Raw genomic sequence first — 57671 nt, forward strand, 5'->3', positions numbered from 1 at the left:
TCATTTCCCGAACTCTATTGTACATATATTTACGCTGCTGAGGAGTAACTAATAATTCTAAAGCCGCATCCTTCCCAATAGGTATATAGGTAAAGTACCATCCAAACATGCATCCTTTTTCAATTAAGAAATCTACATACTTATCTGAGCCTACAATCTCAGTGTTCTTACTATGGTAACAGGTTGAAAATCCAAAAACAACCCCCTCTTTTCTTAAGAGGTCCATGGATTTCATTACTTTCTTATAGGTACCCTTTCCCCGCCTCATATCAGTGTCCTCTTCAAACCCTTCTATGCTTATAGCAAGGGCAAAATTACCTACCCGAGCCAACTCCTTAGCAAAGTCCTCATCAACTAATGTTGCATTGGTAAAGGCCAGAAACATACAATCATTATGTTCATCGGCTATCTTTATTAAGTCATCTTTGCGAACCAGGGGTTCACCACCTGAAAATATATACATATATATACCAAGCTCTTTTCCTTCTTTAATGATTTTTTTGATAGTTTCATTATCTAAAGAGTCGAACTTGTTATATTCTGCTGCCCAACATCCTGTACATTTTAAGTTACAAGCCGATGTCGGATCCAGCAATATTGCCCAAGGTACATTACAGTCATGCTTTTTCTTTTTCTTATCCCTAATAGGTAAGCCCATAATGGCTGAATTAACAAAAAAATTGATTAATGATTTTTTTCTAGCATTGGGGTTTAACTCTTCAAAGTATCTTTCTATAAGTGTATGCCAATTACTTTCTGGATCATCACAGATGTCTCTAAAGAGCTTAATATTATTTTTATGGTATTCCTTCTTAGCCAGTTTATCAGCCCAATTTAACAACTTAGGCAAGTTCTTCATTGGCTCTTTTTCTACGTATTTTAATCCTTCCTTTAAGACCACTGAGCTAATCAACCCTTTAGCAGTTTTCATAGTCTTGCCCCCTCAAATTAGTATACTATCTAAAATTTATTCGAATATGTTAATACTTATGTCAGAAAATATAATAAAAGAGGCTCACACCATTAAGTATGTTATTTAGAAACAAAAGAATAGCCATGATAGGCTTTATCCTATCATGGCTATTTTTTGTATCCTTTATTTTTCAATTTCTATTTATGGCTTTTAGCTAAATACACTCTAAGTACATTTGGTATCTCCAATTCCCTTGTTCCTAATCCATATCCTATCTTATCTATAGTAAATTCCATTTTATCCACAAAGGACTCCACGTTTGATGCTAATATCGCTGCACCAGTTGGGGTAGTCATTTCAAAATTTACTCTTCCTGCTTTGATTGGTATACCTTTTAATATCTCTACCGTCGCTGGAGCAGGAACCGGCATCAATCCATGGGCACATTTTACGAATCCTCCACCAACCTCAATATGTGATGCCATGATTTTATCAGGTTTTAAATAATCTATACAAATAGCAGCTCCGACAATATCTACAATAGAGTCAATTGCTCCAACCTCATGGAAATGCACTTCGTAGAGATCCTTTCCATGAACCTTTGCTTCTGCCTTTGCAACTTCTTTAAACATATCTATACTCATTCTTTTCACATTCTTATTTAACTCACTATTATTAATAATGCTTTCAATATCTCCAAGATTTCTATGTACATGGTCATGATTATGTGAGGGTTCATGATGATGGTGTTCATGGCTGTGGTGATTATCATGGTGATGATTGTGATCATGACTATGCTCTTTCTTAAACTTTAATATAACGTCTACCTTGGTACCGTGAATCCCGTTTTTAATTCTTTTTTCTATTTTTATCTCATACTCTGATTCTAATTTTAGCTTTGCAAGTTCATTCAATAAATACTCATTATCTACACCTAAGTCTATCATAGCACCTAAGTTCATATCTCCACTAATCCCTGCAAAACAATCATAATATAGTATCTTCATATCCTATCACTCCCCAAAATTAATCAATAACTCTCCACTGCATTTCAGAAAAATCCTTAACTGATCCAAGGACTTCATCAACTTCCTTCAAAGCTTCACTTCATCTTCCGTCTCATATACTACTATTAATACTATCCTCATTTATTTTATAAGAATGGTGTTTATAAAGTCAAGATACCATAATCATCCGAGCATTATATAGCATATACTTATTTCTATATTTTGTTCTCAATCCTTTTTGCTCCTATTTTCCTATCCTTTTGAATATTTACTTCAATATATCTGAATAAAAGATCTGGATAATTAAAATACTTAGAAAGAATAACAGAATTATTGGGGTGAATAACAAATGAATAAATTAGTTAAACCTGCAATACTATCTATTTCATTACTTATCATTATGACTAGTAATACAGTTTCCCCGGCTCTAGGTGAAATAAACAGTGCTTTTCCCAATGCTGAATCTTTTTTAACAAAACTGGTTCTTACCTTACCATCCTTTGTTATCATACCATTCAGTTTAATCTCAGGAAAAATATCTTCGACAGTAAAAAAGCGAAGAATAATTATTATCGGACTTATTGTTTATTTTGTTGGCGGTATAAGTGGAGGATTTGCTAGAACTATAAATGAACTTTTATTTACAAGGGCTCTATTAGGAGCAGGGATGGGTCTCTTGATGCCCTTTGCGACTTCACTAGTGGCAGATTTCTATAAGGGTACCGAGAGAACTGTTATGATGGGACTTTCCAATGCGGTTGCAAATTTGGGCGGAATTATAGCTACCCTTCTTGCAGGCGCACTAGCTATATATAATTGGCGATATATTTTTATTGTGTATTCAATAGCTATACCTGTACTAATATTGGTTGTTCTGGGATTGCCCGAGCCCCCCTGTAGAGATGGCACTACCAATAAAGGTCTTTCAATTAATAATCGAGTAATTTCTATAGCTATTCTTGCCTTCTTCTTAAATATTGCTTTTTATGCCGTCATTACAAATATTGCATTATTTATCAAAAGTGAAGGTATTGGTAATTCCGGCTACTCTGGTATAGCTACTTCCTTTGTTACCTTGGCTGGTTTTATAAGTGGAATATGCCTAAGACAAATCTCTAAAATATTCAAGCGCTTCAGAGTGCCTTTTGCAATAAGCATTATGAGTCTAGGTTTCTTACTTTTATATACTTCTCATAATTTGACTCTTATATTGATTTCAAATTTTATGGTTGGTTTCGGCCTAGGAATATTAAAGCCAGTTTTGTTCTTGAACGTAGCCGATGCTTCTCCTGGGCATTCTAATGCCTTCTCAATTTCAATAGTAAGTAATTCAATACTGTTTGGAAAGTTTATTTCTCCTTTATTTTTAGATATCTGGGGCAGGGTTTTTAGAAACAATTCTATTAGATTTATATTTTTGTCAATGGGTATTTCATTAGGTCTAGCGGCTATCATTTCATTAATAGCTATGATATATCCAATAAAAATCTTTAAGCCTAGGTATTAGTAAAATATCTATTAACTACTAAAGGGGTCGTCTCATAGATGTATTTTATGAGTCCAACCCCAGTTATATTAATCTAAGATGTAGGAATAGAGTAAATAATTTCTCCAAACTCCGAAAGCTTACCTTCAACTGCCTCCATCTTAATTTCAAATATCTGTTCACCATCGGCATATGAACCCAATCCATATGCAGCAAAGTAAATTTTAATCATTCCATCTTGAATAAAAAATATTAGCGGCTCCTTATCTTTGTAATAGTATTCCTGAAGGTTTTTTGTCCAATATTCATTATTTTTAATTTGCTCAAAGATATTTTTGTATATCAACTCTAAGTAATCTACATCTTCTTCAAAAAAGTCCTTTAACTCTATCTCTTTTCCCTCTAGCAAGTCAAAGTTGTAAAACTGTGTCCAATAGTTACCATGGGCTCCACCAGTATACTCATACATATCTAAACCAATACTAAGTATCCCATTCTGATTAGTTGCTACATCGGTCTCTATAAAAAAGCTGTAAGCAGAGACTCTCTCTTCCCCTTCTTCAACTTCCTTTATGTAACTCATTCTTTCTATATATTTGTCTATATCTTCATTAATCTCTTTATTTATTAATTCTAAGGCTCTCTTTTCTTCAATTCCCTCAAACCCTGGTCTGTTTATTTTCCATTCGTATACATTTTCTGATATTTCTTCTTCTACCTTTGTTTTCACAATTATAGGTTGTATTTTTTTATACTTATCTAATAATGTTTCCTCTTTAGCAATTTCTTCTTTAGTAGTTTCTTCTTTCTCAATAGTAACCTCAGGAGAACTATCCTTCTCTATCACAGGCTTAGCACTACATGCAGTTATCATTGACAGTATCGTACAGGCTATAATCACTTTCTTCATGTAAACTCATCTCCTTTCATTAGCTTGTCCTAATTCTCTATTTTGTCAGAAAACATAATCTTATAGGCTTCAAGGTCCTTAATAGGATCTAACTCTTCATCCTTCTGAACGTATTCAATAAGCTTTGGGCTCAGCTCAGTAGCTCTCACAACATCTCTTAATGCTTTTTCTAACTCACTTAGGTGAATATAAAAGCATGCCCTATTATAGTATAAAACTGATATCTCTGGATTTCTAAGTATCCCTTCACTAATTATATTAACTGCTTTTCTATATTCCTTCTTTTCTTTGTATATTATAGCTAGATTTAGAAAGCTATATGGATAATGTGGATTTTTTTCAATAGACAGTTTATAGCATTCTTTAGCCTTTTCAATTCTTCCTAATTTTTTTTCGATTACTCCCATGTTGAATATAGCTATATAGTGACTAGGCATAATCTCCAAAGCCTTTTTCATCATTTCCATAGCAGAATCATTCATATCATTGTCTTCATAAATAGAACCCAAATTCACATATGCCCAGAAATCCCCTGGATTCATCTCTATTACTTTTTTATAACAGTCTATCGCTTTATCAACTTCTCCCATTTCGTCATAAATATTAGCTAAAAAGAAGTATGCTCTATCATAATTTGGATCCATCTCAGTCGCTTTTTTATAATATTCTATGGCCTTTACATATTCTTCTCTATCATCATGTAAAATCGCCAATCCATAGTATGCTCTAGCTTCACTAGAATCGATTCCAAGTACTTCATTATATTTTTCTTCTGCTTTTTTTATATCACCTAATTCATCAAAAAATAGCGCCATGTCTAATAATAGGTCAATATCTTCGTTTCCGCCTTCAAGGCTATAGGCCTTTTTATAAAATTTTAGGGCCTTAAGTAATTGACCCTCATCTTGAAATCCTTTAGCAATATTTTTATAGTTATTAACCTTATATGTCTTTTTCTCCATTTCAGAACCTTTCTTGTTTAATAAATCTATATACAGATATAAGTATAAATGATTTTGTAAACAAATCAAGTATATAAGTTCCTAAAAATCTATCCCATTCCAAAGATTTATCATTTTCCTGTTAAATATTCAGAATGTGAGATCTTTATGGTACTATATATATCCATTATTTACATATAAAAAGAGGCTGTCTCATAAAAACATCTTATGAGTTCAGCCCCTCCAGTGTTTCAGAATGAACGAAGTTCAAGGCTTTGAGATTCGCTATTCTGATACACCCCCTAAGCACCTAACATAGTAATAGTCTTATCTTCACTGCAGATAATGCGCTTATCCAGTTTATTTACAACGGTTTTTAATATTACCTTTCCTCCCCAAAGCGTCGCAACATGCTTTAAGGTCTCATATGCATAATTTAGTTCAAGTTCTCTACCATCATACTCGTGAACCAAAAGGAGCGAGTTATCCTTTAAAACTTCGCTGACTTTAATATAAGGGATACCACCCATTCCAACCATATTTGCTAACGTATCTCTTATCTTTTTCCAGCCATCTTTGTCTGCAACTTCATCTATTACATAATTGCTACCTCTTTTATTATACTGGAATATATTAAATTCATTAGCTAACTCCTCAGTAAGGTATTTTCTTATAAATGATTGATCCCGCTCTAGCTGTCTGACTTCAAATATTTTTTCTGTTCCATACTTTTCTTCAATATCTTCTAATATTCTAAATCCGACATAGTAGGGATTTATACTCCCATAAAATGGTCTGATAACTTGGTTGTGCCTATTTAAGAATTCCATGTGCAAGCCTTGTGGAAGCTCTAATTGGTTCAATATTTTATAATGCCAGTGGCTTGCCCATCCTTCATTCATGATCTTCGTCTCTATTTGTGGAATGAAATATTTCGTTTCTTCCATCACAATAAGGAGAATGTCCTTTTCCCACTCCTCTAAATTACTATTTTCAATCAAGAAATTTAATATATCATCGGTAGGCTCTAATGGTATCTTGTTTAAATCAGGATAAGGTATATCTTTTTTTTCATCTAATGGGCTTGTAACTTTTATATCATTGTAATATTTTTCGAGCAGTCTTTCTTTTTTTTCTTCTTCAGATAACTTTTTTAGTCCAACAAATCTTGAAGTATGAAATTTTAATGCATGGGCTGCATCTAAAATGCGCTCAACTTTTTCATAACCAATAGTAGGATCCTCTGTATAGCTTCTTATTCTATCGGCATGAATTTTAAACATTTCCACAGTATAGTCAGCCTTTGTGCCTTCTACAAAAAGTCTATTGTTCTTGAAAAAATCATTATGACCATATACATGGGCCATAGTTAATATCTGCAGAAGTAATGTGTTGTCCCTCATAAGATACGCAATACATGGATTAGAGTTAATAACCATTTCATAGGGTAAACCCTCTAGGTTATATCTGTAAAGTACCCTTTTTCTTTCATAGGCTTTGCCATAACTCCAGTGCGGATAATGTGAAGGCATACCAACATATGCTTCATAGCATATCATATCTTCAAAATTACAAATCTCATATTCTTGAGGATAATAATCTAACCCCTCTGATTTCGCTATTTCTATGATCTTCTTATCCCATTCTTCCAACTGTTTAATAGTATATTCCATCATAATCAAGTTATTATTCCATAAGTCCAACTTCCTTTGTTAGTAGTTTTCTTAGACCTGGAATAATATCCTCCTTTCTTGAAATGGTAACAACTGAAAAGTTTGGATATTTGACCTTTGTGAGAAATTCAGATTTTATTGAACTGGTTGGTATATATCCGCCTACAACAATTTGACCATACCCAAAAAGATTACAGGTCTCACTCAATTTCTTAGCTGCTTCTACAGCTTTATTATTATCTTCTCTCCAGTTATCTCCATCACTGCAATGAAATGCATATACATTCCAAACTGAAGGATTGTATCTCTCTTCAATTATTTCAAGTGCCTTTTCATATCCACTACTAATATATGTTCCTCCCGATTGTCCCTTATGGAAAAATTCATCCTCATTTACCTCCTTCGCAACAGTCGAGTGGGAGATAAATACTACTTTTACATTTAAGTATTTTAATCTAACGAATTGATATAAAAGAAAAAAGAAGCTTCTAGCTATATATTTTTTTGTAATATTCATAGATCCTGAGGTATCCATAATACATATAACAACGGCATTACTCTCTCTTTTAACATCTTTTCTAAGGTGATAGTATCTTAGGTCATCTTCTTTGAATGGGAACCTTTCTTTTTCTTCACTCTCTATACTCGATTCAACTTCATTTTCTGTTCCCCGATTTGTTGCCTTCTCTCTCTTTATCTTTTCAATTACTGACCTCTTTTTAGCAAGCCTAGGTTTTATTCCCTTTCTCTGATACCCCAACCTTTTAAACTTCTTTTCTGATTCTATTTCATTAAATTTCTTTCTTTGCATATAAGGCAAATCTAGATCATCAAATAAATAATTTATTAACTCTTCTATAGTGATTTCTGTTTCATATATGTCCTCACCCTCGTTGTTTCCTGCCTGCTCTTCACCCTCACCCTGTTCTATCTGATCGCTCCCGATTATATCTCCTCTTTTTTCATCGCCTTTACCGGAACCTACGCCAGGCTTATTCTTCCCATATATAAATCTATACTCTTTTATTCCCTTTATAGGTATTTTTATTTTTTTATCCTTGCTTTTCCCAATAATACTCTCTTCAGCAATAATATTACCTATATTCTTTTTTATAGAATCCTCAACTAGCTTTCTATGTCTTAATCTATCTTCAGCAGATCGATCTCTACCTCTACTATCAAACTCCCTAAATATTGCCAAATTTTCACCTCCTATGGTCATGACACCTTAAAATTTATTAAACTTTAAAGTGTCATTACTTTATAGTTCTACGCCAACAAAACTCAAGGAACGAAAGTAGTCTCTGAGGTTTCCTTTTGAGCGATTTTTATAACACATAGGAAATTATAAACCTTTTGATCTGCATATAATTTTATAATTTCCGTTATGTGTTTCATCAAAGTCTTCCTTTTAAATCTTGATATGAGACTTTGATTTTAACCTTTTTTTCCTCTAAAATCATATAGAAAAAATAGGTTGATATGATGAGCCAAAAGGATTCTCAGTGACTACTTGAGTAGGTTTAACTTTACAAGCGTAGAACTATAAGGTGCAGCTGACAAAATCCTCTAATCCAACTTTGTCAGCTACAAATTTCCAGTTTAAACTTAAGTTTTTTTATCTCAATAAGATTAATCCTTCCATAGATTATTTGCAGCATATTTCAGGATCACGTTGCAGCAATGCTCACAGTATCCATTTTTCTTCATTTCTTCTACCATAGCATTATACTTTTTATTTTGCTCCTTATCCCTTACCTTTGTACGTGTAATAACTCTACTTAATTCTTTAACCGATGTAGTTAACTTCTTTTCTATAGCTTCCTTTAAAGGCTGATAACATGTATAATCAATTTTACTTCCATTTCTCATTACATAGAACATATATGATGTAACGTCCTGTCTGAAACCTTTAGCTGCACTACCTGTTATTTTTATTTGTTCCTCTATTGATTTTAAGAACTCTTCATCGGGTTCTAATTCTTCACCAGTACTTTTATCCTTTATTTTTGTTTTATTCACAAATGCTTCGGCATGGTCCAAATAGTTATTAAATAGGTCCTCTGCCTGCTCTCTATATCCATGTATAAAGGCCTTTGTAACTTCACTTTCCAATAGCTTGTTATATTCCTTTTTAATAACATTCTGTAGGAAGTTTAAATATTTTTTCTTAGCATCCTCACCAATAGATAACTCCTTAACAGATTTTATTAGGGTCTCAAGAACCGATATAGGGTTAATACAATTATGGGGAGATTCGGCTATTGAGTGATCCAAGACCTTCATGATAAATCTTGGAGATATACCAGTCATTCCCTCTCTAAGTGCCTCTTCCCTTAGCTCAAGTATATCTATTTTCTTAGTAGTTCCCTTTTCTACAATCTCTTCACCGTTATAGATCTTTAATTTTGTGATTGGGTTAATCTTTGAAGAAGCTGTTAACCTGGTTAAAATCGCAAACATAGATGCAACTGCTATTGTATGTGGTGCTATATGAGCATCAAATTTACTTCTTTTTAATATTTTATTGTATATTTTAATCTCCTCGTCTAGCTCTAGACAATAGGGTACTTCAATCTTTACAATTCTATCTAAAATAGCTTCATTAGTATGATCGGACTTGAATTTATTCCATTCACCCTCATTGGAGTGTGCCAATATTATTCCATCAAAATAGATCATCGAAGACTTACCCGGCGACGGAATACTCTTTTCTTGGGTGGCTGTAATCATAGTATGGAGATACTCTATCTCATTTTTAAATACCTCTATAAATTCTACAACCCCTCTATTTCCTACATTAAAGGCTCCATTTAACGATAGCACCCTTGGGTCATCTTCAGGATATAAATCTAGCTTTGAAATATCTACAGATCCTATTAATACAGATGTATCCTGGTTATTTGGGTCTACCGGCGGAACTACTCCTACACCTTTCCTAGATCTGATACTAAAATCTACAGTTTCTACAGGAAACTTCTCAAATTCACCATTATACTCTTCCTTTAGTCTGTATCTACAAACTGGGCATAAATCACCTTCAATCTTTACATCTAGTAATTCTTCAAACTGTTCTCTTAGATGGTTAGGTACTAGATGAAGAGGCTCTTCCCTCATAGGGCAACCCTTTATAGAATATACTGGCTTACTTCTTTCCAGACCCTTTTTTAAAGCTTCCATTATAGATGATTTTCCTGCTCCAACTGGTCCTACAAGGTAAAGTACTTGGCGGGATTCTTCACCCTTCATTGCGGCAGTATTAAAATAGTTGACTATTTTCATAATGGTCTTATCAATTCCATAAAAGTCTTTAAAAAAACCATATTCCTTAATAACATCATTTCCATATATTCTTCTCAGTCTTGGGTTTTCTACTGTATTAATGACCTCTATGCCTTCATCATTTATAATTTCATACATTCTTTGATGAGACAGCATAGATAATTCGGGATCTTCTTTCAGCACCCTTAGATAGTCTAAAAAAGTCCCCTCAAATTTTTCCTTTTTTCTTTCTTCTCTATCCTTTCTAATTAGCTCAGAAAATTTAACCATAAAGTTTATAAGCCCTCCTTTTTAGAAGATAATATTATCAGCTACATAATGCATTTAAGTAATCTTCTTGATTTCAAGTTTCTTTCTGATAACCCCTTTTATAGAGATTAACCTTTACATATTTCAGAAGCATTTACTTTGTTATTATAAATATTTATGTAGCTTTACTATAATTTAAAACAAGAATCTTACATGTTTAATACAAAAACTAGTGTTTTTGGGATAACAAAGGCTGTATCTTGTAGATATTATATGTATCTTGGTTTTAATTAGGGAGTCTAAATTTGAATATTTTGCATAAATATTATTTTTTTTAGACATTTGGACATTGAAAATTTAACTAGAACAGAGACATTTCTAATTTTCTTGCTATAGAAGTTGCAATAAATCTTTTACATTTCGATTCCTCGAATAGCCCCAGAAGCATTGGCTATTCAAAAAACCGAAATGTAGATTTATAAGTGCATTCTACATAGCTTATTTCTTGACAAAATAATGCCATCATATTACAATGCAATCATCTAATTAGATAATTATCTAATATCCATTAGAGGAGGGACACTGCATGATAAATGGAGTAAATCACATCACCTTTGCAGTTAGAAATCTAGATGAATCTATCAAGTTTTATGTAGAACTATTAGGTTTAAAGCTAGTAGCACATTGGGATAAAGGTGCATATTTATTAGCTGGTAACATATGGATCGCTTTGAATAAGGACGAAAAAGCTAGAACTGAACCGTTTGAAAACTATACTCATATTGCTTTTAATGTGCTTTCAACAGATTATCTCGACCTAAAAGAACGGCTTATAAAGGGAGGTGTTGAGACTTTTAAGGATAACACTTCAGAAGGAGATTCTTTTTATTTTCTTGATCCTGATGGCCATAAGTTAGAGTTACACTACAATACTCTTGAGCACCGTCTAGAGTGGGCGAGAAATAATGATTGGCCTTCCTTTTCCTTTGATTAATTGAATTGACAGTAGAAAAGGGACAGCGGCCTTTTTATCTACCTGCTGTCCCTATATTAACCCGGATTAATTATTTTTTTGGTGATTTAGCAATAAGTTTATTTATCGCTTGACCCCTTTTAACAAATTTCTCTTCATACTCTGTCATTACATTACCCGCTACATATTCACTATTATGTAAATCTCTAGTTACCATTAAAGTTTCCCAATTTTCTTCATTTAATTCTTCAATTGAAAAGTCAAATAAAAGAACATTATCTGTCTTAAAGTGAAGCTCTCCCTGTGGTACTAATAGCTCTTCATAAAGCTTTAAAAACCTTCTATACGTAAGTCTTCTCTTGTTGTGCCTTTTTTTCGGCCATGGATCAGAAAAGTTTAGATAAACTCTATCTATTTCGTTTTCATTGAAGATATCTTCAATTTTTCTTATATCTGAATGAACAAGGTAGAAATTGTCTGACGGGTTTTCCGGTAACTTATTTACACCTCTTATAATAACCTTAGAATTCCTTTCAAAGGCTAGATAATTTATATCAGGATTTTGTTCTGCCATCCCCATTATAAAGCCTCCACGTCCTGATCCAAACTCAACATGTATAGGATTGTCATTCTTAAACAGCTCTCGCCATTTTCCTTTATACTCTTCTGGTTTAGTAATTACCTTACAATGTTCTTCTAATCTTTCTAGTCCACCTTTAACATATCTTAGCCTCAAGTTATTCATCCTTTCGTAAAAAAAATTATGTAGTTTCCTTACCTCATCATATTTATCGATTCAACTAGTTTAGGTATAACTTGTTTTTTCCTTGACACAATATCCTTTATAAACATACCTTGGTATGCACTCGTTCCAAAGGCATTAGAAATAATGCCATTATTATTGCTTCGGAATAACATATATGATCCATTTTTCAATATATCTGTTATTAGCAAGAATGTAATAAAGTAATCTTTATTTTCATGAATAGTATTCATGAACTCTAAGAACTCATCTTTTCTGTTTAAAACCTCTTCTATGTCTAGAGTAAATACCTGGCCTATCCCAATCTTATTGCCTTCAGCATTAAATTCCTTAAAGTCCTTATTAAATATCTCATCGATACTTTGCCCTTCCAAGGATGTTCCTGCTTTAAACATTTCCATTGCAAACTTTTCAATATCTAGCTTGAGTATTGCATTAAGCTCATCAACTGCCAATCTGTCTATATCAGTTGTTGTAGGAGATTTCAAAAAGAGCGTATCCGATATAATTCCTGAAATAAGCACACCAGCAATTTTCTTATCTATTTTTACATTACACTCCCTATACATCTGAAAAACTATTGTACATGTACTCCCAACTGGTACGTTCCTAAAGCTTATAGGTGATAATGTAGAGATATCCCCTATCTTATGATGGTCTATAATTTCTAAAATCTCAGCTTCACTCAAGCCTTCAGCGCTTTGAGAGTATTCATTATGATCTACTAAGATTACCTTTTTTCTTTTCGGCTTTAAGAGATGTCTTCGGCTAATAAATCCTAAGTACTTATTATCGTCTGTAACGATTGGATAATAGGAATGTCTATTATTTATAAGTTCTTCCTTTACATCCTCTAAGTATTCCTTTTCGTTAAACCTTGCTATATCTTTGCTTATCATTATGGAGGACACATAATTACATTGATTAATAAGCTTAGAAATTGTATAGGTGTCTGTGTTTACAATTATTAGGTTTACTTTGTTTTTATGTGCTTTTTCAATGTATTTCTGAGGTAGTTTCTCGCCACCTGTTATGATAAGCAGTTTAACTCCACAATCTATTGCATAATCAATGATATCATATCTATCTCCAACTATGACTATGCTATCCTTGGTTAGTATTTCATTTTGAGCTAAAGTCCCTCTATAATATGAGATAATATATATTCTGCCCTCTATTTCAGAATCATTTTCTACTAATATCTCTCCATCTATATCCTCTGCTATATTGCGTAAGCTAGTTTTTAGGTAATAAAAATCCCCTTTGATCAAGCCCATAGCTACATCCTTCATTGTAACTAAACCTTGCAGTTCATTATTTTCATCAACAATAGGAAGTGTTCTTATTTTATTCTGCTCCATTAGCTTATAGGCGTTTAGTATGGAATGGTGTGGACTTATACCCTTGATATCATCATAGTCTAGATCCTTTATTTGAGTTTTTACATTATCCATAACATCTGGATAATCGATTTCTAAATGATCTAATATGTATTTCGTTTCTTTATTTATATTTCCAAGTGCCCTTGGCACAGTTTTATGGCCCAATTGATTTTTTAAATCGGATAGAGCAATTGCAGACATTATTGAATCCGTATCGGGGTTCTTGTGACCAAAAATATAAACCATTATATTAACCCTCCAAATTATTATAATATGTACTTTGATTATCATAATCATTATGTATATCTATAAAAAATCCTTATTTGAATATTGAATTTATCTATGCCATAATGAAGTCAAGATTGTTCTCTATCAATATATTCTATCAAATTATACTACAGTTTATTTGCTTTCTATAGATAAACAACATTAACATTTAAAATAAATTTCAAAGAAAATATAGAAAAACTCAAGAACATCGAATTCTTTCGTTTTTGGTCAGATTTCTCTTCGAGAAATGACCTCAATGAACGCTTCTACATTTTTTCTTTGAAATTTATTAAACCTTGAAGTTGCTTATCTCTATTAGAAATTTATAACATATACATGCTTTAATATCAAGGAATTTTTAATTTAGGGGGAAAAAATATGTTAAAGGATTTAATTCAGAATGGATTTGGAAAGGATCAAAAGCTTAATTGTGCAGAGAAGATTCTGTATGGAGCAAATGAAGCCTATGATCTTGGACTGGACAAGGATGCCTTAAGGCTGGCTGCAGGATTTGGTGGCGGAATGGCTATTGAAGAGGCCTGTGGAGCCTTAACGGCTGCAGTAATGGTTTTGAGCAAGCTGTTTGTTGAAGATACTGCTCATAAAAGTAATAAGATTAATGAGTTAACTAAGGAATTATTAAATTCATATGAAAATGAGATGGGTTCAATAATCTGTAAGCCTCTCAAGAAAAGTCATCGTTCATTATTTAAAGGCTGTGATAAAGTTATTATAAAAGCGGCTGAATGTCTTGATGTAATTGTGAAAAGGGAATTAAGTTTGTAAATACTTAAGGGAATGTCTCAGAAAATAGTATATGAGACATTCCCTTATATTTCTATTTTATCCCAGAAACAATCGATAATGCTCCCATAAAAATCATTAAAACAGTAGTTAACTTCTTAAAGGTCTCTTCCTTTATCTTATTTCCTAGCTTTATCCCTATTAATACCCCAATAATTAGGGCAGGTAATAAATATCCTGTGATTCTTAAAACCTCTACATCAATTAGCTTTTTATATATAAAGGTTATTAAAGTCATAATGTTCAGCAGCCAAAAATAAGCCGTCAAAGTAGCTCTAAAAACTTGCTTTTCTACATCCTGATTAGCTAAAAATAAAATCACCGGTGGACCACTTAAGCTAACACTTCCATTTAATAATCCACTCATGAATCCAACTGGAATATACGCGATCTTTTCATTTTTAATCTTAAATTTATATCCAAAGTAAAATGACAATGCCGATATAGTAACTATAACTCCTACTCCAATCTTTAAAAAGGTTTCATTAAGATTAATAAGCATGTTAGCTCCTATTGGTGTAGCTATAACAGCAGAGACAATTAGCAAGGTCATTCTTTTCAATTTTACGTGTTCTCTTATTTTATAAAGAATTATTGAATTCATTATAAGGCTATATATTACTAACATGGGAACAATCATTTTCAGTGGAATAAATGCTCCTAAAATAGGTAGTGCTAATAGGGAAAATCCAAAGCTTGTCGCTCCTTGTATTATTCCTGAACAAAGTATTACTATAAATCCTATAATTACTATTGCTAGCTGGTTTTCCATATTCCCCTCCTACTTGTCAGGATCTATTTTTACTACAAAGGCTTCTGTTATTGTATCTGTATCATTTCCTAGTTTTGAATCAACTCCAAAAGGTATGTTTATAACATCACCTTTACCAAATCTCTTCTCCTCTTGTTCTCCTATTTCAATGCTAAGCTGTCCTTTTAATATAATAATGTATACATGGGCATCTGTTTTATGTCTTGGAAAAAACTTTCCACTTTCAATCACTACATGATTTAGTCTCAGATTTTCATCATCTACAATGTTTTCAAATAGATCCTTATCAGTTAAAGAATACTTATATAATTTTTCAATCATTATTTATCCCTCCGTATGTATTAGTTTATTACCAAATTTGCTTCTCATACTGTATTATACATTAGTCTAAAAAATTTTACATCATTATTAAATAGATTTAAATAAAATCCAAAATATACAAGTATTATCACTAATAAATTTTGCCTTAACTAAAAAGAATAAAGATTGTATGAGTTATTTTACTAACATTTGTGGAGGTTTTTATGTCCAAAAAAGCAAAAATACTCTTATTAATTAGTGGATTGTTTACTCTTTCTATGGGATTATCTAATGTTTTTGTTAATATCTTTTTATGGAAAAAGTCAAACGATTTTATAATAATTGCAAAATATAACCTTATGCACTATGTATTTTTACCACCCGCTTATATCGCTGCTGGATGGTTGTCGAAAAGAAAGAATGGTGTATTGGCCCTTCGACTTGGAATAGGTTTTTTTATTCTATTTTTTATGTCAATTCTTTTGCTAAAAAATGATATTGTTAAATACATATATCCAATCGGTATTCTCTATGGAATCGCTGCTGGCTTTTATTGGCTTGCATTTCAAGTTTTAGCCTTTGATTTCACATCTACTAACAATAGAGATACCTTTTATGGATTCAATGGTTCTATTTGTGGAATAGCTAGTGCAGTAGCACCCTTTACAGGAGCCTATATTATTGAAAGTAGTCAAAACAACCTTGGTTATGTAATTGTCTTTGCAATTTCACTGGCATTATTTGTGGTATTAATATTTATTAGTTTAACACTACATTCAGAGCACTATGGAGAAAAGCTTAACTTCAAAAAAATATTTAGTAAAAATGGATTTGAGTGGAATAATTATAGAATAAGTATAGCCGCATGGGGTATAAGAGATGTCGTAATCCTATTTCTAATTAGTATTTTAGTATATACAACTACGGGAAGTGAAATGGCTCTTGGTAAATTATCAATGATTGCTTATTTGATATCTGCCGGTGCCTATGCATTAGAGCAAAAAATCATTAAGCCTAAAAGACGTGTTTTTTCTATGTGTTTAGGATCAATCTTAATGTTCATAGCAGTACTGGGACTTTTTATAAAGATAAGTTACACAGCATTAGTAATGTATATGATATTAAATGCCATCTTTTTACCTTTTTTCATGGTTCCCGTCGCATCTGCTTCCTTTAATATCTTAAGTAGAAATCATGAGGAAAAAATGCGCACTGAATATATGATTAATAGAGAGTTTGCTTTAAATGCAGGTAGAATAGTCAGCACTAGTCTTTTGATTGTTATTTTGACCTTTGTTAAAAATAAAAGGGTACTTAATTATTTTTTACTTTTTATAGGAAGTGCTCAGTTGATTTCCTTGTACTTTTTGAGGAAAATTAAGACGTGGGGAGAGTAGGAGTGACTGTTGCTATACAGAACAAAGGAATAGAATATTTATCAAGACAATTCTATTCCTTTGTTCTGTAGTTACTAATTAACTTCTTATTCTACTATAAATTAAACCTTTGATTTTTAGTATGCTTAAGGGATTCTGATATTCTATTTGAGTGATTTAAATGAATTTGTTTTCACCTTCAAAGTATATGAAAAAACATGTTCATTGCATGAACGAAAAGGAAATATGAGAATCTCACGCAGTAACAACTATATAGGCTGGTTAATTATTCTTAAGATACCTATCAATAGCTTCTGCTGCCATTCTACCATCTGCAATTACCTTACATACTAAAGACTGACCTGTTCTCATGTCTCCAGCAGCAAAGACTCCTGAAGCACTTGTCATATATTTTTCATTGGTTTTTACATTTCCTCTTTTGTCAATGTCTACTCCAAGATTCTTTAGCATATCTCCATGTTCTGGATGTAGAAATCCCATGGCGAAAAGGATGATATCTGCATCAATTGTAAATCCACTGCCTTCAAGTTCTTCCATTCTTCTTCCATTATCGTCTTCTGTCCACTTAAGCTTCACACAATGAATTCTTTTTACCCTACCATTTTCTCCAGAGAAATATTTAGTTGCGACGCTCCACTCTCTTACCCCACCTTCTTCATGGGATGTGTTTGACCTAAGAATCATTGGCCAAGCGGGCCAAGGCATCTTTTCGGTTCTTTTTTGTGGTGGCTTCGGCATTAGTTCTAGTTGGTGGACCTCTTTGGCTCCTTGTCGTAGTGCGATACCTAAGCAGTCTGCTCCTGTATCTCCACCTCCTATAATCACAACATTTTTTCCAGCTGCATCAATACGTTCTTCAGTAGGAATCTCTTTACCTAGATTAATTAAATTTTGTTGTGTTAAGAAGTCCATTGCAAAATGGATTCCCTTTAGCTCTCTTCCCTTTACATCTAGATTTCTTGGTACAGTAGATCCACCGGCTAAACATACAGCATCAAACTTCGATTTTATCTCATGGACAGATATATCCTTTCCAATATTAGTATTTACCTTGAATTTTATTCCCTCTTCCCTAAGCTGTTCAATCCTTCTGTGAAGAACCCATTTCTCAAGCTTATAGTCGGGAATACCCAAGGCTAAAATCCCACCGATATTTTCTGCCCTCTCAAATACAGTCACTTCATGACCATGTCGGTTCAATTCTTGAGCTGCTGCAAGACCTGTAGGACCAGAGCCGATTACGGCAACCCTTCGTCCAGTACGCATCTTAGGCGGCAAGGCTTTAACCCATCCTTCTTTAAAACCCTTTTCTATAATACTTAGCTCTATCTCTTTGTTTGTGGTCGGCTCTTGATTTATTCCAAGTACACATGAAGCTTCACACAAAGAGGGGCATAATCTCCCAGTGAATTCTGGAAAGTTGTTAGTACTTTGTAAAACGTCTAGAGCCTTTTTCCACTGTCCATGGGAAACTAGATAGTTTAAGTCGGGTAATATATTTCCTAGAGGACAGGAATTATTACAATAGGCAACTCCACAATCCATACAGCGAGATGCTTGTTTTTTTAGTTCCTCTTCGGTTTGAGGAATATAAAATTCCTTATAATTTTTAATCCTCTCCTGTGCTGGAATTTTCTCTGCATTTTTTCTATCATATATTTTAAATCCTGCCTCTTTAACCAATCTCCCTCGCCTCCAAACTATCTACATCTACTTCTGTAGAACCTTCTATGATTTCTCTATAATTCGGATTAATTACTCTAACAAATTTCTCCTTATTAACATCCCAATTATCAAGAATTTTTGTAGCCTTTTTACTTTGTGTGTATATAACGTGCTTCATAATTAGCTTCCTTATAAATTCATAATCGTCTTCCTTTAATCCATCAATCTCAACCATCTCAAAATTGCATTTAAGGCTAAAGCTATCGTACTCATCATATAGGTATGCGATTCCTCCACTCATGCCTGCACCAAAGTTCCTACCTGCTTCTCCAAGAATAATAATTCGTCCACCGGTCATATACTCACAGCCATGATCGCCTATCCCTTCTACCACAGCAATTGCACCGCTATTTCTTACAGCGAACCTTTCTCCAACCTTACCGCAGATATAAGCTTCACCTGAAGTTGCTCCATAGAGCAGTGTATTTCCTGCAACAATATTTTCGCTCGCTTCTAAGGTTGATTTCTCATGGGGAGATACAATAATCTTACCACCGGATAAACCTTTCCCCAGATAATCATTGGCATCTCCCCTGAGCCTTAAGGTTACTCCTTTTGCCAAGAACGCACCAAAGCTTTGTCCTGCTGTACCTTCAAAGGTAAAATTAATGGTATCCTGTGGTAGTCCTTTCTTACCTGCTGTCTCTATTACCTTCCCTGAAATCATAGCTCCAACTGATCTGTCAGTGTTCTTTATAGCAAAACTTGCACTTATTTTACCTCTAGTTTTTATTAGAGGACTTGCAATCTCTATGAGCTTCTTATCGAGTACTTCAGCAGTTTGATCCTTTTGATCTATGGTTTTCCTATGTCCAAATCTTCTAGGTAGTTCTGGACGATAAAGAATAGAGCTTAAATCGAGATCTTTAGTTTTCCAATGTCTATTACTTTCATTAGTTTCAAGGACATCCACTCTACCTACCATTTCATCTACAGTTCTAAATCCTAGCTCACTCATTATCTCTCGAACTTCCATGGCAATAAAACGGAAAAAGTTAATTACATGCTCAGGTTTCCCTTTAAAGTGCTTCCTCAGCTCTGGATCTTGGGTAGCTACCCCTACTGGACAGGTATTATTATGACATTTGCGCATCATGATACATCCACATACTACTAGTGGTGCAGTTGCAAAACCAAATTCCTCGGCTCCAAGTAATGCTCCAACTACAACGTCTCTTCCCGTTCTCATTTGGCCATCAACCTGCACAGCAATTCGGCTTCTAAGGTTATTGATCAGTAAGGTTTGTTGCGTCTCTGCAAGCCCCAATTCCCATGGGACTCCTGCAGTCTTTGTAGATGTTATTGGTGCAGCTCCAGTACCTCCATCATGACCGCTGATCAGTACCATGTCCGCACTCCCCTTAGCAACTCCAGCTGCAACAGTTCCTACACCTATTTCAGATACAAGCTTTACACTAACACGAGCCTTAGGGTTTACGTTCTTTAGGTCAAAGATTAATTGTTCTAAATCCTCTATAGAATATATGTCATGGTGGGGCGGAGGAGATATTAAGTCTATTCCCGGTAGTGAATGACGTACTTTTGCTATTTCCTTAGTCACCTTACTTCCTGGTAAATGTCCTCCTTCTCCGGGTTTTGCTCCCTGTGCAACCTTGATCTGAAGCTCATCTGCATTAATTAGATAGTTGGTAGTAACACCAAATCTGGCAGCTGCAACCTGCTTAATTGCACTTCTTTTGTAATCTCCATTTTCAGTTTTTACATAACGCTGGTCGTCCTCACCGCCTTCACCGCAGTTACTTTTACCACCGATTCTATTCATAGCTATTGCTAAGGTCTCATGAACTTCCTTACTTAATGATCCAAAGGACATTGCACCAGTAGCAAAACGTCTAATTATTGATTCTACAGATTCAACCTCGTCTATAGGCACTGATATACCTTTTCTAAATTTCAGTAGTCCTCTAATCGTTCTTAGTTTTTTAGATTGGTCATTGATTAGGTTAGCATATTCCTTAAAGATCTCGTAGTTATTCGTTCTACAGGCCTGTTGTAGTTTTGATATTGTATCGGGATTAAACATATGAGTTCCAGCATTCTTCCTCCAATGTATTTCTCCGCCTATATCTAATTGCTGGGTCTTAACGTCATTTTCAAAGGCTTTGCTATGACGCATCAATATTTCCTTTGCTATTCCATCCATCTTAAGACCTGATAAGCGACAAGGTGTACCGCTAAAGTATTCACCTACTAGTTCTTCATCAAGTCCAATAACTTCAAATATTTGTCCTCCATTGAAACTTCTAAGGGTCGAAATACCCATCTTTGAAGTGATTTTTCGAATTCCATATCCTATTGAACGTACATAATTCATACTTGCTTCTTTAACTGTAATGTCTTCAATATAAAGCTCATTCTTAACTAGGTTATTTATTGACTCAAGGGCAACATAAGGATATATTGCTGTAGCACCATACCCAAGAAGTAGTGCCATATGGAATGGGTCCCTCGCCTCACCTGTCTCAACAATAATATCTACCTTTGTTCTCAGCTTCCTTTGAATCAAATGATTGTGCACGGCGCTTACGGCTAAAATACTTGGGATAGGTGCTCTATATCTATCTACATCTCTGTCACTTAATATAATAACTCTGTAGCCATGAACAATACTTTCTTCTGCTCTTTTTTTCAGGGCTTCAATGCCATTGCCTAGCCCACTTTCATATTGATCTGCTTCAAAAATTATTGGTATAGTAATACTTCTTAAAGTGTCTACGTCTACATTTTTTATCTTTTCAATCTTTTCACTGTATAAAATAGGCTGTTCAAGCTCGATAAATTTATTTGGTTCCTTCTCATTTATTTTCGTTAATATGTTTCCACACCGTCCAAGATACTGGTTTAACGACATTACCTTTTTCTCACGTATAGGATCAATCGGCGGATTTGTTACTTGGGCAAATACTTGTCTGAAATAATTAAACAATAGATGTGGATTATCGGATAATACCGCTAAAGGAGCATCATTACCCATAGAACTAATAGCTTCTTTACTATTTTGAGCCATGGGAGCAAGAACACGCTTTAATTCCTCTTCAGTATAGCCAAATATCTTCTGCTTAGTAATAAGACTATCCTCATCCATCCTTCCTAAAGGCTTATTTATCTTTACTTCCTGCAGATCAACCTTGTTCTCCTTAATCCACTCTCCATAACCCTTTTCCGAAGCCAATCTTTGCTTAACCTGATAATCATGGATAATTCTCTCTTCTTCAGTATCTACAATAAATATCTTTCCTGGTCCTAGCTTTCCTTTTTTAAGAATCTTCTCTTCAGGAATCTTAAGTACACCGGACTCCGAGGCCATTACCACAAGGTTATCCTTAGTGATAAGATATCTTGCAGGTCTTAGTCCATTTCTATCAAGGGTAGCACCCACCCGTACTCCATCACTAAAAACAATTGTAGCCGGTCCATCCCAAGGTTCAATTAGTCCCTCATGATACTCATAAAAAGCTCTAAGTTCTTCAGCCATGGTTTTATCATATCTCCATGCTTCGGGCATAAGCATTTTTATTGCATGTTCCATAGAATATCCACTCAATATAAGTAGTTCAAAAATGTTGTCTAGATTACATGAGTCACTGCTGTTTGGTTCAATAATAGGTAATATCTTTTTAAAGTCCTCATCAAATAGCTTCGATGTCATTACTCCTTCTCTTGCGTTCATCCATTTGATATTACCCCTTATGGTGTTGATTTCACCATTATGGGATATATAACGATATGGATGTGCTAATCTCCAAGATGGAAAGGTGTTTGTACTATATCTTTGATGTACTGTTGCAATGGCACTTTTTAGCCTCTCATCCTTAAGTTCTAAGTAGAATTCCTCGATCTGATGGGCAAGGAACTGGCCTTTATAGACAATTGTCTTAGACGAGAGACTACAAATATAAAATGCTTCTGTGTAAGGCCTTGCTGCTCCCCTAATTGCATTCTCAACTCTTTTTCTAATAATATAAAGGCTTCTTTCAAATGCATCCAAATCTTGACCGTTTCTATCTATAAAAATCTGCTGGACAACGGGTCTTGTCCCTTGAGCAGATATCCCACATGCCTTATCGTTGACCGGTACACTTCTCCATGCAATAAACCTTTGACCTTCTTCTTTTATAATTCTCTCGAACACACCTTCACAATAGTACCTAGTATTCGGTTCCATAGGTAGAAATATCATTCCAACAGCATAATCTTTCTTATTTGGCAATTCAACGTTACACTTCATTAATTCCGAGTAAAAAAATTCATGGGGAATTTGTATAGATATCCCGGCTCCATCTCCAGTTTCCGGATCTGAGCCCGTGGCGCCTCTGTGAGACATGTTTTTCAAGATTTCTAAGCCATTTTTGATTATGTCATTTGATTCTTTTCCCGTTATATCAGCTATAAATCCTACACCACAACTGTCTCTCTCCATATTTGGATTGTATAATCCCTGCTTCTCTGGCAGTCCTAAAGCTTTCATAATTGGTTACCTTCCTTTCAAATTGGTTCCATGTAAATTGCTCGAAGACAATTTTTTAGGATCGCATATGCAACATCAGCTCCCATCCATTGCATATGTCAGAATATTTCGATAGTCGTCATTATATCATATTTATGCATTGCATTCAATGGATATTGCATAAAATTATTTTTTGATTTTTTACACTAAATCTTTAAAGTTCACATTTTCAAAGGAAAACGTTATCATTAAGCCTCAAAACTACATCTTCCGTTTTATGTATATTTATTCATCTGAATGTATATTTTCTTGTGTGATTCAGAAAACGTTTTCTTGTTTTTTAATTGACCAATCTTTTTTTTGCAGCTTAACACAACAAAAAATGCATCCACTTATTTTAGTAGATGCATTTTCAATAATCTGTTTTCATTTCACGGACTATATATTATTAATTTTTGACATTACCATTTTCTCTACCTGCTTTTTATTTTTCTCACCAACTACAAGGCTAATTTTAACCTTTGATGCAGTTTTAATCATCATGTCATAGGCATCTATATAGTTAGGAGACGGGTCCCATTCTATTCCTTTGACATCTCTCCAATGAACAAATCCTGTTTTATACAGTATGCCATGCTCATAAATTCCAACCTCTTTATTTTCATCAAGTTTACTCTGTATAAGTACATATGCTCCAGCCATTAATCCAAAAACTAATGACTCTAGAGCAGCCTGAATATCCTTAAAACCCATTAGAACAACTATAGAAAGAATCACTAAGAGAGAAATTATAGTTATCTTGTTGGTCCTACGCTTCATAAAAGGAATCTTTTCTAATTCATTCTGTTTAAGCTCAAGCTCCATTTCCATTCCCTTTGAGTCAGAACGTTTATTCATAGTAAGCTTTTCTCTTAGATATAAAATAACTGCTAATACCATTGCTATGTTAACTATAGTCAAAGTCAACTTTTCAAAATCCATAAAAACACCGTCCTTCTAGCAAACACTACTGCTCATTGTATTGTAATTGAACTAGTTTATAATATAGACCTTTTTTATCTAACAGTTCTTGATGAGTCCCTTGCTCCTTAACTCTTCCTTTATTCATGACTATAATTTTATCAGCATGTTGAATCGTTGAAAGTCTATGGGCAACTGCTAATGTTGTTCTACCCTTCATGATTTTGTATAATGCATCCTGTATAAGCTTTTCAGTCTCCGTATCAATATTTGCTGTGGCTTCATCCAATATAAGAATCGATGGTTTTCTTACTAGTGTTCTAGCAAAGGATAATAACTGTCTTTGTCCCGCTGAAAGTGTAGCTCCTCTTTCATAGACTTCATGCTTATATTTTTCGGGAAGCTTTTCAATAAACCCATGGGCATTTACATACTTTGAGGCCTCTACCATGTCTTCATCAGTTATTTCTTCGTTTCTCAGTTTTATATTGCTTTCTATATCTCCAGAATATATAAATACATCCTGGAGCATTTGCCCAATATGTTTTCTTAAGTTTGAGGTTTTAATATCTTTAATATTTATATCATCTATTAAAATTTCACCTTTTTGAATCTCGTAATACTTGCCTATCAAGTTGAGGATTGTCGTTTTTCCTGCTCCTGTAGCACCTACAAAGGCTGCGATTTCACCCTCATTAATTTTAAAAGATACATCCTTTAAAATCCACTCATCTTCTTTATAGGCAAACCAAACATTTTTAAATTCTATTTTTCCTTCAAACCTATCTAGTTCTGTTGCCGCCTCACTATCCTTTAACACTGGCTCCCTATCAAGCAAATTGAAAATCCTCTCGGCCGATGCCATCGCAGATTGAAAAACATTGAATTGTTCTGCAAGCTGCTGTACAGGATGAAAAAATCTTGATATATATTGGGTAAAGGCTATTAAGGCACCTATTGTCATAGCTCCAGCCAAAACAAATTTACCACCGAAATATATTACGATTGCTGTAGATGCAATTTTTATAAGATAAATTGACGGTCCAAAAATACTAAATGCTATTATTTGATTTTTATTGGACTTATTAAGCTTTCCATTAATGTCGTTAAACTCATCGTATTTATCGTCTTCCTTAGCAAACACCTGGATTATCTTCATTCCAGAAATATGCTCAGACAAAAATGCATTTACCTTTGATACATTTTCACGAATCTGTCTGTAAATAATTTTCGAATATCTCCTAAAGATAATCGTAGCTATTACAAGAACAGGCATTAAGGTATAGGTTAATAACGACAGTTTTAGATTAAAACTAATCATGGCTATTACTATCCCTATTAAAACAAAAATATTTTTTACTGAATTAACTATAACGCTTGTATACATTTCGTTTATTGTTTCCGTGTCATTTGTAACCCTAGTAACAAGTTTCCCAATTGGCATTGAGTTAAAAAAGTCAATCTCAAGATCCTGAATGTGGGAAAATACATCGTTTCTTATTTCATATACAATTTTTTGTCCAGTATATTGAAGCAATATGGACATAAGATACTGAACGCCACTTCCTAATAATACAATAACTCCAAATATAAAAGCAAATCTGATAAGGCTTTCATAATCGTTTTTTCTCAGAAGCTTTAAATCCTCTTCTGTTAACTTTTGGGCTGCAAACTCCTTTTCATCTATTCTAATAAAACCCTCATTTATCTGAGGCGCTCCTTTTTCTTCCTGTTTTCTCAATGCGTCTAACCGTTTTCCATCTAGGCCTTCTATATAGTAGTAACTTTCGTCAACTAGTACTATCCTAGCCTTTAAAGCCTCAGGATAATTATTTTCTGCATCCTTTATAAGTTTTTTATCATTAAAGTATAGCTGTTGCTCTAATACTTTCCCTTCCCCATCAGCAACTATTGAATAGGGAGTATCATATTTAGTTATTATACTATCTATACCTTTGGCTATTAACATAGGTTGAATAATCTCAACAGCAACAACAATCCCTAATAATATGAAGGAAATTATTATATGCAACATATAAGGCCTTGCGTATTTCATAAGACGCTTGAAAATATAAAAATCTTTTTTGCTTTCCCTATCTTCTACAAAAACATCTTCTATCATATTCGTATCTCCCATCGTCCTTTTTACTCATTTTCCATCATATCTGCAAGCTGCTGCTTTTTTGCTATTGAGCTATATTGTCCATTTAGGTTCATCAATTCTTCATGGGTGCCCTCTTCCACTATCTTTCCTTCATCCAGGAAAATAATATGATCACAGTCTTTTATCGTAGAGATTCTATGGGCAATAATTACTGTAGTTTTGTTTTTACGCTCCCTTTTTAAGGATGATAATATTTTTTCTTCTGTATCTGTATCAACTGCTGACACTGCATCGTCAAGAATCAATATTGGTGATTCCTTTATTAGTGCCCTCGCTATAGATACTCTTTGCTTTTGACCACCGGAAAGAGTAATTCCTCTCTCTCCTATTACCGTTTCATATCCATCTTTAAATTCTATTATATTATCATGTACACTTGCTGTCTCTGCGTATCTACTTATTCTATCCATATCTATATCGCTATCTGCAAAGGCAATATTGCGAGATATTGTATCAGAAAACAAGAAGTTGTCTTGAGGTACATAGGCAATATTTTCTCTTAATGTCTTTAGCGGTATCTTCATTAAATCATTGCCATCGATCACTATTCTTTCATTAGAGACATTATAAATTCGTAGAAGTAGATTAACCAATGTAGTTTTACCACTACCTGTCCTTCCTATTATTCCTAATGTCTGTCCTTTATTAATATTAAGATTTATATTTTCAAGAGCATTCTCTTCTGAATCAGGATATTTGAAGGATAGATTATTTATCTTTATAGATCCCTCAAGTTTTTTTAAGATAACTACGTCCTTTCCATCAAAGACTTCAGGTTCTTCATCGAGAATATCTTCAATTCTATCTAGGGATGCCTTACCCTGGGCAATAACATTTAACACCATTCCTATTGCCATCATTGGCCAAACTAACATAGTCAAAAAGTTTATGAAGGCAACTAGCTCACCTAATGATATTTTGCCAAGCATGGTTAACCTTCCACCATATACCAAAGTTAGTATCATGCTTGCACCAACTACAAACCTAATAATAGGTTCAATAGCCGATCTAAGCTTAGCTAGTTTAATATTTTTATCAAAGTTATTTCTATTGGTTTCATCAAAGGCCTTCATTTCTTCATACTCTTGAATAAATGCCTTAACTACTCTAATGCCTGAAAAACTCTCCTGAACCATATCGGTCATTTTTGCGAAGGCCTCTTGCTTATCCTTAAAGCGCTGTCTCATAAACTTACTTATAACGAAGCCTTGAAAAATTATTATAGGAAATGGAATAATAGCAATTAAGGTAAGTTTTAAATCTATATTAGATACCATATTATAAAGAACAAGGGTTATTAGAACTACAGCGTCAATTATCATTAAAAGTCCTGGTCCAATTGCCATCCTCACCGCATTAACATCATTGGTAGCATGGGCCATTAAATCCCCAGTCTTATGTCTATTAAAATAATTTTGAGACAATTTTTCTAGATGCCTAAAAATATCGTTTCTAATATGATACTCAATATTTCTCGAGGTACCAAAAATCAAGTTTCTCCATATAAATCGCCCACCTGCGATTGCTAATCCGATCAAGGTGAGATATAGAGCTTTGTTCAGTAGAATCTTTTCGTTTACACCACCGGCTATAATTGCATCGGTTATCTCCCCTATTATCAACGGGACCTTGATTTGCAATAGATCTACTATCGCTAATGAAGTCACTCCTATTAGGAAATGCATGAAATACTTCTTATAATATTTATTTAAATGTTTTCCATAAATCATTTTCTCTCTCCTTGTTAGAAATGTCTGTTTTAATAGCATAAGGCAATTACATAATTCTAACTTGGCAGAATTGCATAATAAATATGGTATAGCTTTATGGTTTTTAAGACCATATATAGTAGAAAGTTTTTTAGATGGTAATTATGCAATTTGCTCACATAACAATTAAACCTTATATGCCATTATAGAATTAATACCCACTATCATATTTTACCCTATATTGGAATTATGTAACAGCATTTTGGGCTTTTTTGAAAAATCTCTTTTCCTAAAGCTCAACCCCTTTTTCTTTTAAACATCATTAGCAATTACAACTAATGCATATTTTAACTCTTAAAAGAAATAATATTAGTATATTTCTCCTAGATTTTTTAACGAAGAAAGGATGATACTCTTGAAGTTAACTGAGATGTTTACAGAGACTCCTCATAAACCCCATTGGGGAGGAGCCTCCGGACTGTGGGCTATGTGTCGCCATAAAATCATTGGATTACCTGTACTTGAGTTGCTTTATGATATGGCCGATGATCCTGATTTGAAAAGATTTATCAAAGCAGGAATTGAAATGCAAGCTATTCCTCATATTGAAAAGATTCAATCTGCTATGCAGAAGGAGAATCTGGCAACTCCTCCGATGCCACAAAGAAAGAAGTTAGATAACCAACAAATCGCCTTAGCATTAATGGAAATTCTTCGTTTGTCATTAATTCATGACACAATGACTTTTATGGATGTGACTAGAGAAGATCTAAGAAAATTCACTTGGGATATTACCCTTGAGGATAGAAAGGCCTTTGATAAAATTGTACAATTGAATTATAAGAAAAATTGGCTTATGAATCCTCCAAGCGCATAAATTCAAAATTTATAATTCTCTATTTAATATCAAAATGGGGCTGCCTCATAGATGTTTCTTATGAGTACACCCCCATTGTTGGTTTCTGACTTTTTACTTATCAATCAGTTCCATGCCGTTTTCTGTAAGCTGAATTTTCTTTTCTTTTAATAATCTCCCTACAGCCCTCTTAAATGCTCGCTTGCTCATCCTAAACTCGTCCTTAATTTTATCCGGAGAGCTATTATCATTGAATGGAAGCTTTCCTCCTCTAGCATTTAGTTTATCTAAAATAACAGTAGAATCATCATCCATTTGCTTGTATGCTTTTTTTCTGAGGCTCAAATATAGCTTACCATCTTCTCTAACTTTAGTTATTCTTGCCTCTATCTCATCGCCACATCTATAGTTTCCATATAGTTCATTATTGGGAATCAATCCATGGTATGTATTATCTATAGCCACTAGAGCTCCCATATCTCTTTTAATATTATAGATTATACCTTTAACAGCGTCATCTTCCTGATATGATGAGTCACTACTAAGCATATTGTAAATATCCATAGTAGCACATAATCTTTCGCTTTTATCAATATACAGACTTACTAAGTATTTTTTTCCCGTTCTTACTCTGCATGTCTGTTCTTTGAAAGGAATGAATAGATCCTTTTCTAATCCCCAATCTAAAAATGCACCTATTGTTGCAGTATCAACCACTTCAAGATATGCTATTTCGTCCATTAATAGCATCGGCCTTCTCTTAGTAGCTATCAGTCTATCCTCAGAGTCCTTATATACAAATACTTCTATCTCATCTCCTACATCAGTTCCCGATTCCAATTCCTTTCGTGGCAATAAAATACTATCACCCATATCATCGTCCTTTGAATTTAAATAAGCACCTATAGAAACCATCTTAACAACCTTTAAGTTTTGAATTCTTCCTAGTTCTATCATAATTTTCCCCTTCTCTAATATCTTTTATTTTTATTTTATGGTTATTATATACCTTAACCAGAATATATGTAGTTAAACCAATAATCAAAATATATTTTATATCATTGGGCAAATTTAATAAAGGCTTTTATTTTATAATCGAAAAATATATTTAAAAATATTCGTAGAAAAAGTTCCCAAGGATTCCTCATATACTTTTCTAATACTTATTTTTTCAGTTAATATATATAGTAATTTGGTAATACTATATATGAGGTGATAACATGAGAGTAATCCAAGCATTTGTACTGGGTTTCATAAGTAGTTTTGTTTCTGAAATTCTTTGGGATTTCTTGAAGAGTATTTTCAAGCCAAAGCAGAATTGTCCTAGTGCTGCTTAATATTTAGTTATAGAAAAGAGCAGTGTTAGCTGCTCTGAGGCTGTTAACAAATCCGAATTTCATCGTTGTTGCTTCAACCAAGAACCCTTACGTATGTCTATATACGCTGCGGTCTCTCGGTCTAAGCAAGCCTTGAACTTCGACTTTCTTAACAGCCTATCATCTTGTTAACTTTGTTAACAAGATGATAGCTGTATTAGTTGCTCTTTTTAATCAAATCCCTTTTCGTAATAATTTCATGTTGTTTCTCAACATCCGTTAATGCACTAAAAACTTGTTTTATTACATCACTTGAAACCTTGCCACTATTTTTTTCGTAAAATAATATGGCATGTTCTTCGCGGTGGCTAGCTTCAATCAATAGCAGACCATCTGTATTATGTCTCGTATAATCAGGTTTATGTAGTTTTGGAAGCTTTTCAAAACCACCTAGTCTTTTATGGATTCTCGCATGCATAAATTCTATCCTACTTAAATCCTTGAAGGTTTCTTTTAATTTCTCATCCTCAGCTAATCTGCTTGCTTCTTCATAAAACTCTCCATTAAATACTTCTAACTTCATAGCATGATCTAATACCTTTAGGCTTTCCTCATCTAAGCTTTTATTGTCCACCATATAGATGTCATTTTCATCGTCCAAATAAATTTTACCTACCCCACAAAAAGGGCAGTTTATTATTCGTTCCTCTCTATTTTTCTCGAGAAAAGAATAATTGTTTAAACTATAGCTTTTAGGATTTATATCCATACAACATATCAAACACTTAATCTCACTCATTCTATCATTCCTTTTTTCTAAATATATGAACAGAACTTACTCTTCTTTAGTCAAATTTTTCATCTGAAAACGACTTATAATCACAATCTTTACACATCATATTATATTCCATAATTTATCCTATGGCAATATGTACCAATACTTATCTAGGCTTATTATTTTTAGAATTCACTCATTCCCTATTTTCTTGAAATTCACTGTAAATTTTTATCCAATATATGATATAATACTTAAGGATTAAATCATATCTCAAACCCAAGAAAGGATGAAATGTAATGTCTCTATTTGAGCAATGGAAGGAAAGAGCTTACGACGAGCGTACTGAAGAAGAATACAATAAGTTTTGGGGTGAATACCTTCCAAAAGAACAAAAAAACTACGAGTATTTACTAGAGAATAAAGACGAAGTAACAGAAGGTTCTTTATCTGAGCTTGCAGAGAAGTTCGAGATGGACGCTGTTACATTTGCAGGATTTTTAGATGGAATTAACACAAGCCTTACTGAAGAACTTGACCTTGACAGCTTAACTGAAGAAAGTAACGTAAAACTTTCTATAGACTTTGAAAAACTTTACTATAATATGCTTGATGCTAAGGCTGATTGGCTTTATAATCTTTCTCAATGGGATAATGTACTTCCTATCGAAAAAAGAAAAGAAATCAAAAAGGACTACAATAGATCTCGTATCGTTGTAAACGATAAAAAGATTGGTAGAAATGAACCATGTCCATGTGGAAGTGGAAAGAAATACAAGAAATGTTGTTTAAACAAATAATCTATATATAATACGATAACCATAGAGATATGGAATTTTGTCTAAATTATCATTGACAAAATTTAAAAATCCTCTATAATGAATTTGTGCATTAATATTTTAGAGGGAGTAGCTGACCTTTTTAAGGAATCAAAGTCGTCATTACGGAAAATAATATTTTCCCGGCTTTGATGGCAATTATGTCTAGCGAGACTCTACAATTAACTTTAGTTAATTGTGGAGTTTTTTATTTTGTTCAGTTGTTCCCTTATATCAATTTACTATAAATTATTGAGAGGAAGAGCATTCATGGAAGCAATTATTCACGTTTATTTAACATCCTTTTCAACATTAATACTAATACTTATAGTAGCAGCAACACTTTATACACTTAGTAAAGGAGCCGATATTCTGGTTGATGAGGCCGTTAGTCTTTCTTTGCACTGGGGAGTATCTAAAATGATTATTGGTGCAACCATTGTCTCTTTAGGAACCACTCTTCCAGAGGCTACTGTATCGGTATTAGCAGCTGTTAATGGAAACCCAGATTTAGCTTTAGGTAACGCCATTGGTTCTATCATTACAGATACGGGCCTTATAATTGGTCTAGCAGCTCTAATTGGTTACTTACCCGTAGATCAAATAACTATGAATCGTCAGGGGAGAATTCAATTATTTTCTGGGATTTTACTTGCAGTTGTAAGTATTCCTTTCCTATCCAGTGGAAGCACGGGAAATATCAGTCAGTTTGTGGGATGGATTTTTCTAATCCTATTAGCAGCCTATATATATATTTCAATAAGCTGGTCTAAAAAGTCAGGAGAAACTGAAGCTGACTTTGAGGAAGAGAAAAGCCCGTTAATAGTTCAAATACTTAAACTCGTTTTAGGTATAGTTCTTGTTCTTGGTTCATCTAAGATACTTATACCTGCTGTAGAAATTTCTGCTATCAGAGTAGGTATCCCTCAAAGTATTGTCGCTGCAACCTTAGTGGCCTTTGGTACTAGTTTACCTGAACTAGTAACAGCAGTCACTGCCGTAAGGAAAGGACATGGTGAGCTGGCTATTGGTAACATAGTCGGTGCTGATATTCTTAATGTACTCTTTGTAGTAGGAAGTGCAGCCGCTGTAACAAGGGGTGGTCTCGATGTTCCACTTAACTTTTATAAGCTTCAAATTCCAACAATGCTTATTGTTCTTGTGGTCTTTAGAGTTTTTGCCAAAAGCAAGAACAATGCGATTTCAAAATTAGAAGGAGTTATCCTATTTAGTATTTATATTTTATACCTAATTTTAAACTATGTATGGATTTAATTTTTCGTAAGATACTGTATTGATTAAGAGTTGAATTGTCATCAGTGCATCATGACAATTCAACTCTTTTCGTTATTATCCCTTATATGAACTTTTTAATGGTACTGTTCTATTAAATACTAATTTATTCTCACTTGATAGCTTAAGGTCCTTAATAAAATATCCGTGTCTTATAAATTGAAATCTTCCTTCATATCCCTCTCCAAGTCCAGCCTCTTCAATAAATGCATTTTGCTTAACATATAGTGATTTGGGATTTATTTTTTCAAATAGATTATCAGCCGATGGTATTTCGGTGAATAATTCATCAAATATTCTTACCTCACATGGTATACCATATTCTGTGCTGACCCAGTGTATTGTACCCTTAACTTTTCGTCCCTTAAAACCACTTCCACTTTTTGTTTCTGGATCATAGGTACATCTTAATTCTGTAATATTACCATCGTCATCCTTTATTACTTCATTGCACTTAATAAAATATGCATGTTTCAGTCTAACCTCTCCACCTACTATCAATCTATTGTACTTCTTAGGAGGATTTTCGCTAAAGTCGTTACTATCAATATATATAGTTTTAGTAAATGCTATTTTCCTAGATCCTAAATCCTCATTCTCTCTATTATTTGTGGCATCTAAATATTCAACATGCTTATCCGGTAGATTTGTAATTACAACTTTTATAGGATCAAGGACTGCCATGATCGTAGGTGCCTTTGCCTTTAAATCCTTTCTTAGAGAATGCTCCAGCATAGCAATATCTACGACACTTTCACTTTTCCCTACTCCGATTTCGGACAAAAAGCTTAGTATCGATTCCCTTGTATATCCCCTTCTCTTTAGCCCTTTTATCGTTGGAATCCTTGGATCATCCCATCCTTCTATGGTTTTACTTCCAACCAGGGCTTTAAGATACCTCTTACTCGTAACGGCTCCACTAAGATTCATCCTTCCAAACTCTATTTGTCTTGGAATGCGACCTGATAAATCTAGTTCCTTTAACACCCATTCATACAATGGTCTATGATCTTTAAACTCTACTGAGCACAGAGAGTGTGAAATTCCCTCTATATAATCTTGAATGGGATGGGCATAATCATACATTGGATAAATGCACCACTTATCACCAGTTCTATAATGCTTTGTATAAGATATTCTATAAATAACAGGATCTCTCATATTAATGTTAGGACTTTCCATATCAATTTTAGCTCTTAAAACCCTTTTACCCTCTTCAAAGTTTCCATTCTTCATTTTATCAAATAAATCCAGGTTTTCTTCTACACTTCTATTCCTGTAGGGACTATTCACCCCTTTAGTTGTTAAAGTTCCTCTATACTCTCTTATCTCATCACTACTTAGATCACAAACATATGCCTTCCTCTTTTTGATAAGATATATTGCATATTCATAGATTTGGTGACTATAATCAGATCCATAAAACAGTCTGTCTTCATAATCAAATCCCAACCATTTCATATCTTCTATAATTGCCTCAACGTACTCAACCTCTTCCTTTTTAGGATTTGTATCATCAAACCTTAGGTTGAATTTACCTCCATATTTCTTAGCTAAAGCATAACTAACATTTATTGCGTACGCACTGCCTATATGCAAGTACCCATTGGGCTCCGGTGGAAAACGTGTATTGACTTCCCTGTACACTCCATCCTCCAAATCTCTTTTTACTAGTCTATCTATAAAGTTTAAATTTTCTCTATTAGCACTCATATCATTACCTCCAAATTTTATTTTTTCTTACCATTCTAAAAATCTATCTAACATATAGATCAATTAAAATTATAACTATATACAATTGTATTAGTTTCTTCCCTGGTAAATTTGAAGGCAGCAAAACCCCTTTAGGCAAAATACAAACTTTCTTGCCCCATATGATCACATCCTTTTTAATTTGATAAAATTATATTTATTTTAGACAAAAATAAAAACTCCCGATCCCAAGACCAATCGGTCTTAGGGACGAGAGTTAATTTCGTGTTGCCACCCTAATTCATTAATATGTTACCATATCAATCTCTTCAAGTACGGTACTGAAAGTACTTATACTCTAGTTCTGTAACGTGAACAAACGCCATAGCATCACTTTTATTGAAAGATCCGTATGAAGCTCAGAGGCTTGTTTCAATAAATATTTCTTTACTCCTTTTCAGCTACCGGAGCTCTCTAGAAAAGAACTTATTTATTTACTCTTCTCGTCATCGCTTTGTTAGTATGAATTTTTTAATATTATACAATAAAATATTTCTTAAATCAACTTTACTTATTATATACTTTACCTATATTCTTTATCAATTATTCATATATGACTTTAGCTTTAAGTAGTCTTTGAGTATTACATAATCAATTGCTATTTATTACTACTTTCTATTACTGTTATTTTCTTTATTACTACATCTACCTTTGGAACAGACATTTCTCCACTATAAGGGTGCTTATCTACAGTTGTATCAGCTATTTTATCAAGAGTTTCTTCTCCTTCTATTAACTTTCCAAATGCAGCATATTGCCCATCTAAGAATGTTGCATCTCCATCCACTATAAAGAATTGGCAGCTGGCAGAATCAGGCTCAGCTCTACGAGCCATTGAAATTACACCCTTAGTGTGCTTAAGTGTATTTTTAGTAAATCCATTTTCTGCAAACTCTCCTTTAATATTCTTGTCAGATCCACCTGTACCGTCACCCTTAGGATCGCCTCCCTGAATCATAAAGTCTTTTACAATTCTATGAAACTTCAACCCATCATAAAAACCAGATTTAGATAGATTGATAAAGTTTTCTACTGTTTCTGGAGCAAATTCTGGGTACAACTCTAGTACCATTTTTCCACCATCTTGCATTTCTATTTCCACTTTAGGATTTTGTGTAGCGTTATCGCTATCAGCCTTTTCATCTGTTTTTTCACTGCTACATGCCGCCATAATTGTTATCATTAATAACATAGATACAACAAATAGAATAGTTTTCTTTATATATGATCTTGTCATAATCTTTCCTCCTTAGCTTTCTTTATATTATTCTAGGCTCAGCCTCTCTGCCACTATTTCAATACAAGACGTAAAATTAATCTTTTGCGAAAAGTTAGACCTCCTAAAGGTAAGGAGGTCAGGTTTATGTATATATCTATACCCTTATTCAATCATTGCCATACATTTAATGTAGACATAGTCTAGATTCTGAGTTAAAGGAATAAAGTAATTTCTATTCACTTATCAGAAATATACTATTTTATTTCATAGCTTCAATAAGAAATTCACTATATCTAAAATCTGAATTACTGATATGTTTAAATATCCACTTTGCTATAAACATAATTAATTCTTTCATTGCATTTTCTTGATCTTCATCTATATTGTCAAAATCAAGTCCCTCTAGGTAATCAACAAATGTCTTGTGTTCCTTAATTTGCTCATCAAGTTCTGGATATTGGTATTTAGCAAGCAAACTTTCTTCAGAGTCAAAATGATAAATCGTATAATCCTTCAGTTCTTCAATCAATTCAACAATTTCATCATAGGAATCTTGACCATTGTAACTCTCCAATACGATATTAATTCTTTCCCCAATTTCAAACAGTTTCTTATGCTGATCGTCAATTGTTTTAATCCCAACAGAATATTCTTCTTTCCAATTAAACATATAATTACCCCTTTGCTTTAGTATAAAATTAGTTATGTACAATATACGATAAACATCTCACATTTTGGAGATCTAACAACCAGAGCTTGCAATGATAGTAAATCTTCGAAATGTAATAGTTTTTTCGTAACCATATATATCCACTATAATTATACATTTCTTTCTTCTATTTAACAACTCGATTTACTTAGTCTTTAACGGATATAAGTACTCTACTAAGAAAACAATTCATTTAGAAACTTCTATTTTGCAAATTAAAGGGGGGGGTGCCTCAGAATGACGAATTTCCGAAACACCCCCGGTCTGCACTCATAGGATTCCTTTACGAAACAGACCTTTTTAATTATTTCATTATTTTGCAAATATTATTTGTAAACTCTACTGGATCATTAATCGGCAGCCCTTCAATAAGTAATGCCTGATCATATAATAAATTTGTATATAATTTAACCTTCTCTTCATCCTTTTCTGCTGCTTCCTTCAATGCCTTGAAAACATCATGATGTACGTTTATTTCTAAAATTCTATCTGCTTTTATATCTTGATTATTAGGCATAGCATTCAATATTTTTTCCATCTCTATGGAAAGTTCACCATCATTAGCTAGACACACTGGATGATTCTTAAGCCTCTTTGAAGCCCTAACATCTTTAACCTTATCAGATAGAATATTTTTCATTTGCTCAAACAGCTCTTTATTTTCTTTATCATCAGTATTAGCTGAGTTTTCATTTTCTTCAACCTCTATACCTAAATCACCGCTTGATACAGATTTAAATTCCTTCTCTTTATATGTCATTATCATTCTTATAGCAAACTCATCTACGTCATCGGTAAAGTATAGTATTTCATATCCTTTATCTGCTACGAGTTCTGTTTGCGGCATTTTTTCAATTCTTTCGTTTGACTCTCCTGAAGCATAATAGATATACTTCTGATCTTCTGGCATTCTAGAGATGTATTCATCTAAGGTAACCAGTTTCTTTTCCTTCGATGAATAGAACATTAATAGATCCTGTAACATATCTTTATTTCTTCCATAATCACTATAGATACCATATTTCAGTTGTCTACCAAAGGATTTATAAAACTCTTCATACTTTTCTCTTTCATTTTTTAATAGCTTTTCTAACTCACTTTTAATTTTACTTTTGATTTTTTTCGCTATAAGCTTTAGCTGTCTATCATGTTGGAGCATTTCTCTAGATATATTAAGAGATAAATCCTCTGAATCAACTATCCCACTTACAAAGCTAAAATAATCAGGTAATAAATCAGCACACTTATTCATAATTAGAACCCCATTAGAATATAGCTCCAATCCCTTTTCATATTCCTTCGTATAAAAATCATATGGCGTTTTTTCAGGGATAAATAGAATTGCATTGTAGCTTACGGCTCCATCTGCACTGAAATGTATATGCTTTACAGGCTTATCAAAACCATAGTGCTTTTCGGAATAGAAGTTTTCATAATCTTCTTTAGTAAGTTCATTCTTATTCTTTTTCCATATAGGAACCATACTATTTACAGTCTCTTCTTCTATATATTCCTCATATTCATCTTCACTATTTTCTTTAAGTCTGCTGTTAGTTATATCCATTTTTATTGGATATCTAACGAAATCAGAGTATTTCTTTATTATTGATCTTAGTCTATATTCCTCAAGATACTCATCGAACTTCTCGTCTTCTGTATTTTCTCTAATCTTTAATATGATATCTGTTCCCACAGAGTCCTTTTCACAAGGTTCAATTGCATAGCCATCTTCACCCTTTGATTCCCATTTATAGGCTTCCTCACTACCAAAGGCTTTACTTACAACAGTAACAATATCAGATACCATAAATGCAGAGTAGAATCCTACACCAAACTGACCAATTATATCATACCCATCCTTGAGCTCGTTTTCCTTCTTAAATGCTAAAGATCCACTCTTAGCTATAACTCCAAGATTTTCATCAAGCTCTTCCTTAGTCATTCCAATACCAGTATCAGAAATTTTTAATATTCTATTATCCTTATCAATATGTAATTTAATATAGTAGTTATCCTTATCAAAGACTAGTGAATCATCTGTTAAGGCCTTATAATAGATTTTGTCAATCGCATCACTAGCATTAGAAATGATTTCTCTTAAGAAAATCTCCCTATGGGTATAAATCGAGTTAATCATTAGATCCATTAGTCTCTTGGATTCCGCTTTAAATTGTTTTTTCGCCAAGTAAATCTCTCCTTTCATGCTAAAACTACGAGCACAACGAAGTGCTAGCGCAGTAAAAATATACTTAAATAATTAGCGTTTTTATTATTTCACTTTATTAGCACTCTCTTTAGGAGAGTGCTAATTTTAATTTAAAAATACACTTTTTTTGATAGTTTGTCAATACCCTTTTCCTGTTTTATACATTTTTCAATATCTCTAAAATATTTTTTCTAGCAATATCTGTATCATTCTTTCAATCCATATAGACTTTTTTAATCCAATTAACTCTTCTATTTATCTCCCATAGAAAGTAAATTTTTCGTGCTTCAAAACAATATTATTTTTCCCATATTATGGTCTACAAGATTTATTATAGAATAAATGGTTCTTTTTAGCTACTATTAATTATATTCTATGTTATCATATATATATATTTAATAGTAACGGATAAAGGAGGATGAATGTGAATCCATTGAGCTTTAACCCCTTTCCTATTTTAACTACCCATCGACTGACCCTTAGACAGCTTAGGTCCAACGATGACGAGCTAATATTTAACTATCAAAATGATAAAAGTAACTTTGAACATGTCGATATGCCTATCTATAAACATATTACTGAGGCGCAAAAATATATAGTCAGAATGAATAAAGGAGTCGCTGAAAATAAATGGATTATCTGGGCTATAGCCGATAAAGAAACCGATAATATCTTAGGTACAATCTCAATCTGGAACATTTCAATAGTAGACGAGAGAGGTGAATTAGGTTATGGCTTGTTTCCAGGCAGTACTGGTAAAGGTCTTATGACTGAAGCCCTTAGAAAAGTCGTCAATTATGGGTTTGATACCATGGGCCTTAAAAGAATTGAAGCTTATACCAATGAAACAAATATTAAATCCAGATCACTTTTAGAAAGAAATGGTTTTAGTTTTGATTCTTTCTTTCCAGAAAAGCGTGACACAGATGATGTACCTATCCAGATGGTGATTTATAGTAAGGATAATGCTAATGGATCTGATGACAAGTAGGAAACTAATAGTAGAAGGGGATGTCTCATAAGATTCCTTTATGAGACATCCCCCTCAAAAACTTGTATTCTTAAGTTTACTCCTTGATTAACTTTTTCAGTTCTCCATTTTCATAAAATTTTCCATCATCAGAAGGATAAATTTCAATAGTTTTTTCTATTGCATCTACATTAACACTTCCATATATATGGGGAAATTCTTCTCCTCTGCCCTTCAAATCCTCTATCACTAGGTTCGACTTCAGTAACCCAGGATTAATACATAATAGAATTACCTTTTCTTCGCTTTTATAATGTTTATTTAGGACCCATAGGGTCTGATTTGGAAAGCTGCAATGAATAAATCTCTCTTCATCAAAGTTCTCACTAATAAATTCCTTTTGTTTCTTAATTTTCTCCCATTCTTCAACTGTAGCAGTATAAATAATCATGCTTAATCTCCTTTTAATCTAGTCTAGATAAATCCTTATTCACCAATAATCTTTACCAAAATTCTTTTTGCTCTTTTTCCATCGAACTCTCCATAGAATATTTGCTCCCAAGGTCCAAAATCCAGCTGCCCTTCCGTTATAGCTACAACTACTTCTCTTCCCATAATTGTCCTTTTTAGGTGGGCATCTGCATTATCTTCAAACCCATTATGATCATACTGATCATAGGGTTTTTCTGGCGCTAATTTTTCTAAAAAACGTTCAAAGTCTCTATGTAATCCCGATTCATCATCATTGATAAATACGCTGGATGTGATATGCATAGCATTGCAAAGTAAAAGCCCCTCTTTAATGCCGCTTTCCATTAAACATTCTTCTATATTAGGAGTAATGTTAATAAAAGCTCTTCTAGTTTTTGTATCAAACCACAATTCTTTTCTATAGGATTTCAAATTTTCCCCTCCTTCAATGGTTATTATATCTTTTCAAAAGGTTAATTCTTTTCATCACACCTTTTCATCACACCTTTTTATCTACATTATACCCTAGTATTTTGATAAAAAGAACAAAGTACTTTATACAGTTTCTCAAGGCTGGCTTTATCTATATCTTATACTTTTTTTGTAAAGTAATATATGGCCCGAAGTCCCAGCACTTGTTCCGATAAGGAGTACTGTATCTTTCCCTTTTAAATAATTACTTTCATAGGCATGGTTTAGGGTGAATGGGATTGAGGCAGCTACCATATTACCGTAGTCTTCAAAAATATCACAGAACTGATCTTTCTTTATTCCTAGATTCCTCATAAATAGTTTAAGGGCTTTACTTGCTTGATGCGGTATTACATAGTCAATATCGTTAATATCAAGCTTTTCAAGCTCAAGTATTTCCTTAATCATCGGTACAAATTCTTTCTTTATTAATTTTATTAGCTTATTACCTTCCATTTGAAATCTGTATTTCTCATGATTCGTTCCATCAAACTTACTTGGGAGATACTTGGTTAACCCACCCTCTATCTTTGTTAAATCGTACGTACCAGGCCATGTTCTTGCATAATGAAAACCAATGCAGTATTCTTCTGATTTAGTGACCACTATTGCAGCAGCTCCATCACTAAACATAGAAAATGAATGCATGTTATCAGTGGATAGACCAAGTGATGCTAATTCACTTGATACAATGAGTACATTTTCATATTTACCAAAGTTAATAGACATTGCCGCATCGTCAAAAGCATCTAAAAAGCTAGTACAGCTTGTGTTTATATCCTTCGTTGATACGGCCCTTTTCAGCTTATATTTTTTACTTAATTCTTCTAAGATTTTTGCTGAAGTTGTAGGCAGTGGTTGATACCCTACTGCCGATGCTACTACTATGCAATCTATATCTTCAATACTCAGCTTACTAGTTTTCCGGAATGCATCTTCAATTGCTTCAATAGCTAGAGTAATTTGATCTTCACCCTCACTTATTCTATATCTAGTGTATATATTTCTATTTGATTGAAGTTTTTCAGCTACTATTTTCTCACTACTTGAGTCAAAATATATTATATTTTTGCCAACTGCTGAACCTGTACATACTATTTCTACATTTCTTTCTTTTTGTATTTTCATAAACTAGTCCCCTATCTTTCCCTCAACTCTCTTTAATTTTCTGCTGTTATCAAATGAATACTTTTCAAAATTGATAGTTGGCATAATGAAATTCAAGTCTTTCGAAAGCTTTTCAAACTCTTTAACAATTTTGGCTTTACAATTATCTTCCATCATATCTATATATACTGTTATTTCTTCCTTTTTTTCCTGCACTACTCTATAATTCCTTACTTCGTTTACATGAAAAAAGCATCTTCTAATAAAATCTGAGAATACTGTTACTTCATCAGAGTTGTCCTTAGAATTGCAAATAAAGACATCGTCTTCACGTCCTTCTATCTTCTCAAGAATCATGAAGCTGCTTCCACATTTACACTTTCTCTTGCTTTCGATAAGAATGTCATTTAACCTATATCTCACTATTGGCTGAGATCTTCTTACGTAATCAGTAATTATAGGAACAAATCTGTTCCCTTCGATTATTTCTTTCTCAATATAAACTAGCTCCTCATTAACATGTAAATTCCCAAATTCACATGTCATTGCTAGTAATCCTTCTGTACATTGATATATCTGATGTATAATCTCTTTATTAAATGCCTTCTTGATATACTTCTCATCTTTTTCTTCTAGAACCTCCGCAACTGATATTATTTTTGCTGGATTAATATTCAATCGTTTATCACCCACTGCATCGGCAAGTTGAATAAGCACAGAAGGCGGGGCAACTAAAATTGTAGGTTTATATTTGTCTAGAGTTTCAATATTTTCACTCATATTGCTATATATATCAAAGTACTTGAACTTTATTAAATTACTATTTATGGTTTCGTAAAGGTTGCTATTTGCTCTTAGGAAGAAAGCAATTTTACTATTAAAGATCCTTCCCTTTGGTAGTCCCTTTGCTAAAATAAATCCTGCCCACATTGCCCTTTCTTTTTTTGATGCAATAAACAAGCCTCTGTTCCCAGATGTACCCGATGACATACCCACAGTAATAGAGTTTATTTTGTCTCTAAAATCTCTACTGCGCTCGCCATTTAATGCTATGGAAAAGGCTTCTTCCTTTTTTATTCCTACTGTGCTTAGTCTATCAAAGTTATCCATCATTTTTTCTTTGTTCATGATCACAAAGTTTTCAAGCCCATCTACAATAGGCTTTTCTTTTAAATTTAAAGGTTTAGAATCTCCACTTTTATTTGGTAAAGAGACTAGGCCATCTTTTTTGTAAAATTCTGAGTTTCTCTTTAAAAAGTCAATATGTTTCTTTATACCTCTTTTTTGATAATCCTCAATCTTTTTTCTAGTTCTAAACTTATATACAAAGCGAGTTCTAATGAAGTAAAAGGCGATAATTAATTTTTCAATCATTTATACCACCTCCATGACTTGAAATGATTTTTACATTCTTTTCTCTTTTAAATCTCTTGATTTTGTCTATTGTCTTTATAAACTCATTGGCATCTTCTTGGATTAACCTTCCTTTAAAAGTAAGCTTTTTATCTACCAACGTCTCTTTCCAAAAAGCATCGGAAACAAAGAAGGTTTCATATTCTGACAAATAAAGACCCAGTTGTCCATTTGAATGTCCATCTAGTTTTACCAACAAAATACTATTGTCCCCAAACAAATCATAGACCTCTGTGAAGTATTCATTTAACCAACAATCACTCTTATCTCTTATAACATGTTTATTCTCTTCGAAGGCCTCTGGAATAAGCTTGTCAAATATTATATTTCTTAACCTGTTATTCTTGTACTTTTCATTTATTTCTTTACTTATAATAAATCTTGAGTTTTTAAAAAAATGAAGACCTCCTATATGATCAGGATGCAGGTGAGAGATAACCACATTTTTAACTTCATCTAAGGCTACACCATCTCTAATAAGGTGAGCTTTTATTTCATCTTCAATCTCACAGAAGGTGGGATTAAAAAATCTATATAAATACATTTTGAGATCCTTTTCAAAAACTCTCCTTGAATAGCCTGTGTCAAATAGGACATAACCTTCTTCTCTATGTTTTATAATCACTGAAGTTGCATTAAATTTCTCTTTTTTGGACACCACACCTTTGTAAGCCTTTGATAAGTCATTTACACAGTATCCGCAATTATATATTTTAAACATCTCTACTTTTTTGTCTGTCATTAACATATTTTATGATTCCTTCTTCCATACTCATAATTGGCTTATATCCTAATTCAGTACTTGCCTTTTCAATGTTCATGGTTTGGCTCTTGCCAAGTATGCAAGCGCTATATTTTGTAACAAATGGCTCCTTATATATTCTAAATAATTTATAAAAAAGTTCTAAAATCGACGCAATAAAGTATAGCTTATAAAAGCTTAGGTTAATATAATTTGGAGTCTCTCCCATCTTTTCGAAAAAACTATCTATTATGTTTTTAAATCTATCTGGCTCTCCATTGGTTATATTAAATACTTCGTTATTTATATCATCCTTTTCAATACACAACCTTATTGCATAGGCCACATTTTCAACACATGTAATATCGATATAGTTTTTTCCACCATCAACAAGTGGAATTCCCCTTTCGTAATTAGCCTTTAAAAGTCTCGGTATTACACTAGTGTCACCTATTCCAAATAGTCCCCTTGGTCTAATTATTACGTTATATAAACCTTTTTTAGCAAAATGACCTATAACCTCTTCTGATAAAATTTTTGTCCTTATATAATAATTAGCTTTGTTATCTTTTCTGTAGTCCGTCTCCAATATATTGAATCTATCAAACTTTTCAGTATAAATGCTGGGTGATGAAATATAAATTAATCTCTGGACTTTGTACTTCAAGCTCAAAGCAGCTACATTCTCAGTTCCTAACACATTTGCTTTATAAAACTCCTTCCATCTTCCCCAGACTGTTGACATAGCACCTGCATGTACAACATAATCAAACTTATATTTCTTGAAAACAGATTCCAAATCTTCTAAGTTAGTAAAATCACATCTAATAAATTTAACTTTTGCCGAATTTAATATATCTCCTTCTTCTCTATTTCTCCCAATAGTTACAACGCTATATCCATTACCTACTAACTCTTCGATGACATATTTACCTAAAAAACCAGTACCTCCAGTTACTAAAACCCTTTCCATATTGACTCCTTCTAAAAGTTTTTATTTTTAAATATGGGTAGTATAAACCTATTTAGTAGTTTACTTAAAAACAGATATGGCAATCTTCTATATAGTGGAAGGTGTTTGATATACACATAGCTATACTCTATATACTTCTCTGCTCCACGATTTATTTTAAAATCTCCGACACCGCTACTCTCGTGAAAAGCAAAATTGTACTTAATTGATTCCTCGTACAGTAAATAGCTTAAAACCCTATATAAACCAACTTCTTTAGCTAATGAAGTATCGTAACCAAAGAGAGGTGTCGTCATGACTCCGTTTTTATTAAAATATCCATAAAAGGCTTTAATCTCATCCTTATACATGATTAACTTAAGGTTATAGAACTTATCTCTAGCAGCTAATTTGAAATAATCCATACTATACATCGGGTTTAGTTTCGAGTACTTATCTAAATATAACGAGTTATAAAGTTCTACAAATCTAGAGGCAAACTTTTCTGAGTTGGCATCCACTATTTTAAGATCATTTTTACTAATCATCTTAGAATCACGCCGTAGATGTTCTCGCTGTCTTCTCTTAAGTTTTTTATTTCTATCTAATATAAAAACCTGCCGGCTTGGAATTTTGATATAATCTAATCCTTCTAAGGAATTCATCATATCCATATTTGTAAATTCATTTAAGGATCTATATATGATTGCATGTTTATTATACTTACTTAGGATTCCATCATGTATTGCACTTAATTTTTCTTTTGAGATGTTTCTATGCAAATTAGTTGAAATTAGCCAATTATTGACACAGACTATTTTATTAACTTTAAGAAGCTTGAAGAAGAATCCAACAAGATAAATCAGCGGAGCAGCTAATAAATATATGAGTCTGCTTTTTAAAATCCTAAGCTCTTCAGCTAAATAGGAAATATAATGGGTGTATATAGATGCAACATATGAATTAGTATATTCCTTTTCATTAATTGTAAGAGGTATTATTTCATCATCGATCTTTAATAGATTGATTTCAGTTTCAACGTTGCTTATATATTTTTTAGTTCCTTCTTTAATTAAGGGCATAAAGTAATCCCTTATAGAGGTTTGCTCAAGTGCATCATTGAACTCTATTTTGTCTATATTGGTTTTATCAAAAAAATTAATTTTCATAGTTATAAATTCTCCATATTAAATTCGATATCTTCCGTTGTGATATCTATAATGCTTTTCTTATGTTTTATTGATTTATATAGCATGTGTGTAAATGAAATTAACTGAAAGAAGTATGGTACTATATCCTTATTAGAAAATATTGCATCCTTCGAAGAAAATAACGCCTTAATCTTTCGAACTGGCCTTTTTAGCAATGTACTTAAAATAGCAAGTTTAAGTGAAGTACAGGTTTGAGGGCTTGGAAAAACAACTTCACACCTACCCCTATTACTAAATATATCATCGTCATCTGTAAACAAGTGAATACCTGATGTTAGTCGGGGGTTACATTCAATAAAATATAACTCATTATTCTCATCTAGAATACTATCAAATGATATCATTCCCGTAAAATTGAGGTTTTTTATCAGTTTATCAACCCTTTGATACACATAATTGTTTTCATAATACCTAAATAATATGTTGGCACCAGATGCAGTTATAACAGTATCATAGGCTGAATATGCTAATATTTTGCCATTTAAGCAAATAGCAAATATACATACCTCTTTCCCTTCTATGTAATCTTGCACAATATATCTGTTAACTTCGCTAGCATTTATGTTTTTCTTAAATTCAGCACTTCTTTTAAATATCAAGGTATCATTTCCAAATCTAGAATATTCAGGTTTGCATACTAATCCTGTACTTTCTATATTCCTTTTAAAGTAATCCTCTATTTTAACAACTGAGCTAAAGGACTTAGTACGTGGTACTCTAATACCTTCAATATCTAACCCTTCTAAGTACTTTGAAAACAAATACTTGTTATGCAGTTTATTGAGTGTTTCAATCTCCATAGTAAATACGTGGCAATATTTTTTTAATCTCTCAATGTGTTTTGAAATATAAAATACCTCTTCGCAGGTTGGTATTAATATATCAACTTGTTCTCTAATAATAATATCAATCAGTTCTTCGATATATTTTTTTGTCTTAAACCTCGGCTGAGAAACATAATAAAACTTGCTTATACAATTAGATGTTCGTGATAATGCAAGCTTATAACTTTCTGCTAATATTACATAGTTTTCATTGTCTTTAAGCAGTCTAATCAAGTGCAGTGTAGCAGGTGCTCTACCGCCTGTCACGAGTACTCTCATATTTTTAAGTGTTTTGTTCATTGTAAAAACCTCTACCAATTTTATCAATTTATAGCTTTATAACTTTGCTCTATCTACAATATTCTAGAAAATTATTTATCTTTCCTTGATATTCGCCAAAAACCTCTGCTATTCCTGCTTTTAATGCCCCTAGGTTTTCTAATTTCATAGTCCTTAATAGGCCTAGATAACTTTAACCCAGATTATTTCTTCACAAAATAGAAAATAATAATTAATAACTTACTAAAGCAAAGGATGAAACATATGTATAAACCTGGTTACTTGAACTTATTAGCAAATGGTGAATTAGAGAATATAGTCAAAACTCTAAAAGAAATGCTCAAGGATTGCGTTCTTTGTCCTCATCAATGTAGTGTAAACAGATTAAATGGAGAAATGGGTTATTGTAAAACCTTAGATAATTGCATTGTATCTGGAGTTCAGCCACACTTTGGCGAAGAAGAAGAGTTGGTAGGATCATATGGATCCGGTACAATATTTTTTTCACATTGCAACTTAAGCTGTGTTTTTTGTCAGAATTATGAAACAAGCCACTGTGGAGAAGGTACGTCAATAACTATAAGACAACTAGCAGAAATGATGCTTTCCTTACAACGTAAAGGCTGTCATAATATTAACCTTGTTTCGCCAAGCCATATAGTCCCTCAGATAGTAGAGGCTATATTTATAGCAGCTAAAAAAGGACTAAATGTACCGATTATATATAATACAGGTGGTTATGATCTAACCGATACTCTTAAGCTTTTAAATGGTATCATAGATATTTATATGCCTGACATTAAATTTTCTGATGATGATACTGCTTTGAAGTACTTAAGGGTAAAAAGCTACTCTACAATTGCTAAAAATGCTGTAAAGGAAATGCATAAGCAAGTTAAGGATTTAAAAACTGATGATAGAAATATCGCTTATAAAGGACTTCTTATTAGACATCTAGTACTTCCACAGAACTTAGCTGGCACAGAGAAAATAATGCACTTTATAGCCGATGAAATATCTACTAATACCTATGTAAACATTATGGCTCAATACTATCCTGCCCATAGAGCCTACAAGTTTGAAGAACTGAGTAGACGAATATCCAGAGAAGAGTATGAAATAGCAATAAATTCCGCTAAGATGGCAGGATTAAAAAGATATAAATCTAGTATCTGATTAATTGGTAGCACAAAGAATGTTATGACTATTCTTCAGGTTGACTTTTGGAAGTATATAAAAATCTACATTTGGCACAATTTAAATGAGTTCGTAATTTCCTATCTGATATAGAAAATTCCCTCAGAATAATTAATCTGAGGGAACATACTAAAACCATGTTAGTTCTATAATTAGTTTTAAGGTAGAGATGTTTTTAGAGATTTTAGAATGGTAAATCGACCCAATCATTACTCCATATTCAGAGTACTAACCAAATGATTAATTACAGATCTATTCGTTAATCCTAGTTCTTCAGGTAATTCATTGTCTCTCTTTGATAAGAGTGCGAAGACCCCTTCTGTTTCAAGATTCTCTTCAATATCTGCACTACTAAAACCCAGACCCATTAATAATTCATTATAAAAATCTTTATGGTTAATTACATCTTGTGTTGCCAGATGAAAAATTCCCTTTAATCTGTTTTTTATTATATATAATACACTCTTTGCTAAAACTATATCCGTAATAGTATTGAAAAGTAAATTTGGATAAACGACTATTTTTTCCTTATTGTTCAGTGACTTTAATAGATCTTTCATTCTTGGAGAATCTTTTCCCCAAACTTGAGGAAGTCTTAATATACAAGCATTATCATTTAATATTTCTATAACTCTCTTTTCGCATTTAATTTTGTATTGTCCATATTCAGTACGAGAACTTACTAAATCATCTTCATAATAGGCTTTACTTAAGTTGTTATCAAAAACATTTGCAGTTGAGCAGAAGTATAATATCCCATTATTTTTTTTAAGATATTCAGCAATTTTTATGTGTAGAACTAACTGCTTATCATAATCCCCTCTCAAGCAAGACACTACACTTTGAGGCTTCGAATTGGCTAATATACTATTTATATTATCTAAGTCTTCAATATCTAGTTTAAAGCTTCTATTTTGACTCAAGGAAATAGGAGTTTTGTAGTATGTTCCATAAATCTGAAATTCATCACATTTATTCATCTCACTAATTATTGCCTTTCCTACAAGGCCGCTCCCTCCCAACACTAAAACCCTATGCATAAAAATTATCCCCCTATAGCTTATTTTTAGATACAACATTACAGTGCTTTCTTTTCTATAATACTGCATTATTTATTTCAAATCCCACTCTATTTTAAATATAACACCAACCTCTTCATTATAAGCATTGATACGTCCGCCATTCATATCAACTAGTCTCTTTACAATATATAAACCTAGGCCACTTTGCCCCTCCTCACCCTTTTTAAATATATTAAAAATGTTGTTTTCATCTTCAAGAGGTTTTCCGTCATTATAGAATTCTAAAGTTACTTTGCTCTTATGTTTTTTCAGAGAGATTCGGATTAGGGATTGTGCATATCTTATTTGATTACTTAATATGTTTTCTATAATAATTTTCATCTGACTATAATCAGCAAGTATAAATACTTTACTTAGATGTAACTCAGTATTTATATTGTTAAGCTTTAAGGTGAGACTATCAAGGACTTCTTTAATAAGCTCTCTTACATTCACCTTCTCTTTATGTTTAAATTCACTGTTAAAATAATCTAATCGTTGAATGTATAATAAGTTAGATACTAATTTTTGCAGTCGTTTACATTCTTCATCAATAACCTCATATGAAGATTCCGGTGTCCCATCTGGATATAAGCCCCTTTTTAAGCCATCGACGTAACTCTGTATAATCATAATAGGCGTTTTCAACTCATGTGATATTGAATGCATCTTTAATTTCTGCTGCTCATCATAACTAAGAAGTTCTTTTCTCATTTCCTCCACTGTATTGGCTAAAAAACCTATCTCGTCATTTCGATTAATGGTTATAGGGGTATCGAATTTTCGAGCCGATATACGCTTGACTGAACGAGCCAATTGCTTTATTGGTCTTGTTATATAACTTGATAAGAAGAAGAAACCTATCAGCATCGCTAACAAAGTAAGTAATAATACTATAATCAATTGAATATATAATTGCTCTTTAAGTGAATTGTCAAGGGGCTCCCATCTTAGAGTAGCTCTATACACTGCGTTATTATTTACAGTCTTTTCTTGAATAACGACATTCCATTGATCACTAAGAGCTAAATTTTCCATTGATTTTACTGTATTATCTGTATCAAATTTTGTTATAATATAAAATAATTTTCTCCCCTCTACATTTAAACTATATCTTCTAGAAAAATCTGTTTGCTTTAATATATTGCTTTCTATTTCATAGATAATATCCTCTGTTAAATTACTAGTAAACCTATTCACCTTTCGTGTTAGTAAACCATTAACTTTGATCCAATAAATTCGTTCAATACTTCGATCATCTTCATCACTACTTTTTACAAATTCCTCTATATCCGTTATAGTTTTTGCTCTATCTCCATTATCCTCTAAAACCCTATAGATATCTTCATGATAGTATTTTTGAAAGGTTTCAATCAAAATCATATAGCTGATAACTGAAAAAAAGAGGATGACGCCAATAAAAGCTAGCATCAATTTAAAATCTAGAGATGCTCTTTTCATTCCTCGCACCACCTGTATCCATACCCATAGATGGTTTCAATTCTTAATTTAGGTAATTTTTTTCTTACTCTTCTGACCAAATCATCTACAGCTCGGTCACTACCAAAGTAGTTTTCTCCCCATATACTATCAAGGAGATATTCTCTTGACATTGCATTATTTTTATTCTTAATTATGGTACATAAAAAGTCAAACTCTCTTGAAGTCAGTTCTATTGCCCTGTCTCCATCAAATAGCATCCTTTTATCAAAATCAATACGATATTGATTATTAATCAACATATACTGTTTATCTTCTCTTCCATAAACTCTATTTAGGAGCTTTCTTACGCGAATTACTAACTCCATTGGCAAGAAGGGTTTGGATATATAATCATCACTTCCCATTTGTAGTCCCGTAATAATATCAAGATCCGTATCTCTTGCAGAAATAAATATTACTGGAATATTTTCATTATGCTCTTTGATCTTCTTGATAAGCTCATACCCATCAATATCTGGCAGCATAATATCTAGAATCCAAAGATGTACATTTTCTTTTATACACTTCTCAGCCTCTAGTCCCTTGGTAAAGCTCTTTATTTCATACCCTTCATTTTTCAAATAAAGTACTAAAATATCATTGAGATTCTTTTCGTCTTCTACTAAATAAACATTGAACATAGTATCACCTTTCAGTAGTTTTATTACATAGGAAGGGACTTATTAAAATACATAAAGAAGATATACAAGTAGTATATCTCCTAATATTAAAAAAATGTATATTGAAATGGTCGCCCCTTATATGTATTATAACTCATACTCTGCTGAATTGGCCTTAATTTTTCTTTAATAGATATTTGATTCGAGGCATCAGGGGGGAAGCCTTTTTGCGTTCGAAAGAAATTGTCCTTTTTATCCAATTCAGCAGAGTATGAGATAGAATAGAATTAAAAATTCAGAGGAATCAAACCCCTTGTTTTGGTCAGATTTTTCTTCGGTAAATGACCTTAATAATCCCCTCCCTTATGACTTTTTAGTCTTAATCACAAGGGAGAGTAAATCTATATTTAAAGCACAGCTGTACCTAAAAGTCTTTCTTCTTTTAGTTATTTCCTCAATTGTTTTTCTTATTTAATTAATTTCCAAGGCGTCTCCCATTCATTATTAACTTCTTTACTAGGATCATCTCCCCTAGTCCACCACTTGGCTTCATAAATGTGACCTTTGTAAGTCACCCTATTTCCTTGAGTGTATGTAGAGGCTGAATCCCAAGTATCGCCACTAACTCCTTGATTTTCTTCGGAATTTCCATCCTCTTTCTCACCGTCGCTACTTCCATTATTAGATATATCTAATATACTAATATCGTTATAGGCATTAAAGATTTGTGCGAACTCGTATTCTTCTTGTATTATACTACTTGCACTTGTACTTACATAACCTAACGCTCCATTCGGTGATTTATCTCTATTTATTGACCACATAGATATCATACCAACTTGCTTTCGCTTTGCAAACTCTAATGTTTCTCTAGCATCCTGCTGGTTGAATGTTTCAGTTGTAACATCATTTAAACCAATCATTGGTGTGGTCCCAATCATGCCCCATAATTGATCATCTGTTTTAGGTGTGTTATAGTCATTGTACAGCTTTTCTAATTGATTTTTAAGGTTACTAATAGCCTCTATTCCATATTCCCCCATTTGGTTATTCGGATTTGGAGCAGCTGAGTCCCCATAATCCATAGTCATAACATTAACCCCGGCAATATCAACATCTTCATCTAAGGCTAGCTTAATCAAATTTATTCCGTCATTAGTCAATCCAGATGGCAAAACCGGCAATGTAAACCATATCTCTAGATCATAGTTTTCAGACTTCAGTTCATCTTGAAGAGTTCTTAAGGCTTTACTATTTCTTTTTAATGAATCTATATCATTTACCCACGTACCCTCAATGTCAAAATCAATTCTAGTTAAACCATAAGCCTTTATAAACCGTTTGTATTGCTCCTTTAAAGATTCTACATCTGGAGCTGACACATGTAGAGGAACATTAGCAGCACCTCCAAATGAAACCATAACGTCTCCGCCCATTGCTCTTACCTTTTTAATTTCCTCATTTAAAGGACCTTCCTCAGCTGAATAATAAGTTCCCCAAGTCGGCTTACAGACGTCTTTACTTTGAGATACTATGAAGCCTAGGTTATAGTAAGGAACCTTTAACTCTTTAGTTTTTTCGGCTAAAGGAAATGGGGGCCAAGCCGTAGCATCCACAAAGGGTGCAAAGACACTCTCTGGCCATTTTATCCCTTGACCTACATCTACATTTGAATAGTCTGGATAAACTACGCTTGAATTATTATCTGGTTTTTCTGGCTGTGATGTGTTGTTATTATCACCTGGATTACTGGCATTATTATTTGTACTCTTTAATTCCCACGGCGTATCCCATGCATTTACAACATCCTTATTTGGAATATCTCCTTTAGTCCACCACTTTGCTCTATAGGCTTGTCCATTATATTGAATTTCATCCCCACCCCAATAAACTGAGTCTGACTGCCACTGTGATAGTTCTTTTGCATATGATAATTGGATCATAGCTGTAATTGATAGTGAAGATACAATCGTAGTAATTAATAGTTTTCTAACCTTATTTCTTTTTTCTAGCATAGTAACTCCCCCACTGGTTAATCAAATTTAGTAAAGTTAGTAATATATATCAATGTAATTCTTCTAACCCTTCTTTTTTTATAATCCTTTACTTACTTCTTTATGAACATTTGAGTAAACATGCTACCATATCTACCACCTTCTTGAATACCTATACCAATATGTGTATAGTCTGGACTAAGTATATTTCTACGATGTCCTGGTGAGTTCATAAGACTTTCATGGGCTCTTTCTACCGTTTGATTCCCTGCTATATTTTCTCCAGCACTTCTATAGCTTACTCCAAAGTTCTTAAGCATATCAAATGGACTACCGTAGGTAGGAGAGTTATGACTGAAATAATTATTATCAATCATATCCTTTGATTTCATTCTTGCTAGCTCTGTTAATTTAGTATCCACTATAAGTGGTTTGACTCCATTTTGTCTTCTGGCTTCATTAATCAAATTAACCATTTGTTGTTCTTTAGCAGATATACCTTGGTTAGTAGTTTGATCAGGTTTGTTTGTATCTGTATCTGTACCTGTATCAGGATTTGGTGTCTCGTTTCCTGTTTCAGGTGCCGGTGTTTCATTTCCTGTATCGGGTTTTGTTGTTTCCTTTTCCCAGTTTTCCACTTTTTCTATTTTTTCGCCTAAGTACCCTTTTATCCTGTCATATCTATCTTCACTAATCATACCTTTTTCATAGGCTTCTTCAATTTGATCTAGACAAGCGTTTAATCTTGCAAGTATATCCTCTTTAGTAAAGGATGTTTTATAAGGCGTACATCTCCTATATGTCTTATATTTTTTATAAGTATTATTCTTGTAGTTTGCTTGAAAATTCTCTAAACTAGGTTTCATATCCTGTTGCCTAGCTTGACATGTATTAGTAGGCGTTAATGCATTAACAGGCACTAACAAACTCGCCGATATCACAGTACTTAATCCCAATGTTACTAATCTCTTCTTCAACATAACTTATAACCTCCATATAATTGTTTGTTTAACATTAATTTCTTGTAATACATCTATCTGATCACTTATAAACTATGGTCTAGCTAAAAGTGTTGCTTCGACTATGACCTTAGTATATATAGGAATTATGGAAGAATTATCATAAGAATATGGGAAATTGTGTGAAAATCTTTTTACAAATAAGCTAATGAGTATTTGAATATCTAAATATTATATCCAAAGAAAATTTTCTATTTATTCAACGGAAACATGGAAATAATATGTTCATAGTAAATATGCAAATGCATACAAAATGGAGGTATTAGTGTTAAATAATATGAAAAAAATAAATGACTTTCTTAATTCGTTAGATGAAAATAGAATATACTATCGTATGAATAAAATAAGACCAGAGAGTATAATGATTGAGGTTGCAGTTCCAGGTCAAAGATGGGAAATAGAGTTTATAGAAAACGATTCTATTGAAATAGAAAAATTCATTAGTAATGGAAAAATTTATGATTATACAGAATTAGAAGTTCTATTTAATGAATACTCAAACTAAATATGATATTTAAAAAATCTCAGAAAATTAAAGAAGCTGTCTCATAAAGTTTCTTATGAGCGCAGCCTCAGGATGCTTCGCTACTTGATTATTCCAATGAATATCTTTTTTATAGTAAACTATTTCATTGATTCTCTCTAATATAGTCACCTAATTTAGGCTGTACATTAAACATATTTTGAAGCTTTTTATACTCTTCTATGGATTTCTCATATTTCTTATTCCCTAACGCTCCACCTTTTACCGCTCTCACCATAACATTTTTAGGTGTCTCACTAGAGGCTACATAATCGAATACTTTCACTATATACCCCTTGCTTTCTAACAATAATGTCCTCATAGAATCAGCTACCATATCGGCTAGCCTTTCTTTATAAACTCCATGTCTAGTGATTGACGTTAGCGGATGTTTCTTCATCTTCTTTCGAACGGTATGTTGGCAGCAAGATACTGTCATTATATACTTAGCCTCTTCTAAAATTCCCTTAGCTATTGACATGTCCGTTGCCATATCACAGGCATGCAGACTATATACGATATCTGGCTTCACATGAAAATCCACATTAAAAATGTCATCGCATATAAATTCCATATTGTTAAGTTCAAGCTCATTAGCAGCTGCTTTTGAAGCGGTTATAACATGTTCATTATAATCAATACAAATAAACTTAACCTTCCTCTTTTCAATATTGCTAAAATAGTAGTTAGCAACAAAGGATAAATAGCTTTTTCCACATGCACAATCTACTAATATAATCTCTCTCTTTCGAGATAACCTGTTTACAGCTTTATTTAAATGCAATAAAAAATCATATATCTGCTTATGCTTTTTTAATCTTTCTTTGTAATTTTCACCATTCTTATTGGATAGCCCAATTGATGAAAAGATATTTTTCAATTCATCTGCTTCTAAATTTATATTTTTCATTTCTACCATCCTCTTATATATCTTCTATCTCTTAAACTCACATTAATTTCACCGCAATAACAATAACCTCAAATAAACAAAATAACCGTAAAGTAATCAATACTCTACGGCAAAAGAAAAAAGTAGCCCTAGAGAATATACAAGATCACTAACTGATAAATTAGGAATACTTAATAAACTGTTTACTTTAAAACAGTTCTTCCTAATTATTCAGTTAACGAATTTGTAGTATTCTCCAAGCTACTTATGCTATTTGAACTAATATAACACTAAGTGGCCGGATGTCATTCCACCTTATCTTATAAATTTTGTTATTGTTATTGCTTACATTACAACAATAAAATAACATATTTTAAATATTAAGTCAATTCTACTGTATACTCCATTTATTAGCAATGATCTCTTAAACTTTGCATTCATTGCTTTTCTTGAATTATAATTACATAATCAAAACCTATTTTTCATTTCTATACCCTATTTTATCTAATCATTCTTAATCCATTACTAAGTCATTCAGTAGACCATATATATTATTTTTGAAAACTTAGGTAAAACAAGCTGACATTGTTTTATCTGGATGATTTTCATAATATATATTATCAAAATTTCTCATAATATTCTTTTAATTCAGATAGTTTTTCTTTAATAATATTTTTTAGAGCTATAGGTTTTATTGAAATTATATTATCAGTATAGTTAATTAGATAATTGGCAATAAAGTTTTCTTCTCCTTTGTTATAAAAGCCTCTTATAAAATATTGCTCTTTTTCAAAGTAAAGTTGCATAGATGGATAGTGTTCTTTATAAAACAAGTCAACGCCTTTAGGTAGTATACCAATTTCAAAATCCGTGGCATTTTCTTTCCTAAAGATACTAAATGATTTTTTCTTTAATTCATTTACAGATTTAGCTTCATACTTGGTATCCAATGTCAGAGATAAGACCTTATCGCAACGAAATACTTGCACTGTTTTTGTTTCATGATTAAATGCAGTTGAATACCACTGACCATATGCAGAGGAAATATCAAAAAATTGTACATAATACAGTTTCTCTATGTCTTTTTTATTATATGTTATTTTACACACCTTTTCTTCAATAGCCATTTGTAAAATATCTTTTAAAAATGGACTGCTATTATAATGTTGGGAATATCCTAAACTAAATATTTCTTCCATTCCATGAATACGGTTTATTTGTTCCTTTGAAAGGCATAGCTCAAATTTCTGTTTTAAGTTTTCTACATTTAAATGAAAAGGTGTTGTTTCATAAGCGTTTAGTGTGAGCATAGAAAAATACAAAGCGTATACCTCATCCACCGTAAATATAATGG

46 protein-coding genes, 1 pseudogene, 1 riboswitch and 1 other annotated feature (2 of these 49 only partly in view) are annotated in these 57671 nt (G+C 32.8%); of the genes and pseudogenes, 10 read left to right on the plus strand and 37 right to left on the minus strand.

Going from position 1 to position 57671, the window contains the following annotated elements:
* A protein-coding gene (locus tag R9X47_RS06035; protein ID WP_432665834.1) for a radical SAM protein crosses the window boundary here: on the minus strand, window positions 1-931 show its 5' portion. Its footprint begins 410 nt before the window's first position; 931 of the gene's 1341 nt are visible here — the first part of the coding sequence; its start codon is at window positions 929-931; the stop codon falls past the left edge of the window.
* Between the two features lie 191 nt (window positions 932-1122).
* Window positions 1123-1920 (minus strand): annotated as a pseudogene (larC, locus tag R9X47_RS06040) (nickel pincer cofactor biosynthesis protein LarC); the annotation flags it as partial.
* A gap of 349 nt (window positions 1921-2269) precedes the next feature.
* Between larC and R9X47_RS06045 the strand changes: the two are divergent.
* Window positions 2270-3427 (plus strand): MFS transporter, encoded by a 1158-nt coding sequence (locus R9X47_RS06045; RefSeq protein WP_432665835.1) that lies wholly within the window; start codon window positions 2270-2272, stop codon window positions 3425-3427.
* A 73-nt stretch (window positions 3428-3500) separates the two neighbouring features.
* Here the strand turns inward: R9X47_RS06045 and R9X47_RS06050 are convergent, their stop codons facing one another.
* The 5 genes from R9X47_RS06050 to R9X47_RS06070 all read right to left on the minus strand — a co-directional run bounded on the left by R9X47_RS06050 (window position 3501) and on the right by R9X47_RS06070 (window position 10482).
* The gene (locus tag R9X47_RS06050) at window positions 3501-4316 is read right to left on the minus strand and encodes a DUF3298 and DUF4163 domain-containing protein (protein ID WP_432665837.1); all 816 of its coding nucleotides are present in this window, start codon (window positions 4314-4316) and stop codon (window positions 3501-3503) included.
* Between the two features lie 29 nt (window positions 4317-4345).
* Entirely contained in the window at window positions 4346-5278 is a 933-nt protein-coding gene (locus tag R9X47_RS06055; protein WP_432665838.1) for a tetratricopeptide repeat protein, read from the minus strand.
* A 281-nt stretch (window positions 5279-5559) separates the two neighbouring features.
* Window positions 5560-6933: a SpoVR family protein gene (locus tag R9X47_RS06060; protein ID WP_432667590.1), complete on the minus strand. Its 1374-nt coding sequence runs from the start codon at window positions 6931-6933 to the stop codon at window positions 5560-5562.
* A gap of 10 nt (window positions 6934-6943) precedes the next feature.
* Complete coding sequence (gene yhbH / locus R9X47_RS06065) at window positions 6944-8131, minus strand: sporulation protein YhbH (protein ID WP_432665839.1); 1188 nt, start codon at window positions 8129-8131, stop codon at window positions 6944-6946.
* Between the two features lie 431 nt (window positions 8132-8562).
* Window positions 8563-10482 carry a serine protein kinase gene (locus R9X47_RS06070; protein ID WP_432665840.1) on the minus strand — a complete coding sequence of 640 codons (1920 nt, stop codon included), beginning with the start codon at window positions 10480-10482 and terminating at the stop codon, window positions 8563-8565.
* A gap of 565 nt (window positions 10483-11047) precedes the next feature.
* Here R9X47_RS06070 and R9X47_RS06075 point away from each other — a divergent pair.
* Window positions 11048-11455: a VOC family protein gene (locus R9X47_RS06075; RefSeq protein WP_432665841.1), complete on the plus strand. Its 408-nt coding sequence runs from the start codon at window positions 11048-11050 to the stop codon at window positions 11453-11455.
* A gap of 70 nt (window positions 11456-11525) precedes the next feature.
* On the opposite strand, the gene trmB is transcribed toward R9X47_RS06075, so the two are convergent.
* Both trmB and R9X47_RS06085 read right to left on the minus strand, forming a co-directional pair.
* Window positions 11526-12170 (minus strand): tRNA (guanosine(46)-N7)-methyltransferase TrmB, encoded by a 645-nt coding sequence (gene trmB, locus R9X47_RS06080; RefSeq protein ID WP_432665842.1) that lies wholly within the window; start codon window positions 12168-12170, stop codon window positions 11526-11528.
* 38 nt (window positions 12171-12208) lie between these two features.
* A complete protein-coding gene (locus R9X47_RS06085) occupies window positions 12209-13825 on the minus strand; it encodes a putative manganese-dependent inorganic diphosphatase (RefSeq protein ID WP_432665843.1) in 1617 nt (538 codons plus the stop codon).
* Between the two features lie 402 nt (window positions 13826-14227).
* On the opposite strand from R9X47_RS06085, the gene R9X47_RS06090 reads away from it, so the two are divergent.
* Entirely contained in the window at window positions 14228-14635 is a 408-nt protein-coding gene (locus tag R9X47_RS06090) for a C-GCAxxG-C-C family (seleno)protein (RefSeq protein ID WP_432665844.1), read from the plus strand.
* Between the two features lie 52 nt (window positions 14636-14687).
* On the opposite strand, the gene R9X47_RS06095 is transcribed toward R9X47_RS06090, so the two are convergent.
* Entirely contained in the window at window positions 14688-15425 is a 738-nt protein-coding gene (locus tag R9X47_RS06095) for a sulfite exporter TauE/SafE family protein (protein WP_432665846.1), read from the minus strand.
* A gap of 9 nt (window positions 15426-15434) precedes the next feature.
* A complete protein-coding gene (locus R9X47_RS06100) occupies window positions 15435-15746 on the minus strand; it encodes a cupin domain-containing protein (protein ID WP_432665847.1) in 312 nt (103 codons plus the stop codon).
* A gap of 203 nt (window positions 15747-15949) precedes the next feature.
* Between R9X47_RS06100 and R9X47_RS06105 the strand changes: the two genes are divergently transcribed.
* Window positions 15950-17122: an MFS transporter gene (locus tag R9X47_RS06105; protein ID WP_432665848.1), complete on the plus strand. Its 1173-nt coding sequence runs from the start codon at window positions 15950-15952 to the stop codon at window positions 17120-17122.
* Between the two features lie 261 nt (window positions 17123-17383).
* Here the strand turns inward: R9X47_RS06105 and R9X47_RS06110 are convergent, their stop codons facing one another.
* The 5 genes from R9X47_RS06110 to R9X47_RS06130 all read right to left on the minus strand — a co-directional run bounded on the left by R9X47_RS06110 (window position 17384) and on the right by R9X47_RS06130 (window position 28169).
* Window positions 17384-18805, minus strand: a complete 1422-nt coding sequence (locus R9X47_RS06110) for a glutamate synthase subunit beta (protein WP_432665849.1) — start codon at window positions 18803-18805, stop codon at window positions 17384-17386.
* On the minus strand, window positions 18798-23336 hold the full coding sequence (gene gltB, locus R9X47_RS06115) for a glutamate synthase large subunit (protein ID WP_432665850.1): 4539 nt from the start codon (window positions 23334-23336) through the stop codon (window positions 18798-18800). Before gltB ends, R9X47_RS06110 begins: the two co-directional genes overlap by 8 nt.
* Window positions 23337-23753: 417 nt before the next feature.
* Complete coding sequence (locus R9X47_RS06120; RefSeq protein ID WP_432665851.1) at window positions 23754-24296, minus strand: hypothetical protein; 543 nt, start codon at window positions 24294-24296, stop codon at window positions 23754-23756.
* Window positions 24297-24321: 25 nt separating this feature from the next.
* Complete coding sequence (locus R9X47_RS06125) at window positions 24322-26397, minus strand: ABC transporter ATP-binding protein (protein ID WP_432665853.1); 2076 nt, start codon at window positions 26395-26397, stop codon at window positions 24322-24324.
* Window positions 26398-26420: 23 nt separating this feature from the next.
* Window positions 26421-28169: an ABC transporter ATP-binding protein gene (locus R9X47_RS06130; protein WP_432665854.1), complete on the minus strand. Its 1749-nt coding sequence runs from the start codon at window positions 28167-28169 to the stop codon at window positions 26421-26423.
* A gap of 394 nt (window positions 28170-28563) precedes the next feature.
* On the opposite strand from R9X47_RS06130, the gene R9X47_RS06135 reads away from it, so the two are divergent.
* Window positions 28564-29025 carry a DUF3231 family protein gene (locus R9X47_RS06135; RefSeq protein ID WP_432665855.1) on the plus strand — a complete coding sequence of 154 codons (462 nt, stop codon included), beginning with the start codon at window positions 28564-28566 and terminating at the stop codon, window positions 29023-29025.
* Window positions 29026-29118: 93 nt separating this feature from the next.
* On the opposite strand, the gene R9X47_RS06140 is transcribed toward R9X47_RS06135, so the two are convergent.
* Window positions 29119-29961: a CvfB family protein gene (locus R9X47_RS06140; protein ID WP_432665856.1), complete on the minus strand. Its 843-nt coding sequence runs from the start codon at window positions 29959-29961 to the stop codon at window positions 29119-29121.
* Between the two features lie 576 nt (window positions 29962-30537).
* Window positions 30538-31119, minus strand: a complete 582-nt coding sequence (locus R9X47_RS06145) for a ferritin family protein (RefSeq protein ID WP_432665857.1) — start codon at window positions 31117-31119, stop codon at window positions 30538-30540.
* A 275-nt stretch (window positions 31120-31394) separates the two neighbouring features.
* Between R9X47_RS06145 and R9X47_RS06150 the strand changes: the two genes are divergently transcribed.
* Both R9X47_RS06150 and R9X47_RS06155 read left to right on the plus strand, forming a co-directional pair.
* The gene (locus R9X47_RS06150) at window positions 31395-31895 is read left to right on the plus strand and encodes an SEC-C metal-binding domain-containing protein (protein WP_432665858.1); all 501 of its coding nucleotides are present in this window, start codon (window positions 31395-31397) and stop codon (window positions 31893-31895) included.
* 104 nt (window positions 31896-31999) lie between these two features.
* A riboswitch (yybP-ykoY riboswitch) is annotated at window positions 32000-32140 on the plus strand.
* Between the two features lie 43 nt (window positions 32141-32183).
* Complete coding sequence (locus tag R9X47_RS06155; RefSeq protein WP_432665859.1) at window positions 32184-33188, plus strand: calcium/sodium antiporter; 1005 nt, start codon at window positions 32184-32186, stop codon at window positions 33186-33188.
* Between the two features lie 75 nt (window positions 33189-33263).
* Here R9X47_RS06155 and R9X47_RS06160 read toward each other — a convergent pair whose 3' ends face one another.
* The 4 genes from R9X47_RS06160 to htpG all read right to left on the minus strand — a co-directional run bounded on the left by R9X47_RS06160 (window position 33264) and on the right by htpG (window position 39071).
* Window positions 33264-34919 (minus strand): glutamine--tRNA ligase/YqeY domain fusion protein, encoded by a 1656-nt coding sequence (locus R9X47_RS06160; RefSeq protein ID WP_432665860.1) that lies wholly within the window; start codon window positions 34917-34919, stop codon window positions 33264-33266.
* 242 nt (window positions 34920-35161) lie between these two features.
* Window positions 35162-35417, minus strand: a binding site (T-box leader).
* Between the two features lie 139 nt (window positions 35418-35556).
* Entirely contained in the window at window positions 35557-36195 is a 639-nt protein-coding gene (locus tag R9X47_RS06165; RefSeq protein ID WP_432665861.1) for a peptidylprolyl isomerase, read from the minus strand.
* Between the two features lie 241 nt (window positions 36196-36436).
* A complete protein-coding gene (locus tag R9X47_RS06170; protein WP_432665862.1) occupies window positions 36437-36847 on the minus strand; it encodes a bacteriohemerythrin in 411 nt (136 codons plus the stop codon).
* Window positions 36848-37190: 343 nt separating this feature from the next.
* Window positions 37191-39071 carry a molecular chaperone HtpG gene (gene htpG / locus R9X47_RS06175; RefSeq protein ID WP_432665863.1) on the minus strand — a complete coding sequence of 627 codons (1881 nt, stop codon included), beginning with the start codon at window positions 39069-39071 and terminating at the stop codon, window positions 37191-37193.
* Between the two features lie 445 nt (window positions 39072-39516).
* On the opposite strand from htpG, the gene R9X47_RS06180 reads away from it, so the two are divergent.
* Window positions 39517-40083 carry a GNAT family N-acetyltransferase gene (locus R9X47_RS06180; protein ID WP_432665864.1) on the plus strand — a complete coding sequence of 189 codons (567 nt, stop codon included), beginning with the start codon at window positions 39517-39519 and terminating at the stop codon, window positions 40081-40083.
* Between the two features lie 76 nt (window positions 40084-40159).
* Here R9X47_RS06180 and R9X47_RS06185 read toward each other — a convergent pair whose 3' ends face one another.
* From R9X47_RS06185 to R9X47_RS06220, 8 genes are all read right to left on the minus strand, one after another.
* Window positions 40160-40513, minus strand: a complete 354-nt coding sequence (locus tag R9X47_RS06185) for a DUF952 domain-containing protein (protein ID WP_432665865.1) — start codon at window positions 40511-40513, stop codon at window positions 40160-40162.
* Window positions 40514-40548: 35 nt separating this feature from the next.
* Window positions 40549-40965, minus strand: a complete 417-nt coding sequence (locus R9X47_RS06190; protein WP_432665866.1) for a secondary thiamine-phosphate synthase enzyme YjbQ — start codon at window positions 40963-40965, stop codon at window positions 40549-40551.
* A gap of 147 nt (window positions 40966-41112) precedes the next feature.
* On the minus strand, window positions 41113-42132 hold the full coding sequence (locus R9X47_RS06195) for a 3-oxoacyl-ACP synthase III family protein (protein WP_432665867.1): 1020 nt from the start codon (window positions 42130-42132) through the stop codon (window positions 41113-41115).
* Between the two features lie 3 nt (window positions 42133-42135).
* Window positions 42136-43485 (minus strand): F390 synthetase-related protein, encoded by a 1350-nt coding sequence (locus tag R9X47_RS06200; protein WP_432665868.1) that lies wholly within the window; start codon window positions 43483-43485, stop codon window positions 42136-42138.
* Window positions 43478-44272, minus strand: coding sequence for an MBL fold metallo-hydrolase (locus R9X47_RS06205; protein WP_432665869.1), 795 nt, complete (start codon window positions 44270-44272; stop codon window positions 43478-43480). The genes R9X47_RS06200 and R9X47_RS06205 overlap by 8 nt, the downstream gene beginning before the upstream one ends.
* Entirely contained in the window at window positions 44238-45239 is a 1002-nt protein-coding gene (locus R9X47_RS06210) for an NAD-dependent epimerase/dehydratase family protein (protein ID WP_432665870.1), read from the minus strand. Before R9X47_RS06210 ends, R9X47_RS06205 begins: the two co-directional genes overlap by 35 nt.
* Window positions 45240-45250: 11 nt before the next feature.
* Complete coding sequence (locus R9X47_RS06215; protein ID WP_432665871.1) at window positions 45251-46387, minus strand: hypothetical protein; 1137 nt, start codon at window positions 46385-46387, stop codon at window positions 45251-45253.
* Window positions 46388-46389: 2 nt separating this feature from the next.
* Entirely contained in the window at window positions 46390-47553 is a 1164-nt protein-coding gene (locus R9X47_RS06220; protein ID WP_432665872.1) for an ATP-grasp domain-containing protein, read from the minus strand.
* Window positions 47554-47796: 243 nt separating this feature from the next.
* Between R9X47_RS06220 and R9X47_RS06225 the strand changes: the two genes are divergently transcribed.
* Complete coding sequence (locus R9X47_RS06225) at window positions 47797-48708, plus strand: radical SAM protein (protein ID WP_432665873.1); 912 nt, start codon at window positions 47797-47799, stop codon at window positions 48706-48708.
* Window positions 48709-48938: 230 nt separating this feature from the next.
* Here the strand turns inward: R9X47_RS06225 and R9X47_RS06230 are convergent, their stop codons facing one another.
* From R9X47_RS06230 to R9X47_RS06250, 5 genes are all read right to left on the minus strand, one after another.
* Window positions 48939-49769: a sugar nucleotide-binding protein gene (locus R9X47_RS06230; RefSeq protein WP_432665874.1), complete on the minus strand. Its 831-nt coding sequence runs from the start codon at window positions 49767-49769 to the stop codon at window positions 48939-48941.
* 72 nt (window positions 49770-49841) lie between these two features.
* The gene (locus R9X47_RS06235; RefSeq protein WP_432665875.1) at window positions 49842-51251 is read right to left on the minus strand and encodes a sensor histidine kinase; all 1410 of its coding nucleotides are present in this window, start codon (window positions 51249-51251) and stop codon (window positions 49842-49844) included.
* Window positions 51248-51913, minus strand: a complete 666-nt coding sequence (locus R9X47_RS06240) for a response regulator transcription factor (RefSeq protein ID WP_432665876.1) — start codon at window positions 51911-51913, stop codon at window positions 51248-51250. The genes R9X47_RS06235 and R9X47_RS06240 overlap by 4 nt, the downstream gene beginning before the upstream one ends.
* A 446-nt stretch (window positions 51914-52359) precedes the next feature.
* Complete coding sequence (locus R9X47_RS06245) at window positions 52360-53907, minus strand: carbohydrate-binding protein (RefSeq protein ID WP_432665877.1); 1548 nt, start codon at window positions 53905-53907, stop codon at window positions 52360-52362.
* Window positions 53908-53999: 92 nt separating this feature from the next.
* On the minus strand, window positions 54000-54866 hold the full coding sequence (locus R9X47_RS06250; protein ID WP_432665878.1) for a CAP domain-containing protein: 867 nt from the start codon (window positions 54864-54866) through the stop codon (window positions 54000-54002).
* Between the two features lie 304 nt (window positions 54867-55170).
* Between R9X47_RS06250 and R9X47_RS06255 the strand changes: the two genes are divergently transcribed.
* Complete coding sequence (locus R9X47_RS06255; protein ID WP_432665879.1) at window positions 55171-55410, plus strand: hypothetical protein; 240 nt, start codon at window positions 55171-55173, stop codon at window positions 55408-55410.
* Between the two features lie 124 nt (window positions 55411-55534).
* Here the strand turns inward: R9X47_RS06255 and R9X47_RS06260 are convergent, their stop codons facing one another.
* A complete protein-coding gene (locus R9X47_RS06260) occupies window positions 55535-56338 on the minus strand; it encodes a class I SAM-dependent methyltransferase (RefSeq protein ID WP_432665880.1) in 804 nt (267 codons plus the stop codon).
* Between the two features lie 599 nt (window positions 56339-56937).
* Window positions 56938-57671 carry the 3' portion of a helix-turn-helix transcriptional regulator gene (locus R9X47_RS06265; RefSeq protein ID WP_432665882.1) on the minus strand. The gene runs 208 nt beyond the window's last position, so the window shows 734 of its 942 coding nt (coding positions 209-942); the start codon falls outside the window, past its right edge — the gene reads right to left on this strand; the stop codon is at window positions 56938-56940.

It is taken from the genome of Wukongibacter baidiensis (assembly GCF_050888315.1).
GTDB lineage: Bacteria > Bacillota > Clostridia > Peptostreptococcales > Caminicellaceae > Wukongibacter > Wukongibacter baidiensis.

Coding starts and splice junctions, on each gene's coding strand:
- R9X47_RS06155 (WP_432665859.1), top strand. CDS start 32,184: ATGGAAGCAATTATTCACGTTTATTTAACATCCTTTTCAACATTAATA.
- R9X47_RS06140 (WP_432665856.1), bottom strand. CDS start 29,961: ATGATAGAACTAGGAAGAATTCAAAACTTAAAGGTTGTTAAGATGGTT.
- R9X47_RS06125 (WP_432665853.1), bottom strand. CDS start 26,397: ATGATAGAAGATGTTTTTGTAGAAGATAGGGAAAGCAAAAAAGATTTT.
- R9X47_RS06215 (WP_432665871.1), bottom strand. CDS start 46,387: ATGAAAATTAATTTTTTTGATAAAACCAATATAGACAAAATAGAGTTC.
- R9X47_RS06090 (WP_432665844.1), top strand. CDS start 14,228: ATGTTAAAGGATTTAATTCAGAATGGATTTGGAAAGGATCAAAAGCTT.
- R9X47_RS06160 (WP_432665860.1), bottom strand. CDS start 34,919: ATGAGTGCTAATAGAGAAAATTTAAACTTTATAGATAGACTAGTAAAA.
- R9X47_RS06225 (WP_432665873.1), top strand. CDS start 47,797: ATGTATAAACCTGGTTACTTGAACTTATTAGCAAATGGTGAATTAGAG.
- R9X47_RS06245 (WP_432665877.1), bottom strand. CDS start 53,907: ATGCTAGAAAAAAGAAATAAGGTTAGAAAACTATTAATTACTACGATT.
- R9X47_RS06130 (WP_432665854.1), bottom strand. CDS start 28,169: ATGATTTATGGAAAACATTTAAATAAATATTATAAGAAGTATTTCATG.
- R9X47_RS06210 (WP_432665870.1), bottom strand. CDS start 45,239: ATGGAAAGGGTTTTAGTAACTGGAGGTACTGGTTTTTTAGGTAAATAT.
- R9X47_RS06105 (WP_432665848.1), top strand. CDS start 15,950: ATGTCCAAAAAAGCAAAAATACTCTTATTAATTAGTGGATTGTTTACT.
- R9X47_RS06195 (WP_432665867.1), bottom strand. CDS start 42,132: ATGAAAATACAAAAAGAAAGAAATGTAGAAATAGTATGTACAGGTTCA.
- R9X47_RS06170 (WP_432665862.1), bottom strand. CDS start 36,847: ATGTTTAATTGGAAAGAAGAATATTCTGTTGGGATTAAAACAATTGAC.
- R9X47_RS06050 (WP_432665837.1), bottom strand. CDS start 4,316: ATGAAGAAAGTGATTATAGCCTGTACGATACTGTCAATGATAACTGCA.
- R9X47_RS06045 (WP_432665835.1), top strand. CDS start 2,270: ATGAATAAATTAGTTAAACCTGCAATACTATCTATTTCATTACTTATC.
- R9X47_RS06230 (WP_432665874.1), bottom strand. CDS start 49,769: ATGCATAGGGTTTTAGTGTTGGGAGGGAGCGGCCTTGTAGGAAAGGCA.
- R9X47_RS06060 (WP_432667590.1), bottom strand. CDS start 6,933: ATGATGGAATATACTATTAAACAGTTGGAAGAATGGGATAAGAAGATC.
- R9X47_RS06095 (WP_432665846.1), bottom strand. CDS start 15,425: ATGGAAAACCAGCTAGCAATAGTAATTATAGGATTTATAGTAATACTT.
- R9X47_RS06145 (WP_432665857.1), bottom strand. CDS start 31,119: ATGAGTGAGATTAAGTGTTTGATATGTTGTATGGATATAAATCCTAAA.
- R9X47_RS06200 (WP_432665868.1), bottom strand. CDS start 43,485: ATGATTGAAAAATTAATTATCGCCTTTTACTTCATTAGAACTCGCTTT.
- R9X47_RS06165 (WP_432665861.1), bottom strand. CDS start 36,195: ATGACAAGATCATATATAAAGAAAACTATTCTATTTGTTGTATCTATG.
- R9X47_RS06205 (WP_432665869.1), bottom strand. CDS start 44,272: ATGTTAATGACAGACAAAAAAGTAGAGATGTTTAAAATATATAATTGC.
- R9X47_RS06150 (WP_432665858.1), top strand. CDS start 31,395: ATGTCTCTATTTGAGCAATGGAAGGAAAGAGCTTACGACGAGCGTACT.
- R9X47_RS06120 (WP_432665851.1), bottom strand. CDS start 24,296: ATGGATTTTGAAAAGTTGACTTTGACTATAGTTAACATAGCAATGGTA.
- R9X47_RS06220 (WP_432665872.1), bottom strand. CDS start 47,553: ATGAACAAAACACTTAAAAATATGAGAGTACTCGTGACAGGCGGTAGA.
- R9X47_RS06055 (WP_432665838.1), bottom strand. CDS start 5,278: ATGGAGAAAAAGACATATAAGGTTAATAACTATAAAAATATTGCTAAA.
- R9X47_RS06085 (WP_432665843.1), bottom strand. CDS start 13,825: ATGGTTTATATTTTTGGTCACAAGAACCCCGATACGGATTCAATAATG.
- R9X47_RS06235 (WP_432665875.1), bottom strand. CDS start 51,251: ATGAAAAGAGCATCTCTAGATTTTAAATTGATGCTAGCTTTTATTGGC.
- gltB (WP_432665850.1), bottom strand. CDS start 23,336: ATGAAAGCTTTAGGACTGCCAGAGAAGCAGGGATTATACAATCCAAAT.
- R9X47_RS06070 (WP_432665840.1), bottom strand. CDS start 10,482: ATGGTTAAATTTTCTGAGCTAATTAGAAAGGATAGAGAAGAAAGAAAA.
- R9X47_RS06260 (WP_432665880.1), bottom strand. CDS start 56,338: ATGAAAAATATAAATTTAGAAGCAGATGAATTGAAAAATATCTTTTCA.
- R9X47_RS06075 (WP_432665841.1), top strand. CDS start 11,048: ATGATAAATGGAGTAAATCACATCACCTTTGCAGTTAGAAATCTAGAT.
- R9X47_RS06185 (WP_432665865.1), bottom strand. CDS start 40,513: ATGATTATTTATACTGCTACAGTTGAAGAATGGGAGAAAATTAAGAAA.
- R9X47_RS06100 (WP_432665847.1), bottom strand. CDS start 15,746: ATGATTGAAAAATTATATAAGTATTCTTTAACTGATAAGGATCTATTT.
- R9X47_RS06250 (WP_432665878.1), bottom strand. CDS start 54,866: ATGTTGAAGAAGAGATTAGTAACATTGGGATTAAGTACTGTGATATCG.
- R9X47_RS06240 (WP_432665876.1), bottom strand. CDS start 51,913: ATGTTCAATGTTTATTTAGTAGAAGACGAAAAGAATCTCAATGATATT.